This is a genomic window from Plantibacter sp. lyk4-40-MEA-4 (assembly GCF_030209415.1).
GTDB classification, from domain to species: Bacteria; Actinomycetota; Actinomycetes; order Actinomycetales; family Microbacteriaceae; genus Plantibacter; species Plantibacter flavus_A.
In genome coordinates this window covers 343,840-399,934 of sequence record NZ_JARVSA010000004.1, presented here as the reverse complement: position 1 = coordinate 399,934, position 56,095 = coordinate 343,840, and the positions used below count along the sequence as shown (strand labels likewise).

Genomic DNA, 56,095 nt, shown 5'->3' with positions numbered 1-56,095 from the left:
CACCACCTCCGCAGTTCGAGCTGGCGACGACTACGCCGCGCGGCTCGCGGAGTTCTCGGACCATTACGCGGACATCCAGCGGCGTCGCGCCAACCTGGACGCTGAAGAGGCCCGCCTCCTCGCCCGCTCAGCGGCCTACGCGGACGCCTACGCCGACTCGGTCGTTCCGGCCGTGTTCCCGCCGGCCGAGCGCCTGGCGCTCTCGCGCCGCTCCACGTGTGCAGCCCTCGCGATGGCGACGCGCACGCCCGAGCAGACCGTCCAGCGAGCGATCAATGACGCCGAGCGCCTGGTGAACGAAGCGCCGGCCGTGCTCGAATCCCTCGAAGCCGGTCGCATCTCGGCGCGGCACGCGCAGACGATCATCGACCAACTCTGTGACGTCCCGACCGCCGGGCGGGCGGTGTTCCTCGCAGAAGTCCTGCCAGTCGCGGAGGAGTCCACGAACGCGAACCTCCGCAGGCGCGCCCGAGTGCTCCGCGAGGGCCTCCACCCCGAGTCGATCACGGCTCGTGCAACCCGCTCAGAGTCCGACCGCCGCGTCGAGTTCGAGCCCGCGGCCGACGGTATGGCGTGGGTGCACTTGTTCACGACGGCGCCGATCGCGCAGGGCATCGCCGAACGGATCGAGGCCGCCGCGGCGGCGTCGCGCTCTGCGGGCGACACCCGCACCTGCGCACAACTGCAAGCGGACGCCCTCGCGGCGCTCGCCCTCACCGGTGTCACGCCGGAAGATGTCATGTCGAGCCCGGTGCTCCCGCACCCGATCGAAGTGCAGGAGCACATCACGCCCACGGTGCAGATCACGGTCCCGGCGCTCAGCATGGCCGGTGTCTCTGACGCCCCGGCAAGCCTGGACGGCTACGGGCCGATCGATCCCGAGACCGCCGCGCGCATCGCGGTGAACGCACCGAGCTTCACCCGGATCCTCGTCCAGCCTGAAACAGGTGCGGTCCTCTCCGTCGGCCGGAATCAGTACCGGGTTCCGGCCGATCTGCAGCGCGCGGTGCGTCTCCGGGACGGCACGTGTCGGGCACCTGGCTGCGGCAGACGCGCCAGAGCGTGTGACCTCGACCACTCGGTCGCCTGGGAAGACGGCGGCACCACGGATGTCGGAAACCTCTCCTGCCTGTGTCGACATCACCACCGGATGAAGCACCTCCCCGGATGGGACCTCGACCATGGTCCCGGCGGCGTCCTCGAGTGGACGACACCCGACGGGAAACACCACCGGACAGAACCCGATCCGGCACCGTTCTAACCCCGTCGACGAAGGCTCCTTCGTGGGCACTTCGACAAGCTCAGTGACCGGGAGAGGCGTACTCGGAACGATGAGGCATCCTCGTGGACACTTCGACAAGCTCAGTGACCGGAAGAGGCGTGCCCGAACCGGTTCGGTCCCTGAGCCTGTCGAAGGGCACTCAGGTCGTGCCACCTCGGTCTGCGGGGGAGGTGCGCCCGGAACGAGGAGGGTTCCTCGGGGGCACTTCGACAGGCTCAGTGACCGGCGGAGGTGTGCTCGGGAACGGTTCGGTCCCTGAGCTTGTCGAAGGGCACTCAGGTCGTGCCGCCATAGGGTGGTGGGGTGACCGGACACGAAGAACTCCTCCAGATCGCCACCGACATCGCCGCAGAGGCCGGCGAGCTGATCCTGCGCCGACGCCGGGAGGGCGTCGAGATCGCCGCGAGCAAGTCGTCGGTCGAGGACGTCGTGACCCGAGCCGACCGCGAGTCCGAGCAGTTCATCCGCGACCGCCTCCTCGCAGCACGACCGGACGACGGATTCCTCGGCGAGGAGACCGGCACGGAGGGCGGCGCGACGGGGACCTCCGGCCTAACCTGGGTCGTCGACCCCATCGACGGCACCGTCAACTACCTCTACGACATCCCTGCGTACGCCGTCAGCATCGGGGTCGTCGAGGGCGAACCGGACCCGGCCACCTGGACCGCCCTCGCCGGAGCCGTGGTGAACCCGGTCCTGGGTGAGCACTACACCGCCTCCCGCGGCGGTGGCGCACGACTGAACGGCCTCATCCTCGAGGTCAATCGAGGCGTGGCACCGAACGTGGCGCTGCTCGGCACCGGCTTCTCGTACACCGCCTCGCGGCGCATGGAGCAGGCGGCCGTGCTCGGCGCCCTCCTCGGGACCTTCCGCGACGTCCGTCGGATCGGCTCCGCCGCACTCGACCTCTGCAGCGTCGCGTCCGGCCGCCTCGACGCCTACTACGAGAGCGGCCTGAAGCCGTGGGACCAGGTCGCGGGCGCACTCATCGCTGCCGAGGCGGGCGCGACGGTCGCCGGCTTCGACGGTGCCCCGGCCACCACGCAGCTCATCATGGCAGCCGATGCGCCGCTGCTCGCGGTCCTCGAACGGCTCCTCGTCGAGCAGGGCTTCGCAACGCCGACCGGGTGAAACTCCATGCGCGCTGGCGCCGCTCGCGGTAACGCTCCGGTGGCGACTCGTTCATAAGAGAACTCTCATATGGCTCCTGATCAGGTATTTCCCGAGTAAAACCGAGCACTGCCATGGCTTTTTCAGCCTGCCGTTGTTAGCATTTATGCATTCGTTACCTTCGCGTTCCCCCGCGCGGATGGACGTCGAGACCTTCCTGCAAGCCCATTGAAAGGCCCCCGCCCCCTTGTCACGTCATGCCAGCCCTGAGGACACCCCTGTGCTTCCCGACCCTCAGGACCCGCAGAACACGTCTGTGGAGAACGACGCTGCACCCGTGCAGACGCCGCCGCTCAGCCGCCGTGAACTCCGCGAACGTGAGCGTCAGGCGGCGGCCGCCCTGGAACACCAGGAGTCCGTGCTGCAGGACCCGACGCACGAGGCCAGCGCCGACCAGGAGGAGACGGCCGCGGCCGTCGACCCGGTCGACCAGATGATCGCCGAGGCGATCGACGCCGTGCACACCACCGATGTCGCTGACATCGCTCCGGTCGAGGCTGAGCCGCTCATCACCGAACCGGCCGTGGCTTCCGACTCCACTCCGGCCACCGAGTCCATCACCGTGACGGTCGACGCGTCCACGGTCGACGCCCCCCGCGGGCGCCGCGCAGCTGCACCGAAGCCGGCCTCGAAGCCCCGCGCATCATCCCGCGCGGCCGCCGCACCGGCGTCGCCCCGCCCCACGAGCATCGCGCGCAAGCGTCGCATCACCACCAAGATCTTCGCGGGTGCCGCGATGGGCTTCGTCGCCCTCATGGCCGTGGCCACCTCCGTGCCCGCCAACGCGCTGCTCACCGCTGAAGACGTCGCGACCTCGGTGGCCGAGGCCTCGCAGGCAGAGCTCGGCGACGGCAACGGGCTGAGCAACCAGGCGTCGCAGTCGCTCGACAGTGAGGGTTCGGCCGAGCTGACGTTCACCCGCGACGACTACACCACGAGCACCGTCGAGGAAGCCGCCGCCGCGATGGGCATCCGCCCCGCGAACACCTTCACGAACAACCCGAACGGGACGATCCAGTGGCCGTTCGCGGTCGGCGTCACCATCGGTGACCGCTTCGGTGCCCGCGACTGCGCCGGGTGCTCCAGCGACCACCACGGACAGGACTTCAACCCCGGTAACGGCGCGCCCATCCAGGTCATCGCCGACGGCGTCGTCCGCCACGTCGAAGACGGTGAAGGCTCGCTCGGCGTCAACGTCATCGTCGACCACACCATCAACGGCCGCCTCGTCTCGAGCGTCTACGCGCACATGCAGCACGGCTCGGTCCGCGTGACCGAAGGTCAGGCGATCAAGGTCGGCACGATCCTCGGACTCACCGGTAGCACCGGTATGTCCACCGGTCCGCACCTCCACTTCGAGATCCGACTCGACGGCGTCACCTGGGTCGACCCGCTCGAATGGCTCTACGCGAACGTCAACTGACGCCGCGGAACCCGACACGTCGACTGCCTCGCCCGACTTCCGGGCGGGGCAGTCCTGTTTCGCCCCGGGGACTTCCTGCGGTCACTGAGCTTGTCGAAGTGCCATGGGGTGCGTCGCCCTTCGACAGGCTCAGGGACCGGTGGTGGGGCTGAGGGACCGGTGGTGGGGCTGAGGGACCGGTGGTGGGGCTTAGGGACCGGTGGTGGGCCTGAGGGACCGGTGTTGGGGCTCAGGGACCGGTGCTCGGTCTTCGGGACCGGGTCTTCACGTGCAGGGACCGGGCACGGAACGACGAAGGCCCGCCCGGCTGCTGCCGGACGGGCCTTCGTCATGCCACTGGAGGGTTTACTGACCCTGCTCCTGGTACTTCGCCTCGGTGGCGGCCTTCTGCGGCTTCCACCACGACTCGTTGTCGCGGTACCAGGCGATCGTGTCGGCGAGGCCGGCCTCGAAGTCGCTGAACGCCGGGGTCCAGCCGAGCTCCGTGCGCAGCTTCGACGAGTCGATCGCGTAACGGAGGTCGTGGCCGGGACGGTCGTTCACGTGGTCGTAGGCGTCCGCCGGCTGGCCGAGCTGGGTGAGGATGAGCTCGACGACGTCCTTGTTGTTCTTCTCGCCGTCGGCACCGATGAGGTACGTCTCGCCGATGACCCCCTTGTCGAGGATCGTGAGGACGGCGGACGAGTGGTCGTTCGCGTGGATCCAGTCGCGGACGTTCTCGCCCGTGCCGTACAGCTTCGGGCGCTCACCGCCGAGCACGTTCGTGATCTGGCGCGGGATGAACTTCTCGACGTGCTGGTACGGACCGTAGTTGTTGGAGCAGTTCGAGATGGTCGCCTTGACGCCGAAGGAACGCACCCACGCGCGGACGAGGAGGTCGCTGCCGGCCTTCGTCGAGGAGTACGGGCTCGACGGGTTGTACGGCGTCTGCTCGGTGAAGCGCTCCGGGTCGTCGAGTTCGAGGTCGCCGTAGACCTCATCGGTCGAGATGTGGTGGAACCGCGTGCCGTGCTTGCGAGCCGCCTCGAGCAGCGTGTACGTGCCGATGATGTTCGTGTCGAGGAACGGGCGCGGGTCGTGGAGGGAGTTGTCGTTGTGCGACTCCGCCGCGTAGTGCACGACGGCGTCGTGACGGGCGAAGAGCTCGTCGACGAGCGTCGCGTCCTGGATGTCGCCGACGACGAGCTCGAAACGATCGGCCGGGAGGCCGTCGAGTGAGGCGCGGTTGCCCGCATAGGTCATCTTGTCGAGGACGGTCACCGAGTGATCGGTGTTGTTCAGGACGTAGTGGACGAAGTTCGAGCCGATGAATCCGGCGCCGCCGGTAACGAGAAGTCTGGACACGGTAGACGAGTCTACCCGGCGGTCTCCGGATACCGCGGGGGAATCCGGCTGTCGCTCAGTGGCCGGGCAGGATGCGGCGCAGCAGGTTCGTGTTCGCGAGGTCGAGCAGTTCGTCGCCGCGGCCCGACATGACCGTCCGGAGGGCGTACAGGGTGAACCCCTTCATCTGCTCGGCGGTGATCGTCGGCGGGATCGACAGCTCCTGCCTGGCGGTCACGACGTCGACGAGCGCCGGACCGTCGTGGTCGAAGGCCCGACGGATGGCACCCTCCAGCTCGCTCGCCCGCTCGACGCGTTCGCCGTGGATACCCATGCCCTCGGCCACGCGGGCGAAGTCGGGGTTCTCGAGGTCGGTGCCGTAGTTGACGAACCCGGCCGCCTTCATCTCCAGCTCGACGAAGTTGAGCGAGGAGTTGTTGATCACGATGATCTTCACGGGCAGCTTGTTCTGGGTGAGTGAGATGAGCTCGCCGAGCAGCATGGTGAGTCCACCGTCGCCCGCGAGCGCGACGACTTGACGACCCGGGTGGGACGCCTGCGCCCCGAGCCCGTGCGAGACGGCGTTCGCCATGCTGCCGTGGCTGAACGATCCGATGAGTCGACGCCGCCCGTTCATGGTGAGGTAGCGCGAGGCCCAGACGACGGGGGAGCCGACGTCGGGGATGAACACGGCGTCGTCCGTCGCCAGCTCGTCGACGACCTTCGCGAGGTACTGCGGGTGGATCGCCTGACCGTCGTGGTCGGCCGTCGCCAGATCGTCGAGCCCCTTCCGCGAGCTGCGGTAGTGCTTGAGCGACTCCTCGAGGTGCTTGCGATGGGTCTTGCGCTCGAGCTTCGGCAGCAGCGCGTCGAGGGTGTCGCGGACGGTGCCGACGAGTGGGAGGTCCACCGGGTGTCGGCGGCCGATCTGCTCACCGCGGATGTCGACCTGGATGACGGTCGCGTCCTCGGGGAAGAACTGCGGGTAGGGGAAGTCGGTGCCGAGCATGAGGAGCACGTCGCACGACAGCATCGCGTGGTAGCCGCTCGCGAATCCGAGAAGGCCGGTCATGCCGACGTCGAAGGGGTTGTCGTATTCGACGTGCTCCTTGCCCCGGAGGGCGTGCACGATCGGTGCGGCGAGGGCGTCCGCCGTCTCGATGAGTTGCGCGTGAGCCCCTGCGACACCCGCACCGGCGAGGATCGTGACGCGCTTGCCGGCGTTGAGGATGCGTGCGGCCTCGTCGAGCTCGTGCTCCGACGGCAGGATCCGAGGCTGCGTGGCGCGGATGGCGGAGACGTGCTCGCTCACGGCCCGCTGGAGCATGACATCGCCCGGTACGACCACGACGGCCACGCCGCGGCGCTCCACGGCGGTGCGCATCGCGATCTCGAGCACCCGCGGCAGCTGCTCCGGGACGGACACGAGCTCGACGTAGACGCTGCACTCGCGGAACAGTTCCTGGGGGTGGGTCTCCTGGAAGTAGGTGCTGCCGATCTCCGAGCTCGGGATGTGCGCGGCGATCGCGAGCACCGGCACCCGCGAGCGGTTCGCGTCGAAGAGGCCGTTGATGAGGTGGAGGTTCCCGGGGCCGCAGCTCGCCGCGACGACCGCCAGCTCGCCGGTCAGCTCCGCCTCCGCAGCTGCGGCGAAGGCGGCGGCCTCCTCGTGGCGCACGTGCACCCAGTCGATGCCGCCCGAGGAGCGGAGGGCGTCCGTGAAGCCGTTCAGGGAGTCGCCCGGGAGGCCGTAGACGCGTTGCACACCGCTGGCCTGGAGGGTTGCGACGACGGTTTCAGCGACAGTGGACATGGGTGCTCCTCGCAGCAGACGACTCGGCCCGGGTTCCCCGGCCCCCTCCATGGTCCTCGTCGCGGTTCGGGGCCCGCAAGGGAGCATCGTGGTCTTGCAGACGCCTACCAGGTGCGCTAGCCGTTCTCAACACTCCGACAGGAATCCGGCTGAACGACGAACGCCTTGTAACGTGGTCGCTGGAACAGCCTGCCGAGAACGCGGTGGCGCGGCCAACATCGACTGCACCGTGAAGGGGGCGGCCGTGAGCGACTCCCTGCACCGACCGCCGGCACACGCCGGGTCGATCACCGATCCATCGGTGATGTTCACCGAGCACACCGAAACGGTCGTAACCGGTGTCAGCCTGTCGAACGGGCGGTACAGCATCGGCGAGCAGCTCGGCTCCGGCGGGTCCGCCAACGTCTACCGGGCTCGCGACGAACTGCTCTCCCGTCCCGTCGCCGTCAAACTCTTCCGCGACGAGGCCGCGACCGCGAACGACCGGCTGCGCCAGGAGCGGGAGATCCGCCTCCTCGGCGAACTCCGTCACCCGGGCCTCGTCGAGCTCTACGACTCCGGCTCCGTCGTCCACCGCGGGGTCGAGCACCGGTTCCTCGTCATGGAGTACATCCCGGGTGCCACGCTCACGGACAAGCTGCAGGCCGGTCCGATGCTCCCTCGTGACGTCGCCGCGCTCGGTGCGCAGGTCGCCGACGCGCTGTCCTTCATCCACAACCGGTCGATCGTGCACCGCGACATCAAGCCCGACAACATGCTCTTCAGTGACATCGCCGCCTTCGGGCACGCGAACCTCGTCAAGCTCTCCGACTTCGGCATCGCCCACTTCGTCGGCGGGTCCCGGCTGACGAACACCGAGGCCATCTCGGGTACCGCGTCCTACCTGTCGCCCGAGCAGGCGCTCGGCGAGACGGTCAGCACCGAGACGGACATCTACTCGCTCGGGCTCGTGCTCCTGGAAGCGATCACCGGCCGCCGGGAGTTCGACGGCGGGGTCGTGGAGGCCGCGGTCGCGCGTCTGCACCGCGACCCGGTGATCCCGCCCGAACTCCCCGCCGCCTGGCACCCCCTGCTCCGGTCGATGACCGCCCGGAAGCCCGAGGACCGGCCCGCCGCCCACGAGGTCGCGTCGAGCCTGCGAGAGATCTGGTCGGCGTCGCGCGTCCGGCGGGTCCGCCGCGTCCGGGCCAGACTCGGACTCGTCGTCGACCAGGGCGTCGACCCGCGGATCGCCATGCTCCTCGCCGCCGCCACGGCCGCCGCGGGCCTCGCGATCGGCGTGGCCGTCGGCATCTTCGCGTTCTGATCGGCCCATTACCACGTTTCGTCCGGATCCGGGGAAGTCACCCGGCCGGTGTACCGTCTCAACAACGATCGATCCCTTCGAGTGAAAGGGCGCCATGACGCTCTCGACCCCCTATCCGCTCGGCGTCACCCTTCGGGGCGATGGTGCGAACGTCGCCATCTACTCGGAGACCGCCGACGCCGTCACCGTCTGCATCTTCCCCGAGGGTGGGGAGGAGCAGCAGACGCGCCTCGAACAGCGAACCGGCCACGTGTTCCACGGACTGGTCGATGGCCTCGTCCCCGGGACCCGGTACGGCATCCGTGTCGACGGCCCATGGGACCCGGCGAACGGGCTCCGTCACAACCCGGCCAAGGTGCTCCTCGATCCGCATGCCACGGCGATCACCGGGCGCTACGACCTCGGCCAGGCGCAGTTCAGCCACCGGCTCGATGCACCGGAGACGATGGACGACAGCGACTCCGCCGGCCATGTCGCGCTCGGCGTGGTCACCGACCCGTCCTCGTTCGACTGGGACGCCGACGGCCAGGACGTCGCTCCGCGCATCCCGCTCGCCGAGACGATCGTGTACGAGGTCCACGTGAAGGGCTTCACCAAGCAGCTCGCCGAGGTGCCCGAGGAGATCCGCGGCACCTACGCCGGTCTCGCCCACCCGGCGGCCATCCGCTACCTCACCGACCTCGGTGTGACGGCGGTCGAACTCCTCCCCGTGCACCAGTTCGTGCAGGACAGCCACCTCGAGGAGAAGGGCCTCCGCAACTACTGGGGCTACAACTCCATCGGCTTCTTCGCTCCGCACGGCGAGTACGCGGCCTCGGGAGACGCCGGTGGGCAGGTCGACGAGTTCAAGGCCATGGTCAAGGCGATGCACGCGGCCGGCCTCGAGGTCATCCTCGACGTCGTCTACAACCACACGGCCGAGGGCAACCACATGGGCCCGACCCTGTCGTTCAAGGGCATCGACAACGCGTCCTACTACCGCCTCGTCGACGAGGACCGCGAGCACTACTTCGACACCACGGGCACCGGCAACAGCGTCAACGTCGGCCACCCCGCGGCTCTCGGGCTCATCATGGACTCCCTGCGCTACTGGGTGACCGAGATGCACGTCGACGGCTTCCGCTTCGACCTCGCGACGACGCTCACCCGCCAGGACGGTTCCGCCGAGATCCACAGCGCGTTCCTCTCGCTCATCGAGCAGGACCCGGTGCTCGCACCCATCAAGATGATCGCGGAGCCGTGGGACACCGCCGGCTACCAGGTCGGTGGCTTCCCCGCGAGCTGGTCGGAGTGGAACGGGAAGTTCCGCGACGACGTCCGCGACTTCTGGAACGGCGCCGACAGCGTGCTCGGCACCATGTCGCAGCGCGTCCTCGGCAGCCCGGACGTCTACGAGGCGTCCCGCCGCTCGCCGCTATCCAGCGTCAACTTCGTCACCGCGCACGACGGCTTCACGCTCGCCGACCTCACGGCGTACTCGAGGAAGCACAACGCCGCCAACGGCGAGGACAACAACGACGGCGAGAGCGACAACCGCTCCAGCAACAACGGCGCGGAGGGCCCGACGGACGACCCCGCCGTGAACGCGCGCCGCGACCGCCAGCGTCGCAACTTCCTCGCGACGGTCCTGCTGTCGGCCGGTGTCCCGATGATCCTCGGCGGCGACGAGATCGCCCGCACCCAGGGCGGCAACAACAACGCGTACTGCCAGGACAACGAGGTGTCGTGGTTCGACTGGGAGCACGCCGACCACGACCTCCTCGGCTTCACGAAGCGCCTGATCGCCCTGCGCCTCGCCGAGCCGGCCCTGCGACCCGACTGGTTCCGCCAAGGGCCGGGCTCCAAGGCCGACGACCGGGTCTTCATCACCCGGTCCGACGACGAGCCCTTCGCCGACGAGGACTGGGACAACCCCGACGCCCGCTCGATCACCTTCGTGTTCCGTCACGCCGGATCGGCCTCGTTCGCTCTCCTGCTCAACGCGGCCGAGAACGGCGTGGAGTTCAACCTGCCCAAGGCTCCCGGCCTGCCATGGACGCTCGTCGAGTCGAGTGACCCGGAGCAGATGCTCGCCGAGGGGTCGACGACGGTGATCGTGCAGGGTACCTCCTTCACCCTCCTGCGATCGGGGGTCGCATCATGACCGACGTGTCCGGCGACGGGCCACAGCGTTCAGCCGTGCCCGTATCGACCTACCGCCTCCAGCTGACCGCCGACTTCCGGCTGCAGGACGCCGCGGCGCTCGTCGACTACCTCCAGGCCCTCGGCGCCGACTGGGTCTACCTGTCGCCGATCCTCCGCGCGGAACCCGGATCCACCCACGGCTACGACGTCGTCGACCACACCGAAGTCGACCCGGAACGCGGGGGTGCCGACGGGCTCACGGCGCTCGCCGAAGCGGCCCATGCGGCGGGCCTCGGCGTCCTCATCGACACCGTCCCCAACCACATGGGCGTCGCGACGCCGGTGGAGAACGCCTGGTGGTGGGACCTGCTCCAGCACGGTCAGGAGGCAGAGCACGCGGCCGCGTTCGACGTCGACTGGGAGGCCGGCGACGGTCGCATCCGGGTCCCGATCCTCGGCGACGACGAGGACGGCCGCAGTGCGCTCGACGACCTCAGTGTCGAGGACGGCGAACTGCGCTACTTCGACCACCGACTGCCCATCGCCCCCGGGACGGCCGACGACGACGCGAGCCCGCGCGAGGTGCACGACCGGCAGCACTACGAACTGGTGAACTGGCGTCGGGCGGACAGCGAGCTGAACTACCGACGGTTCTTCGCCGTCAACACGCTCGCCGCCATCCGTGTCGAGGACCCGGCGGTCTTCGACGGCTCGCACGTCGAGATCGGCCGCTGGTTCGACGACGGCCTCGCCGACGGGATCCGCGTGGACCACCCGGACGGGCTCCTCGACCCCGGTGCCTACCTCGAGCGACTGTCCGAGCGCATCGGTGGGGCACCCATCTGGGTGGAGAAGATCCTCGAGGGTGAAGAGGATCTACCGGCCGAGTGGGCCACGCTCGGCACCACCGGCTACGACGCCCTGGGCGACGTCGATCGGGTGCTCGTCGACCCGACCGGTCTGCCGACGCTCGGTCAGCTCGCGGGGGTCGAGCTGACGCGCGACGCCTGGGACGACCTCGTGCACACCACCAAGCGGGGCATCGCCGACGGGATCCTCGGGTCCGAGGTCCGCCGCCTCGCGAGGCTCGTTCCCGAGGTACCGGACGCCGTCGACGCGCTCGCCGAGATCCTGACCGCGTTCCCCGTCTACCGTTCCTACCTGCCGCTCGGTGACGAGTACCTTGACGCCGCACTCGACGAGGCGGAGACCCGCCGCCCGGAGCTCGCCGACGCCTTCGCTGCGCTGGCGCCCCGCCTCCGCAGCGCGACCGATCCGCTCGCCGCGCGGTTCCAGCAGACCTCGGGCATGGTGATGGCGAAGGGCGTCGAGGACACCGCGTTCTACCGCTACACGGCGCTCACCTCGCTGACCGAGGTCGGCGGAGACCCAGCCGAGACCGACATCAGCGTCGCCGAGTTCCACCACCGACAGGCGCGGCGGCAGGCGGAGTGGCCGTCCTCGATGACGACACTCAGCACGCACGACACGAAGCGCAGCGAGGACGTCCGTGCCCGCATCGACGCGCTGAGTGAGGTCGCGGACCGGTGGGCGGAGCACGCCGTCGCCCTCCACACCTCGAACGGCTTCCCTGACCGGCAGCTCGAGCAGCTGGTCTGGCAGGCGGCCGTCGGCGCGTGGCCGATCGAGCGCGAGCGACTGCACGCCTACGTCGAGAAGGCCGCCCGTGAGGCCGGCGACTCGACCACCTGGACCGCACCGGACGAGACGTTCGAGGCCGCCCTGCATGCGGCGGTCGACGGACTGTACGACAGCCGTCGTGCGAACGCCGCGCTGCTCGACGCCGTCGCGGACGTCGAGGCGGCCGGATGGTCGAACAGTCTGGTCGCCAAGGCGATCCAGCTGACGATGCCGGGCGTGCCGGACGTGTACCAGGGCAGCGAGCTCTGGGATCGATCGCTCGTGGACCCCGACAACCGTCGCCCGGTCGACTACGCCGAGCGTCGCGCGGTGCTCGCCCGTCTCGACGACGGCTGGCTGCCGCCGGTCGACGCCGACGGAGCGGCGAAACTCCTCGTGACCAGTCGCCTGCTGCGCCTGCGACGGGAGCACCCGTCCCGGTTCGCCGAGTACACCCCCATCGGAGCTGACGGGCCGGCCGCCGACCACGTCGTCGCGTTCTCACGTGGTGGCGTGACCACGGTCGCGACCCGGCTCTCGCTCCGGCTCGCGGAGCACGGTGGCTGGAAGTCGACCACGGTCACGCTGCCGGAAGGCCGGCTCGTCGACGTGCTGACCGGCCGTGAGTTGCAGGGCGGCGAGGTCCGTCTCGCGGCGCTGCTGGAGCAGTATCCCGTCGCCGTCCTGACGCGGCCCGACGATGCAGCAGAGACAGGCGAGGAGTGAGTACGATGACGACCAGCACCACGAGTCCGGCTGACGGGTTCCGCGTCTGGGCACCTGCGGCCCAGCGCGTCGACCTCGTCCTGGACGGCGAGCAGCACCCGATGGACCGCGACGTCTCCGACGGGTGGTGGATCGCGCTCGACGGTGCCGAGCCACGTGCGGCGGTCGTCGACAGTGACTACCGTTACCTCGTCGACGGCGAGGGCCCGTTCGCCGACCCCCGCTCGCGTCGGCAGCCGGAGGGCGTCCACGGGCCGTCACGCGTCGTCGCGTCCGACCCCGTGCCGTGCGACGGGACCGGCTGGAGGGGTCGCTCGCTCATCGGTGCCGTGCTCTACGAGCTCCACATCGGCACCTTCACCGAGGCGGCCACCTTCGACGGGGCGATCGAACGCCTCGACGACCTGGTCGAGCTCGGCATCGACGCCGTCGAGGTCCTGCCGGTCAACGCGTTCAACGGCGTCTGGAACTGGGGCTACGACGGCGTCTTCTGGTCGGCGGTCCACGAGGCCTACGGCGGACCGGACGGCTACCGTCGCTTCGTCGCCGCGTGTCACGAGCGCGGGCTCGCCGTCATCCAGGACGTCGTGTACAACCACCTCGGCCCCTCCGGCAACGTCCTGCCGCGCTTCGGTCCGTACCTCGCGGACGGCGCCGGCAACACCTGGGGCGACAGCCTCAACCTCGACGGGCCGGACTCCGACGAGGTGCGTCGGTACATCATCGACAGCGCACTGCTGTGGTTCGAGCAGTATGGCGTCGACGGCCTGCGCCTCGATGCGGTTCACGCCCTGCACGACACCCGTGCGATCCACCTCCTCGAGGAAGTCGACGCCGCGGTCGATGCGCTCAGCGCCGACCTCGGCCGACCGTTCACGCTGATCGCCGAGTCGGATCTGAACGACCCGAAGCTCATCACGCCCCGGGGCCCCGGCGGTGCCGGCGGGTACGGTCTCGACGCGCAGTGGAGCGACGACTTCCACCACGCACTGCACGTGGCGCTCACCGGCGAGGTGTCCGGCTACTACGCCGACTTCGCGCCGCTCGGCGCGCTCGGCAAGGTCATGGAGGAGGGGTTCTTCCACAACGGCACCTGGTCGAGCTTCCGCAAGCGCCACCACGGCCGCCGCATCGACCTCGAACGGACGCCGAGTTGGCGGCTCGTCGTCTCCGACCAGAACCACGACCAGATCGGGAACCGGGCGACCGGTGACCGGCTGGCCGCGACCCTCGACGACGGCCAGCTCGCCATCGCCGCCGCCGTCACGCTGCTCGGACCGTTCACCCCGATGCTGTTCATGGGGGAGGAGTGGGCTGCCTCGACGCCCTGGCAGTTCTTCACCTCGCACCCGGAACCCGAGCTCGGTGAGGCGACCGCGAAGGGCCGGATCGCCGAGTTCGCGCGGATGGGGTGGAACGAGGACGACGTGCCGGATCCGCAGGATCCCGAGACCTACCGTCGGTCGGTGCTCGACTGGTCGGAGCGATCCGGTGGACGGCACGCGACGCTGCTGACCTGGTACCGACGGGTGATCGAGCTGCGACGGACGGTCCCGGCGTTCACCGATCCGGCCTTCGCCGACACGACGGCGATCGTCGACGAGGCGACCGGATCGTTCGTCCTGCGTCGAGGTTCGGCGACCCTGGCGGTCAACTTCGGGACGGAGCCGGTCGAGCTCGCACTGCGGGTCGGCGAACTCCTCGACAGCTTCGGTGAGGTCGTCACGACGGACGGGTCACTCCGGCTCGGTCCCCACGCGGTCGCGATCCTCCACCATTGACCTGCTGCCCTGCCCTTGGGCCAGCGCGGTGCGCTGACGCGAGCGCGGGTCTCAGGCGACGGGCAGGGTCGACGGCGTCGTGAACCAGACCGTGGTGTCGCCGTGGATGGTGCTGCCGTCGAAGGGTCCGCTCGCGACGAGCACGGCCGAGTCCGCGAGGGACGAGGGCACGGCGATGTCGTCGGCACCGGTGTTCGCGACGACCGTGACCGCGCCGTTGGTCAGCGCGAGGATGGTGTCGGGTGCCCCTTCGATCCAGGCGATCGAGCCGAGTCCCAGCGCATGCTCCCGGCGCAGGCGGAGCAGCGTACGGTACAGCTCCAGCGTCGAACCGGGGATGCCGGCCTGTGCGTCGCGCGAGTAGTCGTTCCAGTCGTCGGGCTGCGGCAGCCAGGATGCACCGGTGGTGTTGAAGCCGTATGCGGGGTGCCCGGCCTCCCACGGGATCGGCACGCGGCAACCGTCGCGGCCATACCGCTCGTGGTTCGTGCGGAACCACGTCGGGTCTTGTCGGGCGTCATCCGGCAGGTCGATGACCTCGGGGAGCCCGAGCTCCTCGCCCTGGTAGAGGTACGCTCCGCCGGGCAGGCTCAGCATGAGGGCGGTCGCCGCCCTGGCCCGCTGCAGCCCGAGTGCCCGATCCGGCTGGCCGGGGGTGTTCGGACCGACGCCGTAGCCCTGGGGGTTCTCCTCCGTGAGCGCGAGACGGGACGCGTGCCGGACGACGTCGTGGTTGGACAGCACCCACGTGCTCGGAGCGCCGACCTGCGCGAACGCCCGCAGCGACTCACCGATGACCGCCTTGAGGTCCGCGGCGTTCCACGGGGTCTCGAGGTACGGGAAGTTGAACGCCTGCTGCATCTCGTCGGGGCGCACCCAGAGGGCCATCTTGTCGAGCGGGTCGACCCAGGCCTCGGCGCAGAGCACGCGGTCGCCGTCGTACGTCGCGAGGAGCTCGTGCCAGTCGCGGTAGATCTCGTGCACGCCGTCCTGGCCCCAGTACGGCGCCGTCTCCGGCCACGAGGCGGGCCCCGTGCTGATGCCGGGTTCGAGTGCGACGCCCGCCGAGGCGCCACCCATGCTGCCGCCCTCGGCCGGTGGGGTGTAGTCGGGCAGTCCGTCGGCCTTGATCATGCCGTGCGCCACGTCCACACGGAACCCGTCGACGCCGCGGTCGAGCCAGAACCGGAGGATGTCGCGGAACTGCTCGCGGACCCACGGGTTCGTCCAGTCGAAGTCGGGCTGCGAGGAGTCGAAGATGTGCAGGTACCACTGGCCAGGCGTGCCGTCGGCCTCGGTGACGCGCGTCCAGGCCGGGCCGCCGAAGACGGACTCCCAGTTGTTGGGGGCGATCTCGCCGTGCTCGCCCTTGCCGTCGCGGAACATGTACCGGGCGCGCTCCGCCGAGCCCGGCCCGGCCGCAAGAGCCTCCTGGAACCAGCGGTGGGCGCTCGAGGAGTGGTTGGGGACGAGGTCGACGATGACGCGGATGCCGGCGGCGTGCGCAGCGGCGGTCATCGCGTCGAAGTCGGCGAGCGTCCCGAAGATGGGGTCGACGTCGCAGTAGTCGGCGACGTCGTAGCCGGCGTCCTTCTGCGGGCTCGTCATGAAGGGGGACAGCCAGATGGCATCGACGCCGAGCTCCTGCAGCGCGCCGAGGCGGGAGGTGATCCCGGGCAGGTCGCCGAGGCCGTCGCCGTTCGCGTCCGCGAAGGATCGCGGGTAGATCTGGTAGATGACGGCGGAGCGCCACCACTCCGAACCGAGGGTGGAGCCTCCTGCGGGGGAGGCATGCTGAGCTGCGGTCGCCGACGTGGTCGGGAGGGCGGAGTCCATGTCGCTACCCTAGGCCATTTCTGGAGCCTGTCGCCGCTCGTGGACTGGCCGACGCGCTGTCGCCAGGGCGGGCGCGCGGGTGTCGATTCGGACCGGATTCCCGGCCACCGACCCGCCCGCCCTGCTTAGAGTGGGGACATGACGACGGAATCGGACGGCTCGGCCCGCAGCACGGCGAAGCGCGTCGCCGCGCAGGCGGGAGGCATCGCCGGATCAGCGGCCCGGACGACGCGTGGCATCATCCGTCGGAATCCGACCGCGAACCGCGTGTATCGGGCAGGTGTCGGAGTCGTCGGCGGTGGCACCGTGGCCCTCGGCGTGGCCCTGATCCCGCTTCCCGGACCGGGCGCTCTCATCGCCGTCGGCGGGCTCGCCGTCCTCGCCTCGGAGTTCGAGGGAGCGAAGCAGGCCAGCACGAAGGCGAACGCCGCCGCCAAGAAGGGTGTCGCCGTCGCGAAGGACCTTCGGGCGAAGCGCCAGGCCAAGCAGGCTGCGAAGGTTGCCCGGGAGCACTGAACCTGCGGCGCACGGCGCCGACCGACGCGCGGGTACGGTGGACCGGTGGGAACATCGGCGAAGGGGAGTGGTGCCCGCCGGCCCGCACGACGGAAGACGGCCGTGCCAGGACGACGCACGGCCGGCGCAGTCCGCTCGAGCCGGAAGCCGCGCCCCCGACCGGCCGGCGCGCGCAACGGCTCCAGGCGACCGACCGCAGCCGCACGCCGGAACCGTCGGTCGAGCATCCGCGTCGGATGGCTCGCCGCCGGCGGTGCGGTCGCGATCGTCGGCCTCGCCGTCGTGATCGCCGCCGTCGTCTGGGGGCCGGAACTCGTCAATCGAGCTGAAGCGCGGGACTCGATCCTCGGAACCGCGCCCCACGCAGCCGTCGAGGGCCCCGGCATCCCGGCAGCGGGCTCGGCCGGAACAGCGCCGACGGCCGTCACCGACCGGGTGGACCGTGCTTGGTCGGCGGCCACGGCGCTCCGCCTCGGCATCCCCGAGCGGGCGATGGTCGCCTACGCCGGTGCGGCGCTCGCCGTCGCGGAGACGCAGCCGGGCTGCGGGATCGCCTGGAACACGCTGGCCGCGCTCGGCAGTGTCGAGTCCGGCCACGGCACGATCTTCGGCGGGGCGCTCGACGACGCCGGTCGGGCCGTTCCGCCCATCGTCGGCCCGGCGCTCACCGGCACCGAGTTCGATGCCGTGACCGACACGGACCGCGGTGCCTTCGACGGCGACGCCAGATGGGATCGCGCGGTGGGCCCGATGCAGTTCATCCCGTCCACCTGGCAGCGGTGGGGAGCGGACGGGAACGGCGACGGTGTCGCGGACCCGCAGCAGATCGACGACGCGGCGCTCGCCGCAGCGCACTACCTGTGTCACGGCGGCCGGGACCTCCGCATCGAGGCCGACTGGGTCGCGGCGATCGGCTCGTACAACGGGGCCGCGTCGTACCTGCAGAAGGTCGTCCACGCCGCGGACACCTTCGCCGCGAACTGATCCCGATCCGGTGTACGAAGCACCCCTCGCGGGATGCTAGTCTCTACTGGTGCCATTTCCGCGTGAGCGGTTTGGTTCGCGCTCCGATAGCTCAGTGGTAGAGCACTTCCTTGGTAAGGAAGAGGTCGCGGGTTCAAGTCCCGCTCGGGGCTCGTTCTCTCCGTCACTGCTCTCGCCGGCATACGGAGAGACGTGGCAGGGTAGCTCAGTTGGTGAGAGCGCACGACTCATAATCGTGAGGTCGAGAGTTCGAATCTCTCTCCTGCTACCACAGCAGCAGTTCACGAGAGAAGCACCGGAGATGTCTCCGGTGCTTTTCTGTTGGCCCGGGGCGTTCGCTGCATCCCGCACGACACTCCAGAAGGTCGGGGCCTCATCGTCGCCGGCGTCAGGCACTCAACCGCCCGAGGTTGCGAACGTCGTGATGGGCGAGCCGTTGGCCTCGCAGGCGTCTCGCATGTCGTTCTGGAGTCCTGTGAACTCATCGGTCGTCGAATCGAACGGTGCCCCAGACGGCAGCGCCTCACGAGCCGCCATGTCGTCAGTCAGCGCCCTGAGCTCGTCCTGAAAGCCCCAATCGCGGAACCTGCGTATGCCGTCGAGATCCGTCTTGGCCAGGTTGGTCATGGCAACCCACTCTGCCTCCGTGATGCGGCCCGCCCTGAAGTCCGAGTCTGCGCTCTGGAGGTTCGCGAAGATGACGGACACGGCGCCGCAGGTCGTAGCCGCCGCTATTGCCGAGCTGGATCCGCCTGCCGTGGCGGTCTGCTCAGGGGACGACGATGATGTACAGCCGACGATGCTGACGCCGAGGGCGACAACTGTGGACACGACGGCGAGGCGTCGGACGGACGGTGTGATCACGATTCCCCCTGCTGTGATGCGGCCTCGCCGTGCGGGCGGGGACGTGTGCAATCAGCCTGCCCGCCATGCGGCGATGATGCAATCGAGGCTACTGGTTCTCGGCGACACACCCACGGTTCTTCACATCGTTCGCGATGCCGGTCGAGTCACCCTCCAGCGCCGGAATCAGCGGCGATGGCTTGAACCACCTCGTCATCGGAGTTCATCGACCAAGCCGAGGTTCGCCCCGGGGCCGCAGATCGTCGGATGGAGAGAGCTGTCCATCGTCGCAGCGTCCGCGCCGACGCCATCCTCTGCCACACTCGAGGCATGGAAAGCGCACCGATCATGGCCTGGACCCTGCAGAACGAGATTCCGATCCCCGCGGATGTGACGCAGCTGCTCGTGCAGGGCGAGCAAGCCGTTGCAGCGTTCAAGACGTTTCGCGATTCCGCAGTCTTCACGACGAAGCGCCTCATCGTGCGCGATGCTCAGGGCATCTCCGGTAAGAAGGTCGAGATCTACTCCTTGCCGTACAGCTCGATCAACATGTGGTCATCGGAGAACGCCGGAACGCTCGACTGGAATTCCGAGATCGAGCTCTGGACCCGGGCCGGGCACATCAAGGTGAAGCTCGCGAAGGGCGTGGACGTCCGCCGTTTGGACAGCCTCATCGCTTGGGCGGTCCTGCAGGCCCACTAGCTGATCGCATCGGCGGAGGAGCGGGCTGTCTCATCGCTCCCAGACGCGGTGGTGGGCGGGTATGAAGGCGGTCGTCTCCCATCGCCGACCCTCTCGGTCGATCCATCGACCTCCGACGTGGTCATCGTGACCGCGATGGACCGCAGAGGTCGGAGCCGATCCGGGTTGCGTCAGGCGGCGTCCAGCTCGGCCGGGCGCGCCCCGCGCAGTGCTGGGCAGTGCTCCGGCGTCGGGTGGAGGGTGATGTCGATGACCGTTTCCAAACGGGCGCGCGCTGCTTCGAGGTCGGCCATCTGCGCGGTGATACGGTCGCGTTCGGTCCGGAGCAGCGCGAGCGACTCAGGCGTCGCGACGCCCGCATCGACGCAGGGGAGCAGCTGGACGATCGTGCGGCTCGGCAGCCCGGCGGCGAAGAGCTGCTGCACGAGCTCGACGCGTTCCACGGCCGCTCGTTCATAGGTCCGCTGCCCGCTCGTCGTTCGGGTGGCGGTGAGCAGCCCCTGCTCCTCGTAGTAGCGGAGCGAGCGGACGCTCACCCCGGTCCGAGCCGCGAGATCTCCGATGCGCATCGAGCTTCCGTTCCTGGCTTGCACCTGACATTGATGTGAGGTCTTAGCCTAACCAGGCTGCTGCGGGATCGCCCCGCACGCGGAAGGGAATCATGGACATCGCAGGATCCGTCGCACTCGTCACCGGCTCGAACCGGGGCATCGGACGCAGATTCGTCGTGCAGCTGCTCGAGCGCGGGGCCTCGAAGGTGTACGCCACCGCGCGGCGCCCGGAACTCGTCGACATCCCGGGCGTGGAAGTGCTGCAGCTCGACATCACCGATCAGGCGTCCGTCGCTGCGGCTGCCGAGATCGCGACCGACGTCACGTTGCTCGTCAACAACGCCGGGATCGCCACGCAGGGCTCGATGCTGACCGGCGACCTCGCGGACGCTCGGCGGGAGATGGACACGCACTACTGGGGCAACCTCGCCATGGTGCGTGCGTTCGCGCCGGTGATCGAGGCGAACGGTGGAGGGACGATCGTCAACGTGCTCTCCGCCCTGAGCTGGTTCGCCCACCCCGGCTCCGGCGGATACGCCGCGGCCAAGGCGGCGGAGTGGAACATGACGAACGCGGTCCGTCTGGAGCTCGCGCCGAAGGGTGTCACGGTACAGGGGCTCCACCTCGGGGCCGCCGACACCGACATCATGGCCGGCTATGACGGCCCGATGGTCGACCCGGCGGACGTCGCACGGGCCAGCCTCGACGGCGTCGCGTCCGGCGCTTCCGAGGTCGTCGTCGATGAGTGGAGTGCCATGGTCAAGGCCTCGCTCGCCCACGGCCCTGACGCGTTCTACGCGCAGTTCGCCTGAGCATCGATGCCGCACGCCGCACTCCGGGCGTGGTCGGTGCAGAATGGAGGAAGCCCCCGAACAGTTACGGTCTGCTCGGGGGCTTCCTCGTGCCGGCGTGGACTACCGCGCGGCGGCGACGAGGTCGGCGATGCGCTGGCCTCGGGCGTTCGCCTCGGCAACGAGGGTCTTCACCTGGTCTTCGGTCAGGCCGGTGACCTGGCCGTAGGCCTTCGTGTTGGCGGCGATGGAGAACCCCTGCGCGCCGCCGGGTGAGGTGTACATCGTTCCGAACGTCTCGGTGACGAGCGCGATGGTGCCGGCCGGCACGCTGATGATCTTGGGCATGTCTGACTCCTTGAGCGGGTGTCCCGGGTCGTCGCCGTCCAGGCGAGCGTTGATGAACGGATACGGATCCGTGGTGACGCCGAGGTCGGCGTTGTTCCACGTGCCGTCCGCGGTGAAGGTGATGGTGAGATGCAGATGGGCTCCGCGTGAAGCGGATCCGGTGTTCCCGACGACACCGACGGGTTCACCGCGGGCGATCGCCATGCCGACCTGATGAGGTGAGGTGCCCGCCAGGTGCGAGTAGCCCGAGTACATGCCGTCGGGGTGAGCGATGACGAGGACGTTGCCGAGGGCGTCGCTCCAGCGGTTCGCGGAGACGACGCCGGCTGCGACCGCCGGGATCGTGGCCCCGGCGCCGGGTTGGTAGTCCAGCCCGCGGTGCGGTTGGGTCCGCCCGCCGGCCATCGATCCCCAGCCGTCGGCCAGATCCATCTGCGGGAACGGGTGTTGATAGCGGAGGACCATGTGGCTCCTTTCGTGGCGCGGAGGGTGGGCCCCCGAGCAGTTACGGTCTGCTCGGAGGCCCTCCTCCGTTGCCGGTCAGTGGTGACTCGCGGTCACCGCTGCGCTACGCCTGGTTCGACGTGAGCTCCCGGATGGTGGTGTAGAACTGGTCGCCCGTGAGGTTCACGTACGGCCCGTAGGTCGGCACCAGCGCGTCGTAGACGACGGGTGCTGCGATGTAGCGGACGTAGCCGGGGCCGACGAGCGCGATGGCGCCGAAGGTCTGCTTGCCCTGCCAGACGTAGCCGGACTGTCCCTGACGGATGATCTTCACGAGTTGTTCTCCTGTGTTTGTGGATGGGTTCGCGGAGCCGAAGTAGCTCCACGGGTTCTGGCGGCTGCCAGAGGGGTCGAGCAGGTGACGGTGGAGGTGCTGAGGCACGCCTCCCGTGTTGCCCGAATAGGCGATGATGTCGCCCTGGTTGAAGTGCTGACCGTTGCTCCCGACGTATCGGTCGAGGTGCGAGAACACATCGGCCCATCCGGGGTTCTGGTCGTGGTTGAAGCGGCACGAGTTGCCCGCTGATCCGTCGTTCGGAACCCAGTTCATGGTTCCGGGCGTGGGTGCGAGCACCGGGGTGCGCACGTCGGCGACGAGGTCGACCCCACCGCGGCCGGTCCGGTCGAGGTGGTGCTGCCAGGACACGTAGGGATCGCGGTTGTCGTCCGCGATCACCGTGGACGGGCCGTTCAGCACGTAGTTGTTGAGCGCCACTCTGCCTCCAATCTGTTGTTTCGTGGAGGAAGTGTCCTCCGACATTCGAACGTGTGTTCGAGAGAGACTCTACGACCATCTCATCGTCTTGTCCAGTTCATTTTGCCTTTTCTTGCTGTAATTCTTTCTTCAGTGGCAGATTCTGCGTCGGAATCGAGTCGCGCATGGCGCGGTGTCGATCCCGCTCTCAGTCTCGTCAGGAAGCCGTTCACGCCGGGGATCGCCATGATCCGGGCCAGTGCTGCGGCGATCGCGGCCGTCGTGGCCACTGCTGCCGCCGCCCAGGCGTAGACGTCGTCCGGGAGGAGTTCCCGGATCGCCTCCAGGAGCTGTGGCGCGATGATGCTCGCGGTGGTGATACAGGCCACTGAACTCAGGATCACGGCCGCGGTCGTCTGGATCACCGTGCGGATGATCCGCTGTGCCGGAAACGGGACGGGTGGTGGAGTCGGTGATGTGGGTGGTTGGTCCGGAGTGGTCCGGCGTTCGGTCATGGTGCCTCCTCAGGCGTCGTGGGTGGTGATGGACAACCTGGATGGTTTCCAGAAGTTGTCTCATCTGGCATCATTCAGGTCGGAGGTGACACTATAGAGCGCATAGGACAGGTTTTCTGCCGCTCACGACAGGGTTTCTGGCTACGATCGAAGCGTGAACGCAGCAGAGGCGATGGTCAATCAGGCGTTGGCGGACGAACTCGTCGCCGCCTACAAGCGGCGACGCATGAATCAGCGCGCCCTGGCCGAGGCGACGGGGATGAGCCCGACGACGCTGCAACGTGTCCTCGCCGGTCGCAGCGAGATCAGCGGCCCGACCTTCGTCACGCTCTGCGCGGCGACCGGCGCCGATCCGGTGCGCCTCCTGGCCGACGCGCTGCAAGCGGTCGGGGGGATGAGTCGGATCGAGGCCGAACTGCAGGCGAGCGACGACGAGCGCGTGGCTCCGGTGTCGGACACCACTGCTACGAATGACGAGCTGGATCGCAGACGCCGGCAGCGGGAAGCTGCGTCGTGGACGACGGAGCAGTTGGAGGGGGAACGTGGGGCGGCAATCACCGATGGAGAACTGGAGCAACCCGAGCCGGAAGCCCCGTGAGCGTGGGCGCGCCTACGACCCGTATGCGCATGCGGAGGAGCTCGGTCTCGCCGTGATCTTCCGGCCGCTGCGGGTGTCCCACGAGCGCTGGCTGCCGTCCGCGCACACGATCGTCATCCAGGAGTCGCTCCGGTCCGTCCACCGGCGGAACGCGCTCGCCCACGGCATCGCGCACTGCGTGCTCGGCCACGAGGACGACCGACCGAAGCACGAGGTGCAGGCCGACCGCTTCGCCGCGTCGAACCTCATCGACCTCGACGAGTTCCGGGCCATCGCGCGTTGGGCTCCGGACCTCGAGCATCTCGTCGCGGAACTCGGCGTCACGAAGCGCTTGGCGCGGGCATTCGTCGCGCAGCACGCGGATCTGTCCCAGCACGCGGATCTCGCGTAGCGGCGCGCGCATACTGGGACCATGACCGACGAAGCCGCACCGGACCCGACGCCTGCGGCAGCCGTGGACGACGACGTCCTGGAGTCGACGATGCTCGACCTGCTGGGGAAGCGGGCCGCGACCTCGTCCATCTGTCCGTCCGACGTGGCCCGAGCCGTCGGTGGCGACGACTGGCGAGCGCTGATGGAGGACACCCGCCGGGTCGCCTGGCGCCTGGTCGACGAGGGCCGGGTGCTGATCACGCAGGGTGACGAGGCGGTCGACCGCGCGACGGTCCGCGGCCCCATCCGGATCCGATGGGTCAAGGACGCCGACGCCGAGTCGTGCGCTCCCCGTCGTCCTGAGACCGGAGGAGCTCGGTCCGACGCCGGTTAGGCTGGAGACATGACCATCGCCCTCATCCGTCACGGACAGACCGCCTGGAACTTCGAACGACGGCTGCAGGGCACGACGGACATCCCCCTGAACGACACCGGGCGGGAGCAGGCGGCCACGGTCGCCCCTCGGCTCACCGGCACCTGGGACGTCGTCGTCAGCTCCCCACTCGGGCGCGCACGCGAGACCGCGCAGATCATCGCTGATGCGCTGGGTCTCGAGCTCGGACCCACCTACCCGGACGTGGTCGAGCGCCACTACGGCGACGCCGAGGGCGCGACAGCCCAGATGGTCCTCGAGAACTGGCCCGACCACCAGTACCCGAACCTCGAGACCGAGGAGTCGGTCATCGAGCGCGGACTGCGTGGCATCGACGCCATCGCACGCGACTTCCCCGGGCAGAACGTCCTCGTCGTGAGCCACGGCACGCTCATCCGGCTCACCCTCAGCCACCTCTCCGGCACGACGGTCCCACCGCTGGAGAACTGCTCCGTGTCGGTCATCGAGGCGACGGACTCCGGTTGGTCACTCCTGGACGCCGGTACCGCTCGCACGACGCCCTCGCTCGAGACGGCGCTGTCCGGCTCCAGCGCGCAGTGAGCGGAAGCGACCCGACCGGCCGTCCGGTTCGCTCCCCGTCGGGCATCGCCTGGCTCATCGGCATCGGGTTGACCGCAGGATTCCTCTCCGGGCTGTTCGGGGTCGGCGGCGGCATCCTCATCGTCCCGGCCGTCGTCTTCCTCCTCGGCTTCGGCCAGCGGCTCGCCGCGGGGACGTCACTCGCGGCGATCGTCCCGACCTCGCTCGTCGGCGTCGTGTCGTACGCGGTGAACGGCACCGTCGACTGGGTGGCGGCGATCCTCCTGGCGATCGGCGCGATCGCCGGCGCACAACTCGGCAGCTACCTCCTCTCCAAGCTCCCCAAGAGGGCGCTCCAGTGGGGCTTCATCGGCTTCCTGCTCGTCGTGGTGGTCTCGCTGTTCCTGATCGTCCCGTCCCGCACGGCGGAGATCGATCTGCACGTCGGCTCGATCATCGGCCTCATCGTGCTCGGCTTCCTGACCGGCGTCCTGTCGGGGCTGCTCGGCATCGGCGGCGGGGTCGTCGTCGTGCCGATGCTCATCCTCCTGTTCGGCGCGAGCGACCTCATCGCCAAGGGCACCTCGCTGCTCATGATGGTGCCGACCGCGATCTCCGGCACCATCGGCAACGTCCGGCGAGGCAACGTCGACCTCACGGCCGCAGCCATCATCGGCATCGCCGCGTGCACGACCACCGCCCTCGGCGCCATCGTCGCGTCGGTCGTCCCGCCGTTCGTCGGCAACCTGCTCTTCGCGGCGTTCCTCGTGGTCATCGCCATCCGCATGGTGTTCCAGGCGCTCAAACGCTCCTGACCGACCGCTGCCGGTCCATCCGTGCCCGGCCTCCCGGCCGGGGCAGCGGGTAGGCTGGAGGGCGTGTCAGTGAACCCAGAGCTCGCCGGACGGGTCTTCCCGCCCGTCGCCCCGTACCTGGTCGGACGCGAGAAGATCCGCGAGTTCTCGCGGGCGGTCTTCGCGACGAACCCGATCAACCTCGACCCGGAGGCGGCCCGCGCCGCAGGATACGCCGACGTCGTGGCGCCGCCCACCTTCCCCGTCGTCGTCCAGGAGCACACGCTCCAGCAACTGCTCGCCGCACCCGACGCGGGTATCGACTTCAGCCGGGTGGTCCACGGCGACCAGCGCTTCGTGCACCACCGTCCGATCGTCGCCGGTGACGAGCTCACCGCGCAGCTGACCGTCACCGCGGTGAAGTCCCTGGGCGGCCACTCGATGGTGACGTGCGACTCGGTCATGACCGATGCCGCCGGCGAGCCGGTGGTCACCGCGACCTCGACGCTCGTGGTGCGAGGAGACGAAGGATGAGCGACGTGCAGCAGACCCCGACCATGCCGGCCGTCGGAGACGTCGTCGCGGAGCGGACCGTCCACCTGACGCGCGACGCCCTCGTGCGGTACGCCGGAGCCTCCGGAGACTTCAACCCCATCCACTACCGCGACGACGTCGCCGCGTCCGTCGGGCTGCCGGGCGTGCTCGCCCACGGCATGCTGACGATGGGGATCGCGGCCCAGCCGGTCGTCGACTGGGTCGGCGACCCCGGACGGGTGCTCGAATACCAGGTGCGGTTCACTCGACCGGTCGTCGTCGACCCCGAGACCGGCGCCGACCTCCAGATCCTCGGCAAGGTCGGCAAGGTCGACGAGGAAGCGCGTACCGCGCGCGTCGACCTCACCGTCACCTACGCCGAGCAGACGGTGCTCGGCAAGGCGCAGCTCGTCATCAGCTTCGCCTGACCCGGAGGACCATGAACGACGCCATCCGTCTGAGCGAGCTCACCACCCTCGGGGTCGGTGGGTCGGCCGCGGGCTTCGTGGAATGCGCGAGCGAGGCCGAGCTGATCGAGGCCGTGCTCGACGTCTGGAACACCGACCAGCCGTGGCTGTTGCTCGGCGGCGGATCGAATCTGCTGATCGGCGACGAGCCCCTCGACGCGACCGTCATCCGGGCGGCGAACCGCGGCATCGAACGCCTCGACGCTCCGTCCGGTCGGGTCCGCCTGCGGGTGCAGGCCGGTGAGGACTGGGACGCGCTCGTCGCCTTCACCGTGGAGCACGGCTGGGCGGGTATCGAGGCGCTCTCCGGCATCCCGGGATCCTGCGGGGCCGCGCCCGTGCAGAACATCGGCGCCTACGGGCAGGAGATCGTGTCGTCGCTCGTCGCCGTCGACCTGCTCGACGAGGAGTCGCAGACCGTCGAGCGAGTTCCGACCGCGGAGCTCGGGCTCGGCTACCGAACGTCGGTCTTGAAGCGTCACGGTGGCGGAGAGCCTGAGCGCTCCGGTGTGGTCGTGGCGATCATCATCGACCTCGACGACGTCGGCGCCGACGGGCTGGCCGCACCGATCGCCTACCAGCAGCTCGCCTTCGCGCTCGGCGTGGAGGTCGGCGAGCAGGTGCGCCTGGCCCAGGTGCGCACGACCGTGCTCGCGCTCCGGGCGTCGAAGGGCATGGTGCTCGATCCCGACGACCCCGACACCGCCAGCGCGGGGTCGTTCTTCACGAACCCGATCGTGTCCGAGCACGTCGCCCGGTCGCTGCCGGGCGACGCCCCGTGGTGGCCGGTGGACCCACCGGCCGACGACGACACCGAGTACGTCTTCCCGCTCGGGGACGTCGTCAATCCGCCGCGTCCGGCCCCCGTGGAACGCCTGGCGAAGCTCTCGGCCGCCTGGCTGATCGAGCGCGCGGGTGTCCGTCGCGGGTTCGCGCTCCCCGGATCGCACGCTGCGGTCTCCACGAAGCACACCCTCGCGCTCACGAACCGTGGGGGAGCGACCGCGACGGAGATCGCGGAACTCGCCCGCTTCGTGCAGGCACGCGTCCACGCCGAGTTCGGCGTCCTCCTGCAGCCCGAGCCCGTGGTGGTCGGCGTCACGATCTGACGTTGATGCGAGGCCCGCTCGCCCGGAGACGAGCGAGCGGACCTCGGGTCAGGACGCGAAGAGGCGCTGGAGACGCTGGACGCCCTCGAGGAGCTGGTCGTCGCCGAGCGCGTAGCTGAAGCGCAGGTAGCCGGACGGTCCGAACGCCTCGCCGGGCACGGCCGCGACCTCGGCTTGTTCGAGCATGAGGTCGGCCAACTCGAGCGAGGTCGTCGGGGTGACCCCGCCGAAGGTCCGCCCGAGCAACGCCGAGACGTCGGGGTACACGTAGAACGCACCCTGCGGGGTCGGCGTCTGGAAGCCGTCGATCTTGTTCAGCTCGCCGACGATGAGCTTGCGGCGGCGGTCGAAGGCCTCGCGCATCGTCTCGGCGGCGTCCTGCGGGCCGGTCAGTGCCGCGATCGCCGCACGCTGCGCGATGTTGTTCACGTTGCCGGAGAGGTGCGACTGGAGGTTGCCGAGCGCCTTGATCGCGTCCGACGGTCCGACGGTCCACCCGACGCGCCAGCCCGTCATCGCGTAGGTCTTGGCGACGCCGTTGACGAGGAGCGTCTGCTCGGCGAGCTCGGGGACCGCCTCGACGATGGAGATCGCCTTCACCGCCTCGCCGCTGTCGCCGGCCGAGTAGGTGAGGTTCTGGTAGATCTCGTCGGAGATCACCCAGATGCCGTGCTCGAGCGCCCACTCGCCGATCGCCTTCGTCTGCTCGGGGGAGTAGACGGAGCCGGTCGGGTTCGACGGCGAGACGAAGAGGAGGACTTTGGTGCGCGGGGTGCGAGCCGCCTCGAGCTGCTCGACCGTGACCTGGTAGTTCTGCGAGGCGTCGGCGAAGACCTCGACCGCGACACCGTCGGCGAGCGCGATGGCCTCGGGGTAGGTGGTCCAGAACGGCGTCGGCACGATGACCTCGTCGCCCGGGTTCAGCAGGACCTGGAACGCCTCGTACACCGACTGCTTGCCGCCGTTGGTGACGATGACCCGGCTCGGGTCGACCTCGAGACCGGAGTCGCGGAGCGTCTTCTCCGCGATGGCGGCGCGGAGGTCGGGCAAGCCGGCCGCCGGGGTGTACCGGTGCGCCTTCGGGTCGCGGGCGGCGACGAGCGCCGCCTCGACGATGTGCTCGGGTGTCGGGAAGTCCGGCTCGCCCGCCGCGTAGGAGATCACGGGCCGGCCTTGCGCCTGCAGCGCCTTCGCCTTGGCGTCCACCTTCAGCGTGGCGGACTCGGCGATCGCTGAGATCTTCGTGGACAGGCGGGGCGTGGGAGTCGATTCAGGCACGAGTCCGAGCGTACCGAACCCGGTGTCGAGAGGACAGTATGTGTCCGACCTCGCGTGCAGCGAGGTGAGGCACCTCGTCGCCCGGTCCATCGGGGAACGACGACGTGCCTCACCTCGGTCCTCATGCGGGGTCGACGAGGTACCGCGTGTACGCCGGGACGGTGAGGAAGGTCGGGAACTCGTCGCGCAGTGCCACCTCGCGGAACAGCTCGGCGGCGTCGTCGAAGCGGTCGTCCGCGGTGCGGGGGAGCGAGGCGAGCAGCTCGTCGAGGAGGCCTTCGACCCGCTCACGGGTGATCGGACGGCCGTCGTCGGTCGCGACGTCCTGGTGGATCCACTGCCAGACCTGCGATCGACTGATCTCCGCCGTCGCCGCGTCCTCCATCAGTCCGTCGATGGCCGCGGCGCCGAGCCCGCGGAGCCAGGAGTCGAGGTAGCGGACGGCGATCGACACGTTGTCGCGGAGACCGACGTCCGTGACCGCGCGACCGATGCGGACGTCGAGGAGCTGCGACGGTGTCACCGACACGTCCTCACGCAGACGGTCGAGCTGATTCGGACGATCACCGAGGACCGCGTCGAACTCGGCCCTGGCGGTCTCGATGAGATCCGGGTGCGCCACCCAGGTCCCGTCGAAGCCGTCGCCGGCCTCACGACGCTTGTCGGCCGAGACCTTCTCGATCGCGCGCGCCGTCGCCTCCGGATCGCGCCGGTTCGGGATGAACGCGGACATCCCGCCGATCGCGTGCGCACCGCGGCGGTGACACGTCTGCACGAGGAGTTCCGTGTAGGCCCGCATGAACGGCACCGTCATCGTCACCTCGCTGCGGTCGGGCAGGACGAACCGGGCACCGCGCCCCCGGTAGTTCTTGATGATCGAGAAGATGTAGTCCCACCGACCGGCGTTGAGACCGGCGCAGTGATCGCGGAGCGCGTACAGGATCTCGTCCATCTCGAACGCCGCCGGCAGCGTCTCGATGAGCACGGTGGCGCGGATCGTCCCATGGTCGAGACGCAGACGCTCCTCGGTGAACGTGAAGACGTCGTCCCAGAGCTGCGCCTCCTCGCTCGACTCCAACTTCGGGAGGTAGAAGTACGGCCCGCGGCCGGCGTCGATGAGCGCTCGGGCGTTGTGGAAGACGTAGAGGCCGTAGTCGACGAGGCTCCCGGAGGCCGCCATCGCCGCCCCGGAGCGGTCGATGAACCGCAGGTGCTTCTCCACGAGGTGCCAGCCGCGCGGGCGCATGACGATCGTCGGCGTCTCCGTCGCGGTGACGCGGTACACCTTCCCAGCCTCGTTCGTGAACGCCAGCTCGCCGCGGACGGCGTCACGCAGCGAGAGCTGACCGCCGATGACGTTGGCCCACGTCGGGCTCGTCGCGTCCTCCTGGTCGGCAAGCCAGACGTTCGCGCCGGAGTTGAGGGCGTTGATCGTCATCTTCGGATCGGTGGGGCCGGTGATCTCGACCCGGCGGTCCTCGAGACCGGGCCCGGCGCCGGCGACGCGCCAGGAGCGGTCCTCCCGGATCGCCGCGGTGTCATCGCGGAACCGCGGGTCGCGGCCGTTCCCGATCTCGAAGCGTCGGCGCATGCGCTCGGCGAGGCGGTCGTGCCGCGCACCCGCGAACCGCTGGTGCAGGTCCGCGAGGAAGACGAGGGCGTCGGGGGTGAGGATCTCCTTGTACCGGTCACCGAGACGACCGACGACCTCGATGGCGGGGCCCGTGCGCTGCGGGGGCACCGGCGCGGTGGTGGGTGTGGACGGGGAAGCGAGCATGGTGTTCATGGGGTGACTCCGTTTCGGATGGTCGTGCGTCGGATGGGCCCGTCGAGCGGTCCCTGAGCTTGTCGAAGGGCGGGGCTTATATGGATCAGTGGAACTGCTGTTCCTCGGTCGAGCCGGCGAGGGCGAGGGTGGCGCTGTCGGGGTTCAGGGCGGTCGCGACCAGGTCGAAGTAGCCGGTACCGACTTCCCGCTGGTGCCTGGTGGCGGTGTAGCCGCTGGACTCTGCGGCGAACTCGGCCTCCTGGAGGTCGACGTACGCGCTCATCGCCCGCTCCCGGTAGTCGCTCGCCAGGGTGAACATCGAGTGGTTCAACGCGTGGAAGCCGGCGAGGGTGATGAACTGGAACGCGTACCCCATGGCGGCGAGCTCACGCTGGAAGGACGCGATCTGCGCATCGTCGAGGTGCGACTTCCAGTTGAACGACGGTGAACAGTTGTAGGCGAGCAGCTTGCCCGGGAACCGCTCGTGGACGGCCTCGGCGAACCGTCGGGCGAGGTCGAGGTCGGGTTCCGCCGACTCGACCCAGAGCAGGTCGGCGTACTCCGCGTAGGCGAGTCCTCGCGCGAGCACCGGACCGATGCCGTTCTCCACCTCGTAGAAGCCCTCCGGGGTCCGGTTCCCGTTCAGGAACGGGAGGTCGCGCTCGTCGATGTCGCTCGTGATGAGCGTGGCGGCCAGTGCATCGGTGCGGGCGATAACGATGGTCGTGACACCGGCGACGTCCGCCGCCAGCCGGGCCGCATTGAGCGTCCGGATGTGCTGGCCCGTCGGCACCAGTACCTTGCCGCCCATGTGGCCGCACTTCTTCTCACTGGCGAGCTGGTCCTCCCAGTGGACGCCTGCGGCGCCCGCCTGGATCATGCCGGCCATGAGTTCGTAGGCGTTGAGCGGTCCACCGAAGCCGGCCTCGGCGTCGGCGACGATCGGCGCGAGCCAGTCGATCGCCTCGCGTCCCGGGTCCTCCCCGACGGCCCGCTCGGCGAAGTCGATCTGCTCGGCCCGGAGCAGCGCGTTGTTGATCCGCCGGACGACCGCCGGAACCGAGTTCGCCGGGTAGAGGCTCTGATCGGGATAGGTCTGCCCGGAGAGGTTCGCATCGGCGGCGACCTGCCAGCCGGAGAGGTAGATCGCCTGCAGGCCGGCCCGGACCTGCTGCACGGCCTGGTTGCCGGTCAGCGCGCCGAGGGCGGGCACCCACTCTTCGGTGTGGAGGAGGTTCCACAGTCGCTCCGCTCCTCGGCGGGCGAGTGTCGGTTCCTCCCGGACACCGCCGCGCAGGCGGACGACGTCCTCGGCGGTGTAGTCGCGGCGGACCCCGTCCCAGCGCGGGTCGGTGTCCCACTCGCGCTGCAGTTCCTCGGCCGTCTGCGTCTGGTCGCCGGCGCGGAGGGGCGTGCGGTGGTCGGTCGGTCGGGTGGCTTCGTTGCTCACGATGACTCCTGTGGTGTCGAGGTCGGTGGGGCGGGTCGTGCTCTGGGAACGATCCTGCGCTCGCCGCAACCCCGACGGACGTCATCCGTGGACAGAAGAACGGCCGACCTTCTGTTTGCCGGAACAACCGGCGCGTGTGAGCATGATCACCATGACCAGCACCGCCGCTGCTCCACCCGCCTCAGCCACCCCTAGTGATGGACCTGCTCCGCACGCGGACGCCCTCGTCCTCGGTCGCCGGATCCGCGATGCCCGGTCTCGCGCAGGCCTCACGCTCGACGAGCTCGCGCAGGCGATCGACCGAGCACCGTCCCAGGCGTCGGCGATCGAGAACGGGCATCGGGAGCCGAGCCTGTCGATGCTCCGCGTCATCGCCGCCGCCCTCGGCACCACCGTCGACGACCTGCTCCGTGACGAACCGCCGAGTGACCGGGCCGCGCTCGAGATCGCCGTCGAGCGTGCTCAGCGGGGCCCCGTCTTCTCCGCCCTCGGGATCGCGCCCATCCGGGTCTCGAAAGGCACCGCGGACGAGACGCTGCGCACCGTGCTGGCGCTGCACGATGAGGTCGCCCGCCTGCATCGGGAGCGCGCGGCGACGCCCGAAGAGGCACGCCGGGCCAACGCGGTCCTCCGGGCGGACATGCGGGCGGCCGACAACCATTTCCCCGAGCTCGAGGCCGTCGCGAAAGGGCTGCTCGACGCCGTCGGCTACACCGGAGGGCCGGTCTCGCAGCAGACGGTCGCGGAGATGGCGCAGCACCTCGGGTTCTCGCTCCACTACGTCGGCGACCTGCCGCACTCGACGCGCTCGGTCACCGACCGGCGCAACGGTCGGATCTACCTGCCGACCGAACCCTCGATGTCCCGTGATTCGCGATCACCCATCCTCCAGGCGTTCGCCAGTCACCTGTGCGGACACGAGGAGCCGGGAAACTACGCGGACTTTCTGCGGCAGCGCGTCGAGACCAACTACCTGACGGCGGCCATACTCCTGCCCGAGCGCGACGCCGTGCGCGTCCTCGGTGAGGCGAAACAGCTCCGGCGCATCTCGATGGAGGACCTGCGCGACGCGTTCGCGGTGTCGTACGAGACCGCCGCGCACCGCTTCACAAACCTCGCGACGAGGCACCTCGGACTCCCGGTGCACTTCATGAAGGTGCACGAGTCGGGGACGATCATCAAGGCGTACGAGAACGACGGGGTCACGTTCCCGTCCGACGTCCTCGGAGCGGTAGAGGGCTCGCTCGTCTGCCGCAACTGGACGGCCAGGACCGTCTTCGACGTCGAGGACCGTTTCAGTCCCTGGTATCAGTACACGGACATGGACACGGGCACCTTCTGGTGCACCTCGCGTATCGAGAAGGCCAAGGAGGGCGAGTACTCGGTCAGCGTCGGCGTCCCGTTCGCGCACGTGAAGTGGTTCCGCGGACGCGAGACGCCGCACCGGTCCACCTCGAGCTGCCCCGACGAGCGATGCTGTCGTCGGGCGTCACCGGAGCTCGCCGAACGATGGGAGGGGAAAGCCTGGCCGGCGGCGCGGACGCCGACGAGTCTGCTGGCGGCGCTGCCGACCGGATCCTTCCCGGGGGTCGACTCCGTCGAGGTCTACGAGTTCCTCGAGTCGCACGCGCCACGGGCGGACTGAGGTGAGGCACCTCGTCGGCCGACGTGGTGTCGAGCCACGAGGTGCCTCACCTGAGCGTGATCAGCTCGCGAGGCGCGGGTAGTCGGTGTAGCCCTCGGCGCCCGGGCCGTAGAAGGTGGCCGGGTTCGGCGTGTTCTCCTCGTGCTCGCCCGCCCAGCGCTCGACGAGGTCGGGGTTCGCGATGGCGAGACGCCCGACGGCGACGGCGTCGGCGTGCGCGTGCTCGACGAGGGCGATCGCCTCGTCGCGCGTCGTGACGGTGCCGAAGCCGCTGTTGACGACGAGCTTGCCGCCGAAGTGACCGCGCAGGTCCTGGACGAGCGCACCGGCCGGGTCCTCGTGGAGGATGCTGAGGTAGGCGAGGCCGAGCGGTGCCAGGGCGTCGAGCAGGGCCTCGTAGGTCGCGCGGACGTCGGCCTCGTCGGTCTCCGCCGTGTCACCGGCACCGTTCATCGGGGAGATGCGGATGCCGACGCGCGCTGCACCGACCGCCTCCGCGACCGCGCTGACGACCTCGGCGACGTACGACGCGCGGGCCTCCGGGCTGCCTCCGGCGCGGTCGTCGCGCACGTTGGAGACGGGGGAGAGGAACTGGTGCAGCAGGTAGCCGTTCGCGGCGTGGAGCTCCACGCCGTCGAGCCCTGCCTCGATCGCGTTGCGAGCCGCCTGGACGAACTCCTCGCGGACCGTGTCGAGCTCCTCGGTGGTCAGCGCGTGCGGGACGGGGTACGGCTGGGCGCCCGCGGGCGTCCGGACCTCGCCGGCGATGGCGATCGCGCTCGGCGCGACGATGCGGTCGGTGCCCGTGATGTCGGTGTGCGAGACGCGGCCACCGTTCATGAGCTGCATGACGATGAGCCCGCCTGCGCCGTGCACGGCCTCCGCGACGCCCCGCCAGCCCTCGATCTGCTCGGGGGTGACGATGCCGGGCTGGCCCGGGTAGGAGCGCGACTCGGCGCTTGGGTAGGTGCCCTCCGTGATGATGAGCCCGAGTCCTGCGCGCTGGCTGTAGTGCTCGGCGACGAGGTCGCCGGGGACGCCGTCGGCGCCGGACCGCATGCGCGTGAGCGGGGCCATGACGACGCGGTTGGCGAGTTCGAGGTCGCCGAGTCGGACGGGGGCGAAGAGATCCATACGGGTGATGCCTTTCGTGGGGGTGCGGCACGCGGACGACGCGGCCTCCGGACGCAACCCACCGGTGACCGTCGATATTCCGATGATGCTTCTAGACCTTGTGCATCTGGAATACTTCTTGCTAGGCTCACCGTGTGGTCGTCGGGCTCTGTCCCCGCAGCTCGCGACGAGCACGACCCGGTGTCGACGAATCCGAGGGGGAGGCGTCGGCACCGGGATCCCTGCCAGGATACGAAGATGTCCGCCCCCAGATTCGGCCTCGTCTCCGATCTCCGTCGCCCGGAGTCCGGCGAACGCGCCGAGCGCGTCACCTTCGTCGAGTTGTTCTTCGACCTCGTCTTCGTCTTCGCGCTCACCCAGCTGAGCAAGCTCATCGCCGACGACCAGACCGTCACCGCCGCGCTCGAGTCGATCGTCCTCATCCTGGCGCTCTGGTGGTCGTGGGTGTCCACGAGCTGGGTGACGAACTGGCTCGACCCGGAACGGCTCGCGGTGCGACTCGCGCTCATCGGCTTCGGTCTGTTGGCGTTCGTCGCGGCGGTGTCGGTGTCGGCGTCGTTCACCGATCGCGCGCTGGCGTTCGCCGTCGCCTACGTCGTGCTCCAGCTCGTCCGGACGCTGTTCATGGTCGTGGCGACCTGGCGGCACGACCGCGACGTGGCCCTGAGTTTCGCTCGCGTCCTCGTCTGGACCGCGTTCGCCGCCGTCTTCTGGATCGCCGGCGCGCTGGTGCCGGCCGACTGGCAGCTGGCGTTCTGGATCTGCGCCGTCGCCGTCGAGTACGGCGGCGGGGCCCTCGGATTCCGACTGCCGGGGGTGCGGCGCTCGGAGGTCGAGAGCTGGGAGCTCTCGGGTGCGCACCTCTCCGAGCGGGCGTCGCTCTTCATCATCATCGCGATCGGTGAGTCGCTGCTCGTCACCGGGTTCGCGTTCGTCGAGCTCGAGACGTCGGTCGACGCCGTCGTCGGGATGCTGAGTGCCTTCGTCTCCGCGGTCGCGCTGTGGTGGTTGTACTTCCACCGTACGGAGGCGGCGGGACGCCGAGCGGTCGAGGCCGCCGAGGAGGAGGCCGACCGCGCCGACGGTGACGAGGGTCGTCCCGGACGACGCGGGCCGGGACGCCTCGGACGCATCGCGCGCGACGGGTACAGCTACGCCCACGTCGTGATCGTCGCCGGGATCGTGCTCGTCTCGGTGGGGGACAAGGAGATCCTCGACCGACCCGCCGACGCCGTCGAACTCGCCGGGGGCGTCGTCATCCTCGGCGGCCCGGTCCTCTACCTGCTCGGGCTGTCGCTGTTCCGGTTCGTCGTCGACCGCGCCGTACCCCTCGCGCCGGTCATCGGCCTCGCGATGCTCGCGGGCTGCGCGGTCGCCGCGTTCCTCCTGCCGCAGCTCGGGGAACTCGTCCTCGGGTGTCTCTGCACCGGCGTGCTCGTCCTCGCCGCGATCGCCGACACGGTCCTCCCGGACCGGCGGGTCACTGCGGAGCGTCGCCAGGCTTGATCTCCACGCCCTCGCGGTTCGGCCCCGTGTCGTAGCGGGCACCGCCCCGGTCACTCGGCTGCGCCGCGAGCCAGACGAAGAAGAACCACCCGAAGATCGGGAGCAGGTTGATGAGCTGCCACCAGCCGCTGTGGTCCGTGTCGTGCATGCGACGGGCGTTCAGCGACAGCCCCGGGATGATCGTCGCGAGACCCCAGGTCCCCGACAGGATGCTCTGGACGCCCCAGGCGGGGCCTTCGGTGATCTGACCCTCCCAGAAACCGGCCGTCACCCCGGTCGCGACGTCGACGCCGCGTCCGATCACCAGGAGTGCGGTGACGATGACGGCGTGGACGACCACCCACCACCAGAACTCGCTCCGGCTGGCCCGCCCGGTGAAGATCGGATACCGCTTCCAGAAGCGGAGGAACGCCTGGATCGGGCCGGCTCCCGGGAGCGGGCTGTCATCCGCGAAGCGGGACGGGATCCGGCGATCGTCCTCGCGGTTCGTCGCCGCCGCACTCGCGGTCACTGCGTGTTCGTCTGCGCTGCTCATCGGTCCCCCAGGGTCGAGTCGTCGTGCATGCGTGCGTCCACCCTACCGACATCGCCAGCACATGTTGTATTTCAGATCAACATATGGAATATTAGTTGGACAACACGTGCCGATTTCGGCCCCGACCCTGGAGAACCACCATGACCACCGCCCTGTCCCCTCGATCCCGCCGCCTCGTCCGCTGGGCCGCACTGCCCGTCGCCGTCCTGGCGAGCGGCGTCATCGTCTCGACCGCCTCCTACGCCGCCTTCACCTCGTCGACCGACAACTCCGGCAACGCCTGGAGTGCCGGAGCGATCGCGCTGAGCGATGACGACTCGGGCGCCGCGATGTTCGCCGCGGACGACCTGCAGCCCGGCTCGGCCGGCGAGAACTGCATCGCCGTCACCTCGGACGGTTCGCTGGCGTCCGACATCCGTCTGTACGCGGACAACGCGACACAGACGCAGGACCTCGACCAGTACCTCCAGCTCGAGATCGTCCAGGGCGCCGGCGGCGGCTACGGGTCCTGCGATGACTTCGTCCCCGCGACCACGGGCGCGTCCGTCTACAGCGGCACGCTCGCCGGCCTCGCGACCACTGCGGTCGACCACGCGTCCGGACTCGGCTCGTGGGCGTCTGTCGGCGGTGGCGAGGAGCGGGTCTTCAAGGTCTCGTACACGCTCTCCGCGGAGGCCCCGAACACCGTCCAGGGCGGCACCGCAGGTCTCGACCTCGTGTGGGAGGGCCGCACCTCGTAGTCGATGCCGGTGCTCCCGTCCCGCTGACGGGAGCACCGTGACCCGCACGTCCCCGTCCGCCTCGTCCCTCCGGGAGCTCTCATGGAACCGTCATCCGCACGCCGGCGCATCGTGTCGTCCAGCATCGTGGTCGTCGCCCTCGGTGCGCGCGTCCTCGCGTTGCTCGCACTGTGTCTCCTCGCTTGGGCGGCCGTGCCGAAGCTCGTGGGGTGGATCCCGACAACCGTCGCCTCAGGGTCGATGGAGCCACGCATCCTGACCGGCGACGTCGTCGTCTCGGCACCGCTCGACGGCGCCGACGCGGCGGCCGGCCAGGTGGTGCTCGTCGATGATCCTGCGAAGGACGACACCTACCTCCTGCATCGCGTCGTCGAGCGGACGTCCGCCGGGCTCCGTCTGCAGGGCGACGCGAACCGTCAACCGGATCGGCAGCTCGTGGACGACCAGAATGTCCATGGTCTCGGCATCCTCCGCGTCCCGTTCATCGGACTCCCGATCGTGTGGGCGCACGAGGGTCGCTGGGCGGAGCTGGCGGTCGTCGCCGCCGCCGCCGCGGCGACCGGCTGCGCCATCCTCTGGACGCGCCGTTTCCTCGTCGACGAGCGCGGTCGAGAGTCCTCGCCCGGGCGGTTGCGGGCCATGGCGCCCGCGGGCGGTGTCGCTCTGGCCGGCGTCCTCGCGATCGCGGCGGTGATGCCCACGGCCGGCGCGTCCTGGACGAGCACTGCGGTCTCGTCGGGCAACCGCCTCGGTACCGGTGTCTTCGCCTGCCTCGGTCAGTCGCTCGGCTCGCCGCTCATCCGGCTCGACTTCAGCGAGGCCGGTGGGCCCGGGCTCGTCGACTCCGGTTCGGGCGGTGGCGCCGCCTCGCTCTCCGGAACGGCAGAGCGGATCGACGGCACGTGCGGTGACAGCCCCTACCTCCGGCTCGACGGCCTGGCCGGCCAGGTGGTCACGTCACCGCGGCTCCCGCAGCCCACGACCTTCAGTGTGGAGGCCTGGTTCCGCACGACCGCGCCGCAGGGCAAGCTCATCGGGTTCGGCAACGCGCAGTCGGGGGCGTCCAGTGCCCATGACCGGCACGTCTACGTCGGCTCCGACGGTCGACTCGTGTTCGGCACCTGGGACGGCTCCGGGCCGCAGACCATCACGACGTCGAGGGCCGTCACCGACGGAGCCTGGCACCACGTCGTCGCGACGATGTCCGCGACCGACGGTATGGCGCTCTACCTCGACGGCGAGCTCGTCGGCACCCACCCCAACACGACGCTGCAGAACTACTCCGGCTACTGGCGCGTCGGGTACGACACCATCTCCGGGCTCTGGCCGTCCTCGCCGTCCTCACCATGGTTCGCCGGCGACCTCGACGGTGTCGGTGTCTACGATCGGGCACTCTCGGCGTTTGAAGCGGCCGAGCACGCGTCGTCGCCGCGCTGACCCGCGACGGTCACCTGGCCGGAGCGGGCCTGGGTTTTACAGCCGGGCGACCGTGCCGTACACTGGATGGAGGTAGTTGAAATCTGCCATGATTTTCTGCGCCTGTTTTCACCCGTGTGGTGGGGCAACGCTCAGGAGGTCAGGGTAGCTTCGACCCCTCCGGTGCGTCAGCACTGAAGGGCGGTGGCTCAATTGGTAGAGCAGCGGTCTCCAAAACCGCAGGTTGCAGGTTCAAGTCCTGTCCGCCCTGCGAGTCGGTGCGTATGCACCGGCACACGAAAGGTGTAACGAGTGGCCCCGAAGAGTACCGACACGCCCGGCGAGGACGTCGTCGTCAAGGCGAAGGCGGACCGTGCCGAACGGCGCGGCTTCTTCTCGGGCATCGTCCTGTTCCTGAAGCAGGTCTTCGCGGAACTCAAGAAGGTCGTCACGCCGACGCGGAAGGAACTCCTCAGCTACACGGCTGTGGTGCTCATCTTCGTCTGCATCATGATGGCGCTCGTCTACGGCATCGACTTCGTCTTCGCCTGGGTCGTCACGCTGGTGTTCGGTACCGCGAGCTAGTTCCGCTCAGGTTCCGGTGCTCCGGCCCGGTACCCGGGTTCCACAATCACAGACGGCGACGCAGTCGTCACGCGCCAGGATCCGGCGCCGCGGTCGGGGATCACCCACGATCCGCACAACAGAAACGGAATGGAAATCAGTGTCTGAGCGAAACTCGAACGACGTCGACTGGGCAACCGCTGCCGAGCAGTCCTCGGAGGACGACGAGGCCCAGGAGGGCAACGTGCTCTCGGCCGACGAGCACTCCGTCGACCCCGCTGAGCACAACGCCGTCCACGTCGAGGAGACCGGCGACACCGAGGTCGACCTCGACGCCGTGCTCGACGCGATGGCCGAGGCCGTCGACCCCGAGGCCGACGCCGTCGTCGACGACGCCCTCGAGCTCGATGAGGCCGCCGAGGTCGAAGCCGCAGCAGAGGCCATCGCCGAAGAAGAGGCCGACCCCACCGACGCCGACGCCGAGCCCGCCGAGGAGTCCGAGGAGGACCCCTACGACGCGTTCCGCAAGGAACTCCGCTTCCTGCCGGGCAAGTGGTACGTCATCCACTCCTACGCCGGTTTCGAGCGCAAGGTGAAGGCCAACATCGAGCAGCGCAAGTCGACGCTCGAGGTCGCGGACTACATCTACCAGGTCGAGGTCCCCATGGAAGACGTGGTCGAGATCAAGAACGGCCAGCGCAAGATGGTCACCCGCGTCCGCATCCCCGGCTACGTGCTCGTCCGCATGGACCTCAACGAGGACAGCTGGTCGGTCGTCCGCCACACGCCTGGCGTGACCGGCTTCGTCGGCAATGCGCACAACCCCACGCCGCTCCGCTTCGAGGAGTCCTTCAACATGTTGAAGTCGCTCGTCGAGGTCAAGGAGACCGCACCCGTCAAGGGTTCCGGCACCAAGGGCAGCGCCACGCAGCAGCGTGTCATCCCCGCCGAGGTTGACTTCGAGATCGGCGAGACCATCACGATCAAGGAAGGCTCGTTCGCGGGTCTCCCCGGCTCCATCAGCGAGATCAAGCCCGAGAGCGGCAAGCTCACGGTGCTCGTCTCCCTCTTCGAGCGCGAGACGCCGGTCGAGCTCAGCTTCGACCAGGTCACCAAGCTCTAAGCCACACGGCTCCACAGTCCACCGCCGCCCGACGGGCGCGCGGGAGAGCGCACATCATCCGATGGCGCTCGAACCCCAGAAGAAGGAAGAAACATGGCACCGAAGAAGAAGGTCACGGGTCTCATCAAGCTGCAGATCCAGGCCGGCGCCGCAAACCCTGCTCCCCCCATCGGCCCCGCCCTTGGTCAGCACGGCGTCAACATCATGGAGTTCTGCAAGGCGTACAACGCGGCCACCGAGTCGCAGCGCGGCAACGTCATCCCCGTCGAGATCACCGTCTACGAGGACCGTTCGTTCACCTTCATCCTGAAGACCCCGCCCGCAGCGGAGCTCATCAAGAAGGCCGCCGGCGTCGCCAAGGGCTCCGGTACCCCGCACACCGTCAAGGTCGCGAAGCTCACCAAGGAGCAGGTCCGTCAGATCGCCGAGCAGAAGGCTCCCGACCTGAACTCGAACGACATCGACGCAGCCGCGAAGATCATCGCCGGCACCGCCCGCTCCATGGGCATCACGGTCGAGGGCTAACCCTCTCGACCCGCTTCGGGGACGCCACCAGGCGGAACCGCGCACGTCTCACTTTTTCACTCGTGGCAGCGCCGGCCAGGCGCAGATGACCACATTTCTCATAGGAGAACGCACATGGCACAGAAGTCGAAGGCCTACCGGGCCGCAGCCGAGAAGATCGAGGCTGACAAGTACTACACCCCGAACGAGGCCGTCGCCCTCGCCAAGGAGACCGGTTCCGCCAAGTTCAACAGCACCGTCGAGGTCGCCCTCAAGCTCGGTGTCGACCCGCGCAAGGCTGACCAGATGGTCCGCGGCACGGTCATCCTCCCGCACGGCACGGGCAAGACCGCCCGCGTCATCGTCTTCGCGACGGGCCCGGCAGCAGAAGCCGCGATCGCGGCCGGTGCTGACGAGGTCGGCGGCGACGAGCTCATCGCGAAGGTCGCCGAGGGCTACACCTCGTTCGACTCCGCGGTCTCCACGCCGGAGCTCATGGGTAAGGTCGGTCGTCTCGGTAAGGTCCTCGGTCCCCGTGGCCTCATGCCGAACCCCAAGACCGGCACCGTGACGCCGGACGTGGCCAAGGCCGTGTCCGACATCAAGGGCGGCAAGATCGAGTTCCGTGTCGACAAGCACTCCAACGTGCACTTCGTCGTCGGCAAGGCTTCGTTCGACGCTTCGCAGCTCGAGGAGAACATCAACGCCGCGCTCGAGGAGATCCTCCGCCTCAAGCCGTCCTCCTCGAAGGGCCGTTACATCCAGAAGGGCGCCGTGTCGACCACGTTCGGCCCCGGCATCCCGCTGGACGTCAACTCCATCTAGTCTCACCAGCACGAAGGCCCGGTCGTATTACGCGACCGGGCCTTCGTCGTCCGACGGGGCGTCGTACGATGCAGGGATGGTCTCCACCCGCACCGCCACGGCCGATGACGCCGCCACCCTCGCCACGCTGGCTGCAGCGACCTTCGCCCTCGCCTGCCCGCCCGGCACCGCGCAGGAGCACATCGACGCATTCATCGCCGAGCACTTCACCTTCGACCGGTTCACCGGCTACCTGGCCGATCCCGGACGCGCGCTCCGGCTCCTCGTCGACGACGATGACGGCACGGCCATCGGCTACACGATGCTCGTCTTCGGCGATCCGGTGGACGCCGACGTGCTCGCTGCGGTCACGCACCGCCCGACGGCGGAACTCAGCAAGCTGTACGTGCTCCCCGCGAGCCACGGTGCCGGCGGAGCGCGCACGCTCATGGAGGCGACACTCGACGACGCCCGGTCCCGAGGGGTGACGTCGGTGTGGCTCGGGGTGAACCAGCAGAACGCCAGGGCGATCCGGTTCTACGGCAAGAGCGGGTTCGCGGTCGTGGGGACGAAGACGTTCCTCGTCGGACCCGAACGACACGACGACTTCGTCATGGAGCAGGTCTTCGGGGGCGCACTTCGACAGGCTCAGTGACCGGGGTGGGGCTCAGTGACCGGGGTGGGGCTCAGTGACCGGGGTGGGGCGGGGTCCCGTGGCCGCTCCCCGCGCGCCCCCCAACCGCTCCCTGAGCGCACCCAACCGGTCCCTGAGCTGGTCGAAGGGCGGCAGCCTAGCCGTCGGCGACCTTGAGGACGATCTTGCCGCGTGAGTGCCCGCCCTCGAGGAGCACGTGGGCCTGCCGGACGGCGTCGAGGTCGAACACCTGGTCGACGAACACCCGGACGTCCCCGGACTCCAGCAGCCGACTGATGGTGTCGAGCGTGGCACCGTCGGGTGCCACGGTGAACCGCGTCGCGCGGACGCCCGCGGCCCGGGCCTCCTCCTCGAGTGTCGGCCAGGAACCGGTCGGCGCATTGATGATGAGCCCGCCCGGGCGGAGGACCCGCAGGGAACGCGACCCCGTGTCCTCCACGGTGTTGCCCACGAGGTCGATCACGACGTCGACCTGGTCGACGACGTCCTCGAACCGGTGCAACTCGTGGTCGACCGCCTGATGGGCGCCGAGTTCGCGCAGCCAACCGACGTTCCGACCGGAGCCGGTGGCGATCACCCGTGCGCCGAAGTAGGTGGCGAACTGCACGGCGAAGTGCCCGACACCGCCGCTCCCGGCGTGGATGAGGATGCGCTGCCCCTCGTGCGCCTTCGCGACGTCGACGACCATGCCCCACGCGGTCAGTGCGGCGAGGGGGACCCCGGCTGCCTCGACGTGCGACAGGGTCGTCGGCTTCCGCGTCAGGCTCAGGGAGGACACCGTGACGTACTCGGCATAGCTGCCGCCCGTCCGCGGGAAACTCGTCATGCCGTAGACCTCGTCGCCGGGCAGCAGGCCGGCCGCAGCGAAGGGCGACTCGACCACGATGCCGCTGAAGTCGTACCCGAGGACGGCCGGCATCGTCGTGATGGCTGAGGAGACGCCCCGGCCCGCGCGGGTCTTGGCGTCGACCGGGTTCACGCCGGCCGCGACGACCTTCACGAGGAACTCCGCCATGACCGGACGCGGTGTCGGTACGGTCTCCATCCGGAGGACCTCAGGGCTGCCGACGGCGTCGATCACCGCGGCTCGCATGGTCTCCGGTGCCGGCTTCACCGCGTCCGCGGTTGTCGCCAGAGACCAGGAGTGTCCGACTCCTTGACGCATCGAGTACTCCTTCGTCGTTCATCCCCCGAAAGCTCCACCCGGCGGAGGTCGGCTCGGCGACGAGTCTCGCTCCGGTGCGTGGTCCGGCTCTGTTCTCATCAAAGCCGTCGAATGAGTCGGCGCTGTTACGGGGGTGTCAATTGGCTGGAAACGATTCCCTCTCTTCGGGGGACACGGCTGCCCGGCTGTCGCCCGATCGTCGGGAGCGTGCTTCCGATACAGTGGCGCAATGCGCGCACTGTTCGGAGTCATCAGGATCATCGCGGGTGGGGTGATCATCGCCGCCATCGTCGGCCAGTTCGTCTACACCCTGTCCTTCGGTGATGCGCCCGACGACTTCTTCGTCAACTTCTTCAGCTACTTCACGATCCTGTCGAACGCGCTGAGTGCGATCGTCCTGTTGGTCGGCGCCGGGTACTGCTTCCGGCTGCGACGCGATCCGGCCTGGTACAACCTCGTCCTCGGCTGCGTCGTGACCTACATGGCGACCACCGGCGTCGTCTACAATCTGCTGCTCCGCGGCATCGCCCTCGACCAGGGGCACACCCTCGGCTGGTCGAACGAGGTGCTGCACCTCATCGCACCGATCTACCTGGTGCTCGTCTGGATCGTGACGCCCGGCAAGTCCCGCCTGGAATGGCGTCAGGTGTGGGCGATCATCGCGTTCCCGCTCGTCTGGACCGTCTACACGATGATCCGCGGATCGATCGTCGGCTGGTACCCGTACCCGTTCCTCAACCCGGCTCAGCCCGGCGGCTGGGGCGCCGTCGTCGTCTACATGATCGCCATCGCCGGGTTCATCGGCCTGATGGGCTGCGCCGTCATCGCGTTGAGCCGGACCAGGCTCATCCGCGGATGACGGGAGCCACATCGGACCAGCGGGTCCCTCGCTCCTCGGCGGTCCGCCGTCGCCGGTCCGTCGCCCTCGCGTTCGCGATCATCGGTGGCGTGCTCGTCGTGGTCGCCACGGTCATGATCTGGGCCGCGCGTCTCAGTCTCGGTAAGAACAGCTACGTGAGCGGCCTCGGCGCCACCGGCGAGGTGACGGCTCCGGTCTTCAACGCGGCGCTGCTCATGGTCGCGATCGGTGGTCTCAGCATCGCCGGAGCGCTGCAGCGAGTCCTGCCGTCCCGCGAGCCCGGTCAGCGCCGCACGAGGGTCGGACTGCTGCTCGTCCCCTGGCTGCTCGTCGGACTGTCGAGCCTGTGCTTCCTCGTGGCGTCCCGGGTGACCTGTACCTACGAGTGCCCGATCCCGTCGAACCCGCTGTTCACGCTCCAGGACGCGGTGCACATCTCCTTCGCGGTGCTGGGCTTCGCGCTCGCCTGCCTGGCGATGATCGGGTCGGCCCTCGGATCGCGGTTGCGCGCCGTCCGGCGGCTGTCCTGGTTCGCGGGGTCAGCCGTCGCGGTGATCGCGGGGCTCGGCGGCCTCCTCTCGCTCGCCGAGGTCGGGCAGCAGGTCGGGAGCTGGTTGGAGTTCGCGGCGATGACGATCGCCCTGTTCTGGCTCGTCGGATACGGCCTGGCGGAGGTGCTCGCCGTCGGGAAGGCGGACGACGACGGACGCCCTGGTTCCACAGTGGAGGACGCGCGTCAGGTCGATGCGGCGTCGAGCGCCCGAGGCTGAGTCATCGCGTCGATCGCGGGTGCGGACAGGGCGTCGCGCAGCACCATGATCGCCGCTCCCAAGACCCCGGCCTCCTCGCCGGCCGTCGAGGTGACGATGCCGAGGTGCCCGGTGGCGAGCGGCATCGATCGACGGTAGACCACTTCGCGGACGCCGGTGAGGAGATGTTCGCCGGCACGCGTCATCGTCCCACCGAGCACGATCACCGAGGGGTTCAGGAGGTTCACCACGACACTGAGCACCTCACCGATCTCCCGGCCGGCCTGCCGGGTGGTCTCGATGGCCGTCCGGTCGCCCGCGCGGATGAGCGCTGCGACGTCGCGACTGCTCATGGCGTCGATCCCGTGGGCGCGGAGCTCGGTGGCGATCGCCGGCCCGCTCGCGATGGCCTCGAGGTCGCGGTCGTCGTCGGCTGCGCGCGGGGAGTCCCGTCCGACGGGGACCTGCACATGCCCGATGTCGCCGGCCGCACCGAGTGCCCCGCGCTGCAGTTCGCCACCCGCGATGATGCCGGCACCGATCCCCGTGGACACCTTCACGTAGACGAGGTCGTCGGTGTCCGGCCAGGAGATCGCGTGCTCCCCGAGGGCGAGGACGTTGACGTCGTTGTCGACGAGGACCGGGACGTCGATGGTCCGTCGGATGTAGGCGGGGACGTCGAAGCGGTCCCAGCCCGGCATGATCGGCGGGTTGGTCGGCCGTCCGGTGGAGTGCTCGACCGGTCCCGGCAGGCCGATCCCGATCCCGATGACCGGGGGAGCGACCGGCTGGGGTGTGGCCCACGTCTGCGGAGCGGCCAGCAGGGCCGACGCCGCTTCGACCACCCAGTCGAGGACGGGCTCGGGTCCTGCGGCGATCTGCAGCTCCGCGCGGCTCGTCGCGAGGATCGCTCCGGCCAGGTCGGTGACGGCCACCGTCCCGTGCGTCGCCCCCAGGTCGACGGCGACGACGACGCGCGCGAGCGGGTTGAACGCGATCCGTGCGGGCGGGCGACCACCCGAGGAGGCTGCCTCTCCAGCGGGACGGAGTAGGTCCGCTGCAACGAGGGCGTCGATGCGGAGGGAGACGGTGGAGCGGGCCAGACCGGTCAGGGCGCACAACTCGGACTTCGTGCGCGCCTCACCGCCGCGGAAGAGTTGGAAGAGGTCGCCGGCGCCCGGTGCTCCGGGGGAGGGGCGCAGCGGCTCGGTCATGGCCACAGTCAACCACCTCGGTCGACTTCTGTCGACTTGTCGTCAGAAGTCGAGGCTCACCAGGGGTTCCCGGAGCGGCCGAGCGACGGGCGCGGGCTCCGGGAGGACCGGGCGCCGGGCGGCTGGATTGGTGCGGTGGTACAGCTCGTCGATGAGCGCGTTCGCGAGGCCGACCAGCTTCGCGATCTCGGCGTCGTCGCGCTCGACCCACCGACAGAGCGGTTCGTCGTCGACGGGGACGAAGTCCTTGTGCTCCTCCCAGACCACGAGCGTCCGCTCCGCGCCGATCACGTACTGCTGCCACCACACCTGACGCAGGTAGTTGCGGGGGATCGAGCGCCAGGACTTCGTCGTGGTCTTGATCTCCGCGAGCACGACGGCCCCGCGCTCGGTCACGGCGATGCCGTCGGGGGTGGCGAGGTGGCGGTGTTCGACCTCGGCCCGGAACAGCGCCGACGAGGGGTTGATCCCGTGCGTCGCGGCGACCCACCGGGCGATCTCGGGCTCGCGGGCGCGCCCGTGGTCGGTGAAGGCGTTGCCGGAGAAGCCCGTCCCGCCGAGCTTCGCGTCGGCCGCCCGCTGGATCGAGGCCGGGGTCGAGAGGGTGGCGACGTCGGTCGCGGTGATCCCGCGCGAACGAGCCCGCAGCCACGAGATGCGGTCGCTGGAATCAGCGACGATCCGGGAGAGCAGAGCTGAGTTCACCTCTCCATTGTCCCCCACGTTTCCGACTCCTGCGGTATTCGTCGCCGGGGGAGTGGCGACCGGCGGGAGACTTTTGTTTGACCACCGACAGAAGTGTGGTTAGCCTGGATCTCGCAGCAGCGGCTGCCTGACACCATCATCATTGAGGAGCATCGTGTCGACTTCCCAACTCTCTGTCCAGCTCTACTCGGTACGGGAGCCGCTCACCGCGGATCGTGCCGCAGCGCTGCAGCGCCTGACCGAGATCGGCTTCCGTCAGGCCGAGCCGTTCGGCTTCGGTCCCGGCGTCAGCCTGCAGGACATCCACGATGCCGGCCTCGCCACCCCGAGCGCGCACGGCAAGGTCATCGCCGAGGGCATCGACCTGTCGGCGGCCTTCGGCGCCGCTGCTGAGCAGGGCGTACAGGTCCTCATCGACCCCGCCATCGCCGAAGAGCGCTTCGCCACGGCAGAGACGGTCGCGTCGATCGCCGACGAGCTGAACGCCGCGGCGGCTGTCGCCGCCGGTCACGGGGTCCAGGTGGGATACCACAACCACTGGTGGGAGCTCGAGGGCGACGTCGCGGGCACCAGCCCGCTCGAGCACCTCGCCGCACTCACCGACCCGGCCGTCGTGTTCGAGGTCGACACCTACTGGGTCGAGGTCGGCGGACGCCGCGCGGTCGACGTCCTCGGCGCGATCGGTGATCGCGTGCGCTTCATCCACGTCAAGGACGGTGACGCCTCCCGCGACACGCTGAAGCAGCTGCCCGCGGGTGCCGGGGTCGTCCCGGTTCTCGACATCCTCGCCGCGGCACCGCAGGCCCTGCGCGTCGTCGAGTTCGACGCGTTCGACGGCGACATCTTCCAGGGGCTCGAGCAGAGCTTCACCTACCTCACCACGAACGGAGTCCAGGCATGAGCAACAGCACCGGAACGGTCGGTGTCGGCCTCATCGGCGCCGGCGTCATCAGTGACCAGTACCTCGGCAACCTGGTCACCTTCCCCGACCTCGACGTCCGGTTCGTCGCGGACCTCGACCTCGAGCGGGCGAAGACGCAGGCCGAAAAGTACGGTGTGCCCGGCCACGGCTCGGTCGCCGAACTCCTGGCCGACCCCGAGATCGAGATCGTCGTCAACCTGACCATCCCGAAGGTCCACGTCGAGGTCGCCATGCAGATCCTCGACGCCGGCAAGCACGTGTGGAGCGAGAAGCCCTTCGCGCTCGACCGTGAGAGCGGGCAGGCCCTGCTGGCCGCCGCGAAGGAGAAGGGGCTCCGCGTCGCCACGGCTCCGGACACCTTCCTCGGCGCCGGCATCCAGTCCGCCCGCCGACTCGTCGAGGCCGGTGGCATCGGTCAGCCCCTCACCGCGCTGACCCTCATGCAGAGCCCCGGCCCGGAGTCGTGGCACCCGAACCCCGACTTCCTGTTCCAGGACGGCGCCGGTCCGCTCTTCGACATCGGCCCGTACTACATCACGGCGCTCGTGCAGCTGTTCGGGCCGATCGCCCGCGTCACCGCGCTCGCCTCACAGGCCTTCCCGCAGCGGACGATCGGATCCGGCCCGCGCGCGGGTGAGTCGTTCGATGTGACGGTGCCGACGCACGTGAGCGCCCTCTTCGAGTTCGAGAGCGGCCAGCTCGCGCAGAGCGTCTTCAGCTTCGACTCCAAGCTCGGTCGCACGCAGTTCGAGGTCGCCGGCTCGACCGGCACGCTCGTCGTCCCCGACCCGAACACCTTCGAGGGCGACCTGCTCGTCTACGGCGGTGGCGAGGAGCCCGAGGCGATCCCGTCGACCGGTCCGACGCAGGGCCGCGGAACCGGTGTGGTCGAGCTCGCGCAGGCGATCCGCGCCGGTCGTCCCGAGCGTGCCTCCGGTGAGCTCGCCTACCACGTGCTCGACGTCATGGTCTCGACGGCCGAGTCGGGCCTGAGCCGCACCTCGGTCGACGTCGTCAGTACCGTGGAGCTCGCTCCTGCGCTCCCCGAGTCGTGGACGCCGGCGGACGGCACCTTCGGAGCATGACCGTGGCCGGTCCCGGTATCGCGGTGGTGGGCGGTGGCTTCATGGCCACCGTCCACAGCCGGGCGGCCCGCGCGGCGGGTGCCCGGCTGGTCGGTGTCGTCGCCTCGACGCCCGAGCGCTCGCGGGAGGTCGCCGCGAGCCTCGGGTTCGAGCGCGGGTACGGCTCGCTCGACGAGCTGCTGGCCGACCCCTCGGTCGACGTGGTGCACGTGTGCACGCCGAACGCGCTCCACGCCGAGCAGGCACTCGCGGCCATCGCGGCCGGCAAGCACGTCGTCTGTGAGAAACCCCTCGCGACCGACGCCGCGACCGCCGAGCGTCTCGTCACCGCCGCAGCCGAGGCCGGTGTCGTCGGCACGGTGCCGTTCGTCTACCGCTTCCACCCGCTCGTCCGGGAGGCCCGCGCGCGTGTCGCCGCGGGCGACCTCGGGACCCTGCTCACGATCAGCGGGTCGTACCTCCAGGACTGGCTGCTCGCGCAGGCCGACGACAACTGGCGGGTCGACGCGGCGGCCGGGGGTCGTTCGCGCGCCTTCGCCGACATCGGTTCCCACCTCGTCGACCTTCTGGAATTCATCACCGGCGCGCACATCACCGAGCTGAGTTCGACGGTCCGCACCTTCTTCGCCGAACGCGCGAACACCCCGGAGGTCACGACCGAGGACGCGGCCGCGGTCGTCATCCGGCTCGAGGGCGGCGCCATCGGCACGCTGCTCGTCTCGCAGGTCGCGCCCGGTCGGAAGAACCGACTGCATCTCGAGGTCGCCGGTACCGAGCTCAGCATCGGTTTCGACCAGGAAGCGCCGGAGACGCTCTGGCTCGGCCGTCGGTCGGGGACGCAGGTGCTGCCTCGCGACGCCGACCAGTTGCACCCGGACGCCGCACGCCTGTCCATCGTCCCCTCGGGGCACCCGATGGGCTACCAGGACGCGTTCAACGCCTTCGTGGCCGACAGCTACGCGGCGATGGCCGGACAGTCGCCGGACGGTCTGCCCGTCTTCGCGGACGGACTCCGAACCGCGCGCATCACCGAGGCCGTCCTGGACGCGGCCGACACCGGTCGCTGGGAAGCGATCGCCACCTCCACCGACGACGAGCAGAGGATCACCGCATGACCGACACCACCGACAAGCAGTACGCGAGCCGCCTCCCGGTGACCCTGTTCACCGGACAGTGGGCGGATCTCCCCTTCGAGGAGGTCGCCCGCCTCGCCGCCTCCTGGGGCTATGACGGCCTCGAGATCGCGGCCTCGGGCGACCACCTCGACCTCAAGCGCGCGGATGAGGACGACGCCTACCTGCAGTCCCGCCTCGACATCCTCGACCGGCACGGTCTCGAGGTCTTCGCGATCTCGAACCACCTCACCGGCCAGGCCGTGTGCGACGACCCGATCGACTTCCGCCACCAGGCGATCGTCCGCGACTACACCTGGGGCGACGGCGACGCGGAGGGGGTACGTCAGCGCGCGGCCGAGGACATGAAGCGCTCCGCGCGGGTCGCCCGCAAGCTGGGCGTCGACACGGTCGTCGGCTTCACCGGGTCGAAGATCTGGCAGTACTCCGCGATGTTCCCGCCGGTACCGGCCTCCGTCATCGACGCCGGGTACGAGGACTTCGCCACCCGCTGGAACCCGATCCTCGACGTCTTCGACGCCGAAGGGGTCCGCTTCGCCCACGAGGTGCACCCGTCCGAGATCGCGTACGACTACTGGACGAGTGTCCGCACCCTCGAGGCGATCGACCACCGCCCGGCGTTCGGTTTCAACTGGGACCCGTCGCACATGATGTGGCAGGGCGTCGACCCGGTGGGGTTCATCGTCGAGTTCGCGAACCGGATCTACCACGTCGACTGCAAGGACACCCGGATCCGGCCGGCTACCGGTCACGCCGGCATCGTCGGCTCGCACCTGCCCTGGGGCGACCCGCGACGCGGCTGGGACTTCGTGTCGACCGGTCACGGCGACGTGCCGTGGGAGGACGCCTTCCGTGCCCTCTCGAGCATCGGCTACGCCGGGCCGATCTCCATCGAGTGGGAGGACGCCGGCATGGACCGCCTGCACGGAGCCGAGGAGGCCGTCGGGTACATCCGGAACCTGCTCTGGAAGTTGCCCGAGCAGTCCTTCGACGCGGCGTTCAGCACCCAGTAGCCCCGGTCCCTGAACCGCTTCCCCGGTCCCTGAGCCTGTCGAAGGGCGGTTCCTGAGTCGCTTCCCCGGTCTCTGAGTCGCTTCTCCGGTCCCTGAGCCTGTCGAAGGGCTACAACGCCTTCGCCGCCGCCACGAGCACCTGGTTGAGCGTGGGTGCCCCGGTCGCGCGGAACACCTCGGTGCCGTCGTCGGCCGTGATGATGACCGTCGGGGTGGAACGGATGCCGTCGGCCTCCGCCTCCGCCGAACGGAAGGCGACGTCGCGCTCCTCGACGACGGCTCCTGCCACGAGTGCCGGGACCTCGGCCAGGACGGCGCGAGCCTGCATGCAGGGGGCGCAGAACGCGGAGGTGTACAGGGTGAGCTTCACATCTCCTCCAACGCGACCCGGCGGTCCGCCATTCCGCCGCGACCGCCGGTTCCTGGGTGAGTTGTCAATCGCCCACCCATTCCTCGTCGGATGGACCAGGATGGCGTCATGAGAATCGCAGTGACGGGAGGCTCGGGCAAGCTCGGGCGAACAGTGGTCGGCCATCTTCGGGAACACGGTCACCTGGTGATCAACCTCGACCAGGCAGGAGAGCGCGGTGACGGCTTCGTCCGCATCGACCTGCGTGACGCGGGGCAGGTGTTCGACGCCCTCACCGGTGTCGACGAGCAGGCGCCGGACGGGTTCGACGCGGTCGTCCACCTGAGCGCCATCCCTGCGCCGGGGCTCTCGACGAACACCGCGACCTTCCAGAACAACATCCTCAGCACCTACAACGTGTTCAACGCCGCCATCAAGGCCGGCATCACGAACATCGTCACGGCGTCGAGCGAGACCGTGCTCGGGCTGCCGTTCGACACCCCGCCCCCCTACATCCCCGTCGATGAGGCCTACGCCGCCCGACCCGAGTCGACCTACTCGCTGTCGAAGCACCTCGAGGAGCAGCTGGCGATCGAGCTCACGCGGTGGCACCCCGAGCTCAAGATCATCGCCCTCCGGTTCTCCAACGTGATGGACGAGGCCGACTACGCGGCGTTCCCTTCGTTCGATGCCGACGCCACCCTCCGCAAGTGGAACCTCTGGGGCTACATCGACGGCCGCGACGGCGCCCAGGCCGTGCGACTCGCGCTCGAGCACCAGGCCACGGGGTTCGACCGGTTCATCATCGCGGCGGCCGACACGGTCATGTCGCGCGACAACGTCGAGCTCGTCGCAGAGGTCTTCCCGGACGTCCCCGTCACCGGCGACATCGCCGGCAACGGCACCCTGCTCTCGATCGACCACGCCCGCGAGGTCCTCGGGTACGACCCGAAGCACAGCTGGCGCTGACCCGTTCTCAGGAGTTCCTCGGCGCGTCGCCCGCTCGCGAGCCAGGCGCTCCGGCGGACTCCTGAGAAAGGGACTTCAGAGGGCGCCGTTGAGCTTCGCGAGGAGTTCGGCGAGCCGCCGCACCTCGGCCTCGTCCCAGGACGACAGCTGCTGGTAGAGCATCGCCTGGTCGTTGGCCCGTGTCGACTCCATCCGGCGCTCGCCCTCGGCGGTCGCGACGACGAGGCTCGCACGGCCGTCCTCGGGGTCCGGCGTCCTCGTGACGAGGCCGAGCGTCTCCAATTGGTGGATGAGGCGGCTCACCGCGCTCTTGTCCGTCGCGAGCATCTCGGCCAGGGCGCCGGCGCGGATCGCTCCGGAGCGCGAGACCATGCTGAGCAACTTGTAGCCGGCCGGCTGGAGTCCGGGGGAGATCCGCTCGGCGCGGTCGCGGATACCGTTGCGGATGCGGTTGACGAGGAGCGCGAACTGCTCCTCCACGGCACCGATCGCGAGGTCGTGCGCGGTGCCGGCCGCTGCGTCGTCGGCAGCGGCCGGCCCGGCCTGGGCGTCGTGATCGATGGACATCGTTCGCATTGTACGGACTAGCGGCCGTGGCGGGGGCTGTGTGCCTCGGTCTCCGTGCCGCCGTCGGTGTCGGCGGTCTCGTCCCGTCCTCGCTCGAGTCGGCTGTCCGCCTCGCCACCGATCATGGCCTCGGCCACGTCGAGCGCACCGGTCGCGAACGACTGGGTCGACGTGGACGCGGTGGCCGTCGTGACGGACCCGGTGGCCGCGCCGACGAGGGCGGGCTCCCCGGAACGCTGCTCGGCCATGCGCTGCACGGCGTTCTTCGACCCGAGCTTCTTGTTCGGGAGGAAGATCACGGCGATGATCGTCAGGATCGCGAGTGGTGCGGCGACGAGGAAGATGTCGGCCACCGCGTCACCGTAGACGGATTCGATGATGGTCCGCACCGACTCGGGCAGCGTGCTCACCTTCGGGATCGTGCCGCTCGAGAGCGTCTCGGCGATCTTGGCGCCGGGTGCCCCGAGGGCGACGATGGCCGCCTGCAGGTCGGCCTGGCGGTCGGCCAGCATGTCGGTGACCTTCGTCGCGAGCACGGAGCCCATGACCGAGACGCCGATCGTGCCACCGAGGCTGCGGAAGAACGCGACACCCGCGCTCGCCGTACCCAGCTGCTGCGGCAGGACGTCGTTCTGGACCACGAGCACGAGGTTCTGCATCACCATGCCGACGCCGGCGCCGAGGATGAACATGTACACGGAGACGAGCACGTAGTTCGTGTCGTAGTGGATCGTGCTCATGAGGAACAGGCCGACGGTGAGGAGGATCGAGCCGACGATGAGGTACGGCTTCCAGTGGCCGAAGCGCGAGATGAACTGCCCGACCACGATGGAGGCGATCAGGAGGCCGCCGATCATCGGGAGCGTCAGCAGGCCCGACTCCGTCGGGGTCGCTCCACGCGCCAGCTGCATGTACTGGCTGAGGAACACCGAGGTGCCGAACATCGCCACACCCACCGAGATGCTCGCGACGACCGCGAGGGTGAAGGTGCGGTTCTTGAACAGCGACATCGGGATGATCGGCTCGTCGACCTTGATCTCGACGATGACCGCCGCGGCGAGCAGGAGGACGGAGATGCCCACCATGACGAGCGTCGTGAAGCTCGCCCACTCGAACTGCGTCCCGGCCAGGGTGACCCAGATGAGCAGCAGCGAGACGCCGCCGGCGATGAGGGCGGCGCCCAGGTAGTCGATCTTGACCTTGCCGACGTTCCGCTTCGGGAGGTGGAGCGTGCGCTGCAGGAGGAAGATCGCGGCGATCGCGAAGGGGACGCCGACGAAGAAGTTCCAGCGCCAGCCGAGCGAGTCGGTGAGGAGGCCGCCGAAGAGCGGGCCGCCGACCGTGCCGACCGCCATGACCGCACCGAAGAGGCCCATGTACCGGCCACGCTCACGCGGGCTGATGATGTCGGCCATGATGATCTGGCTGAGCGCCGTGAGACCACCGGCGCCGAGGCCCTGCAGGACGCGGAAGCCGATGAGCGTGCCGGTGTCCTGCGAGAAGCCCGCGAGCGCCGAGCCGAGGACGAAGATCCCGAGCGCCAGCTGGATGAGCAGCTTGCGGTTGAAAAGGTCGGCGAACTTGCCCCAGATGGGCGTCGAGACGGTGGTGGCGAGGAGGGTGGCCGTGACGACCCAGGTGAAGGCCGTCTGGTCGCCGTTCAGGTCGGCGATGATCCGGGGGAGGGAGGCCGAGACGACGGTGCCGGCGAGGATCGACACGAACATGCCGAGGAGGAGGCCGGAGAGGGCCTCGAGCACCTGGCGATGCGTCATGCCGTTGTCCGCGCGAGCGGGCGTGGCGGGTGTTGAGGTGGTGTGTGACATGGGCTCCGCGATCGTGATGACGTCAGCTAGTTGATATGCGGCAACTATATGAGAAGTAGTTGATCAGTGTCAACCAATCACGGTGACGGCGTATTCCCGTGGCCCTTCGACAGGCTCAGGGACCGGGGCGGGGCGGCTCAGGGACCGGGGCGGGGCGGCTCGGGGACCGGGGCGGGGTGGCTCGGGGCCGGGGCGGGGCGGCTCGGGGAGCGGGTGGAGGCCGCTCCCCGAGCCTGCCGAGGCGCCGGTCAGCGCCGAGTCGTGACGTCCTTGAGCTTCCCGTTCGCGATGTGCAGACGACGCTCGGCGCGCTTGGCGACCGCGGTGTCGTGCGTCACCACCACGACCGTGAGCCCGCGGTCCCGCCACAGGCCCTCGAGGAGGTCCATGATCTCGTCGCGGGTCTCCTCGTCGAGGTTGCCGGTCGGTTCGTCGGCGAGCAGCACCTCGGGCTCCTTGACGAGCGCACGGGCGATCGCGACCCGCTGCTGCTGCCCGCCGGACAGCTCGGCGGGGAGGTGTGAACCCCGCTCGGCGAGTCCGACGGACGCGAGCGCCGCGCGAGCCCTGGTCTCGCGTTCGGCCCGTGGGGTGCCGATCGGGACCAGGGCCATCTCGACGTTCTCCTGTGCCGTGAGCGTCGGGATGAGGTTGAACCCCTGGAACACGAAGCCGATCTCCGTGGCGCGGATCCTGC

The 56,095-nt window shown here is 69.4% G+C and carries 55 protein-coding genes and 3 tRNA genes (2 of these 58 running past the window's edge); 38 read left to right on the top strand and 20 right to left on the bottom strand.

The features are described from left to right. From QRN44_RS09950 to QRN44_RS09940, 3 genes are all read left to right on the top strand, one after another. On the top strand, nucleotides 1-1,261 hold the 3' portion of the coding sequence (locus tag QRN44_RS09950; RefSeq protein WP_285039037.1) for an HNH endonuclease signature motif containing protein. It extends 11 nt beyond the left edge of the window; only the last 1,261 of its 1,272 coding nucleotides appear in the window; its start codon lies off the left edge, out of view; its stop codon occupies nucleotides 1,259-1,261. Nucleotides 1,262-1,585: 324 nt separating this feature from the next. After that, the gene (locus tag QRN44_RS09945; RefSeq protein WP_285039036.1) at nucleotides 1,586-2,413 is read left to right on the top strand and encodes an inositol monophosphatase family protein; all 828 of its coding nucleotides are present in this window, start codon (nucleotides 1,586-1,588) and stop codon (nucleotides 2,411-2,413) included. A gap of 316 nt (nucleotides 2,414-2,729) precedes the next feature. Further along, on the top strand, nucleotides 2,730-3,875 hold the full coding sequence (locus QRN44_RS09940) for a M23 family metallopeptidase (RefSeq protein WP_285039035.1): 1,146 nt from the start codon (nucleotides 2,730-2,732) through the stop codon (nucleotides 3,873-3,875). Nucleotides 3,876-4,220: 345 nt separating this feature from the next. Here QRN44_RS09940 and rfbB read toward each other — a convergent pair whose 3' ends face one another. After that, a complete protein-coding gene (gene rfbB / locus QRN44_RS09935) occupies nucleotides 4,221-5,219 on the bottom strand; it encodes a dTDP-glucose 4,6-dehydratase (protein WP_071258697.1) in 999 nt (332 codons plus the stop codon). A 55-nt stretch (nucleotides 5,220-5,274) separates the two neighbouring features. Then, nucleotides 5,275-7,011 (bottom strand): ubiquinone-dependent pyruvate dehydrogenase, encoded by a 1,737-nt coding sequence (gene poxB / locus QRN44_RS09930; RefSeq protein WP_285039034.1) that lies wholly within the window; start codon nucleotides 7,009-7,011, stop codon nucleotides 5,275-5,277. Between the two features lie 244 nt (nucleotides 7,012-7,255). Here poxB and QRN44_RS09925 point away from each other — a divergent pair, with 244 nt between their 5' ends. The 4 genes from QRN44_RS09925 to treZ all read left to right on the top strand — a co-directional run bounded on the left by QRN44_RS09925 (nucleotide 7,256) and on the right by treZ (nucleotide 14,589). Next, nucleotides 7,256-8,317, top strand: coding sequence for a serine/threonine-protein kinase (locus tag QRN44_RS09925; RefSeq protein WP_175117308.1), 1,062 nt, complete (start codon nucleotides 7,256-7,258; stop codon nucleotides 8,315-8,317). A gap of 94 nt (nucleotides 8,318-8,411) precedes the next feature. Further along, a complete protein-coding gene (gene glgX, locus QRN44_RS09920; protein WP_175117310.1) occupies nucleotides 8,412-10,460 on the top strand; it encodes a glycogen debranching protein GlgX in 2,049 nt (682 codons plus the stop codon). After that, nucleotides 10,457-12,808: a malto-oligosyltrehalose synthase gene (treY, locus tag QRN44_RS09915; RefSeq protein ID WP_285039033.1), complete on the top strand. Its 2,352-nt coding sequence runs from the start codon at nucleotides 10,457-10,459 to the stop codon at nucleotides 12,806-12,808. Before glgX ends, treY begins: the two co-directional genes overlap by 4 nt. 5 nt (nucleotides 12,809-12,813) lie before the next feature. Further along, complete coding sequence (gene treZ, locus QRN44_RS09910; protein ID WP_285039032.1) at nucleotides 12,814-14,589, top strand: malto-oligosyltrehalose trehalohydrolase; 1,776 nt, start codon at nucleotides 12,814-12,816, stop codon at nucleotides 14,587-14,589. Between the two features lie 51 nt (nucleotides 14,590-14,640). On the opposite strand, the gene QRN44_RS09905 is transcribed toward treZ, so the two are convergent. Next, nucleotides 14,641-16,425: a glycoside hydrolase family 13 protein gene (locus QRN44_RS09905; protein WP_285039031.1), complete on the bottom strand. Its 1,785-nt coding sequence runs from the start codon at nucleotides 16,423-16,425 to the stop codon at nucleotides 14,641-14,643. Between the two features lie 138 nt (nucleotides 16,426-16,563). Here QRN44_RS09905 and QRN44_RS09900 point away from each other — a divergent pair, with 138 nt between their 5' ends. From QRN44_RS09900 to QRN44_RS09885, 4 genes are all read left to right on the top strand, one after another. Continuing rightward, the gene (locus QRN44_RS09900) at nucleotides 16,564-16,941 is read left to right on the top strand and encodes a PGPGW domain-containing protein (RefSeq protein WP_285039030.1); all 378 of its coding nucleotides are present in this window, start codon (nucleotides 16,564-16,566) and stop codon (nucleotides 16,939-16,941) included. A gap of 102 nt (nucleotides 16,942-17,043) precedes the next feature. Further along, complete coding sequence (locus QRN44_RS09895; RefSeq protein WP_285039029.1) at nucleotides 17,044-17,925, top strand: lytic transglycosylase domain-containing protein; 882 nt, start codon at nucleotides 17,044-17,046, stop codon at nucleotides 17,923-17,925. Nucleotides 17,926-18,005: 80 nt separating this feature from the next. After that, nucleotides 18,006-18,077 (top strand) — tRNA-Thr (locus QRN44_RS09890). 42 nt (nucleotides 18,078-18,119) lie between these two features. After that, a tRNA-Met gene (locus QRN44_RS09885) sits at nucleotides 18,120-18,196 on the top strand. A 125-nt stretch (nucleotides 18,197-18,321) separates the two neighbouring features. Here QRN44_RS09885 and QRN44_RS09880 read toward each other — a convergent pair. Further along, on the bottom strand, nucleotides 18,322-18,789 hold the full coding sequence (locus QRN44_RS09880) for a hypothetical protein (protein WP_147427063.1): 468 nt from the start codon (nucleotides 18,787-18,789) through the stop codon (nucleotides 18,322-18,324). Between the two features lie 309 nt (nucleotides 18,790-19,098). On the opposite strand from QRN44_RS09880, the gene QRN44_RS09875 reads away from it, so the two are divergent. Further along, entirely contained in the window at nucleotides 19,099-19,470 is a 372-nt protein-coding gene (locus QRN44_RS09875; RefSeq protein ID WP_056014031.1) for a PH domain-containing protein, read from the top strand. A gap of 170 nt (nucleotides 19,471-19,640) precedes the next feature. On the opposite strand, the gene QRN44_RS09870 is transcribed toward QRN44_RS09875, so the two are convergent. Further along, entirely contained in the window at nucleotides 19,641-20,039 is a 399-nt protein-coding gene (locus tag QRN44_RS09870; protein ID WP_285039028.1) for a MerR family transcriptional regulator, read from the bottom strand. Between the two features lie 92 nt (nucleotides 20,040-20,131). Here QRN44_RS09870 and QRN44_RS09865 point away from each other — a divergent pair, with 92 nt between their 5' ends. Continuing rightward, a complete protein-coding gene (locus QRN44_RS09865) occupies nucleotides 20,132-20,833 on the top strand; it encodes an SDR family oxidoreductase (protein ID WP_285039027.1) in 702 nt (233 codons plus the stop codon). A gap of 102 nt (nucleotides 20,834-20,935) precedes the next feature. Here the strand turns inward: QRN44_RS09865 and QRN44_RS09860 are convergent, their stop codons facing one another. The 3 genes from QRN44_RS09860 to QRN44_RS09850 all read right to left on the bottom strand — a co-directional run bounded on the left by QRN44_RS09860 (nucleotide 20,936) and on the right by QRN44_RS09850 (nucleotide 22,783). Then, nucleotides 20,936-21,625, bottom strand: coding sequence for a M23 family metallopeptidase (locus QRN44_RS09860; protein ID WP_121289037.1), 690 nt, complete (start codon nucleotides 21,623-21,625; stop codon nucleotides 20,936-20,938). Between the two features lie 103 nt (nucleotides 21,626-21,728). Beyond that, nucleotides 21,729-22,379 carry a M23 family metallopeptidase gene (locus QRN44_RS09855; RefSeq protein ID WP_158596506.1) on the bottom strand — a complete coding sequence of 217 codons (651 nt, stop codon included), beginning with the start codon at nucleotides 22,377-22,379 and terminating at the stop codon, nucleotides 21,729-21,731. Between the two features lie 80 nt (nucleotides 22,380-22,459). Further along, complete coding sequence (locus tag QRN44_RS09850) at nucleotides 22,460-22,783, bottom strand: hypothetical protein (RefSeq protein ID WP_285039026.1); 324 nt, start codon at nucleotides 22,781-22,783, stop codon at nucleotides 22,460-22,462. Between the two features lie 244 nt (nucleotides 22,784-23,027). Between QRN44_RS09850 and QRN44_RS09845 the strand changes: the two genes are divergently transcribed. From QRN44_RS09845 to QRN44_RS09810, 8 genes are all read left to right on the top strand, one after another. Continuing rightward, nucleotides 23,028-23,471 (top strand): helix-turn-helix domain-containing protein, encoded by a 444-nt coding sequence (locus QRN44_RS09845; protein WP_085512825.1) that lies wholly within the window; start codon nucleotides 23,028-23,030, stop codon nucleotides 23,469-23,471. Next, a complete protein-coding gene (locus QRN44_RS09840; RefSeq protein ID WP_167374555.1) occupies nucleotides 23,416-23,862 on the top strand; it encodes an ImmA/IrrE family metallo-endopeptidase in 447 nt (148 codons plus the stop codon). Before QRN44_RS09845 ends, QRN44_RS09840 begins: the two co-directional genes overlap by 56 nt. Nucleotides 23,863-23,883: 21 nt before the next feature. Further along, nucleotides 23,884-24,237 carry a DUF3253 domain-containing protein gene (locus QRN44_RS09835; RefSeq protein ID WP_285039025.1) on the top strand — a complete coding sequence of 118 codons (354 nt, stop codon included), beginning with the start codon at nucleotides 23,884-23,886 and terminating at the stop codon, nucleotides 24,235-24,237. A 9-nt stretch (nucleotides 24,238-24,246) separates the two neighbouring features. Then, entirely contained in the window at nucleotides 24,247-24,837 is a 591-nt protein-coding gene (locus tag QRN44_RS09830) for a histidine phosphatase family protein (protein WP_079003262.1), read from the top strand. Next, nucleotides 24,834-25,631 carry a sulfite exporter TauE/SafE family protein gene (locus QRN44_RS09825; RefSeq protein WP_285039024.1) on the top strand — a complete coding sequence of 266 codons (798 nt, stop codon included), beginning with the start codon at nucleotides 24,834-24,836 and terminating at the stop codon, nucleotides 25,629-25,631. Before QRN44_RS09830 ends, QRN44_RS09825 begins: the two co-directional genes overlap by 4 nt. Before the next feature lie 63 nt (nucleotides 25,632-25,694). Further along, on the top strand, nucleotides 25,695-26,144 hold the full coding sequence (locus QRN44_RS09820; protein ID WP_083397112.1) for a MaoC family dehydratase N-terminal domain-containing protein: 450 nt from the start codon (nucleotides 25,695-25,697) through the stop codon (nucleotides 26,142-26,144). Continuing rightward, complete coding sequence (locus QRN44_RS09815) at nucleotides 26,141-26,572, top strand: MaoC family dehydratase (RefSeq protein WP_285039023.1); 432 nt, start codon at nucleotides 26,141-26,143, stop codon at nucleotides 26,570-26,572. Before QRN44_RS09820 ends, QRN44_RS09815 begins: the two co-directional genes overlap by 4 nt. Before the next feature lie 11 nt (nucleotides 26,573-26,583). Beyond that, a complete protein-coding gene (locus tag QRN44_RS09810) occupies nucleotides 26,584-27,720 on the top strand; it encodes a UDP-N-acetylmuramate dehydrogenase (RefSeq protein WP_285039022.1) in 1,137 nt (378 codons plus the stop codon). Nucleotides 27,721-27,768: 48 nt separating this feature from the next. Here the strand turns inward: QRN44_RS09810 and QRN44_RS09805 are convergent, their stop codons facing one another. The 3 genes from QRN44_RS09805 to aceA form a co-directional block, all read right to left on the bottom strand. Beyond that, nucleotides 27,769-28,998 (bottom strand): pyridoxal phosphate-dependent aminotransferase, encoded by a 1,230-nt coding sequence (locus QRN44_RS09805; RefSeq protein ID WP_285039021.1) that lies wholly within the window; start codon nucleotides 28,996-28,998, stop codon nucleotides 27,769-27,771. Between the two features lie 121 nt (nucleotides 28,999-29,119). Next, the gene (aceB, locus tag QRN44_RS09800) at nucleotides 29,120-30,775 is read right to left on the bottom strand and encodes a malate synthase A (RefSeq protein WP_285039048.1); all 1,656 of its coding nucleotides are present in this window, start codon (nucleotides 30,773-30,775) and stop codon (nucleotides 29,120-29,122) included. A gap of 94 nt (nucleotides 30,776-30,869) precedes the next feature. Beyond that, nucleotides 30,870-32,216: an isocitrate lyase gene (gene aceA, locus QRN44_RS09795; RefSeq protein ID WP_285039020.1), complete on the bottom strand. Its 1,347-nt coding sequence runs from the start codon at nucleotides 32,214-32,216 to the stop codon at nucleotides 30,870-30,872. A 151-nt stretch (nucleotides 32,217-32,367) separates the two neighbouring features. Here aceA and QRN44_RS09790 point away from each other — a divergent pair, with 151 nt between their 5' ends. Beyond that, a complete protein-coding gene (locus tag QRN44_RS09790; RefSeq protein ID WP_285039019.1) occupies nucleotides 32,368-33,861 on the top strand; it encodes a helix-turn-helix transcriptional regulator in 1,494 nt (497 codons plus the stop codon). A gap of 60 nt (nucleotides 33,862-33,921) precedes the next feature. Here QRN44_RS09790 and QRN44_RS09785 read toward each other — a convergent pair whose 3' ends face one another. After that, complete coding sequence (locus QRN44_RS09785) at nucleotides 33,922-34,995, bottom strand: alkene reductase (RefSeq protein WP_285039018.1); 1,074 nt, start codon at nucleotides 34,993-34,995, stop codon at nucleotides 33,922-33,924. Between the two features lie 237 nt (nucleotides 34,996-35,232). On the opposite strand from QRN44_RS09785, the gene QRN44_RS09780 reads away from it, so the two are divergent. After that, nucleotides 35,233-36,501: a low temperature requirement protein A gene (locus tag QRN44_RS09780; protein ID WP_285039017.1), complete on the top strand. Its 1,269-nt coding sequence runs from the start codon at nucleotides 35,233-35,235 to the stop codon at nucleotides 36,499-36,501. On the opposite strand, the gene QRN44_RS09775 is transcribed toward QRN44_RS09780, so the two are convergent. Continuing rightward, on the bottom strand, nucleotides 36,476-37,036 hold the full coding sequence (locus QRN44_RS09775) for a DUF805 domain-containing protein (RefSeq protein ID WP_285039016.1): 561 nt from the start codon (nucleotides 37,034-37,036) through the stop codon (nucleotides 36,476-36,478). The two genes, QRN44_RS09780 and QRN44_RS09775, sit on opposite strands and share 26 nt — an antisense overlap. Nucleotides 37,037-37,176: 140 nt before the next feature. Here QRN44_RS09775 and QRN44_RS09770 point away from each other — a divergent pair, with 140 nt between their 5' ends. From QRN44_RS09770 to QRN44_RS09735, 8 genes are all read left to right on the top strand, one after another. Further along, nucleotides 37,177-37,776: a hypothetical protein gene (locus QRN44_RS09770; RefSeq protein WP_285039015.1), complete on the top strand. Its 600-nt coding sequence runs from the start codon at nucleotides 37,177-37,179 to the stop codon at nucleotides 37,774-37,776. 81 nt (nucleotides 37,777-37,857) lie between these two features. After that, complete coding sequence (locus QRN44_RS09765; RefSeq protein ID WP_285039014.1) at nucleotides 37,858-39,213, top strand: signal peptidase I; 1,356 nt, start codon at nucleotides 37,858-37,860, stop codon at nucleotides 39,211-39,213. Nucleotides 39,214-39,390: 177 nt separating this feature from the next. Continuing rightward, nucleotides 39,391-39,463, top strand: a tRNA-Trp gene (locus QRN44_RS09760). Nucleotides 39,464-39,504: 41 nt separating this feature from the next. After that, complete coding sequence (secE, locus tag QRN44_RS09755; RefSeq protein WP_056014068.1) at nucleotides 39,505-39,777, top strand: preprotein translocase subunit SecE; 273 nt, start codon at nucleotides 39,505-39,507, stop codon at nucleotides 39,775-39,777. Nucleotides 39,778-39,916: 139 nt separating this feature from the next. Then, the gene (nusG, locus tag QRN44_RS09750; protein WP_079706703.1) at nucleotides 39,917-40,879 is read left to right on the top strand and encodes a transcription termination/antitermination protein NusG; all 963 of its coding nucleotides are present in this window, start codon (nucleotides 39,917-39,919) and stop codon (nucleotides 40,877-40,879) included. Nucleotides 40,880-40,972: 93 nt separating this feature from the next. Next, nucleotides 40,973-41,404: a 50S ribosomal protein L11 gene (gene rplK / locus QRN44_RS09745; RefSeq protein WP_056014074.1), complete on the top strand. Its 432-nt coding sequence runs from the start codon at nucleotides 40,973-40,975 to the stop codon at nucleotides 41,402-41,404. A gap of 114 nt (nucleotides 41,405-41,518) precedes the next feature. Next, entirely contained in the window at nucleotides 41,519-42,208 is a 690-nt protein-coding gene (gene rplA, locus QRN44_RS09740; protein ID WP_064294552.1) for a 50S ribosomal protein L1, read from the top strand. 76 nt (nucleotides 42,209-42,284) lie between these two features. Further along, nucleotides 42,285-42,842, top strand: a complete 558-nt coding sequence (locus QRN44_RS09735; protein ID WP_285039013.1) for a GNAT family N-acetyltransferase — start codon at nucleotides 42,285-42,287, stop codon at nucleotides 42,840-42,842. A gap of 136 nt (nucleotides 42,843-42,978) precedes the next feature. Here the strand turns inward: QRN44_RS09735 and QRN44_RS09730 are convergent, their stop codons facing one another. Beyond that, nucleotides 42,979-43,935, bottom strand: a complete 957-nt coding sequence (locus QRN44_RS09730; RefSeq protein ID WP_121289064.1) for an NADP-dependent oxidoreductase — start codon at nucleotides 43,933-43,935, stop codon at nucleotides 42,979-42,981. A gap of 301 nt (nucleotides 43,936-44,236) precedes the next feature. On the opposite strand from QRN44_RS09730, the gene QRN44_RS09725 reads away from it, so the two are divergent. Further along, on the top strand, nucleotides 44,237-44,866 hold the full coding sequence (locus QRN44_RS09725; protein WP_064294549.1) for a Pr6Pr family membrane protein: 630 nt from the start codon (nucleotides 44,237-44,239) through the stop codon (nucleotides 44,864-44,866). Next, complete coding sequence (locus QRN44_RS09720) at nucleotides 44,863-45,636, top strand: DUF998 domain-containing protein (protein WP_167620518.1); 774 nt, start codon at nucleotides 44,863-44,865, stop codon at nucleotides 45,634-45,636. Before QRN44_RS09725 ends, QRN44_RS09720 begins: the two co-directional genes overlap by 4 nt. Here the strand turns inward: QRN44_RS09720 and QRN44_RS09715 are convergent. Then, nucleotides 45,603-46,829 (bottom strand): ROK family transcriptional regulator, encoded by a 1,227-nt coding sequence (locus QRN44_RS09715; RefSeq protein WP_285039012.1) that lies wholly within the window; start codon nucleotides 46,827-46,829, stop codon nucleotides 45,603-45,605. The two genes, QRN44_RS09720 and QRN44_RS09715, sit on opposite strands and share 34 nt — an antisense overlap. 42 nt (nucleotides 46,830-46,871) lie before the next feature. Then, on the bottom strand, nucleotides 46,872-47,534 hold the full coding sequence (locus tag QRN44_RS09710; RefSeq protein WP_079003253.1) for a YqaJ viral recombinase family protein: 663 nt from the start codon (nucleotides 47,532-47,534) through the stop codon (nucleotides 46,872-46,874). Between the two features lie 154 nt (nucleotides 47,535-47,688). On the opposite strand from QRN44_RS09710, the gene QRN44_RS09705 reads away from it, so the two are divergent. The 4 genes from QRN44_RS09705 to QRN44_RS09690 are packed head-to-tail and all read left to right on the top strand — an operon-like array spanning nucleotide 47,689 to nucleotide 51,687. Continuing rightward, nucleotides 47,689-48,435: a sugar phosphate isomerase/epimerase family protein gene (locus QRN44_RS09705; RefSeq protein WP_064294545.1), complete on the top strand. Its 747-nt coding sequence runs from the start codon at nucleotides 47,689-47,691 to the stop codon at nucleotides 48,433-48,435. Further along, nucleotides 48,432-49,541, top strand: a complete 1,110-nt coding sequence (locus tag QRN44_RS09700; RefSeq protein WP_121289070.1) for a Gfo/Idh/MocA family protein — start codon at nucleotides 48,432-48,434, stop codon at nucleotides 49,539-49,541. The genes QRN44_RS09705 and QRN44_RS09700 overlap by 4 nt, the downstream gene beginning before the upstream one ends. Continuing rightward, the gene (locus tag QRN44_RS09695; protein WP_285039011.1) at nucleotides 49,538-50,656 is read left to right on the top strand and encodes a Gfo/Idh/MocA family protein; all 1,119 of its coding nucleotides are present in this window, start codon (nucleotides 49,538-49,540) and stop codon (nucleotides 50,654-50,656) included. The genes QRN44_RS09700 and QRN44_RS09695 overlap by 4 nt, the downstream gene beginning before the upstream one ends. Next, nucleotides 50,653-51,687, top strand: a complete 1,035-nt coding sequence (locus tag QRN44_RS09690; RefSeq protein WP_064294543.1) for a sugar phosphate isomerase/epimerase family protein — start codon at nucleotides 50,653-50,655, stop codon at nucleotides 51,685-51,687. The genes QRN44_RS09695 and QRN44_RS09690 overlap by 4 nt, the downstream gene beginning before the upstream one ends. Before the next feature lie 109 nt (nucleotides 51,688-51,796). On the opposite strand, the gene QRN44_RS09685 is transcribed toward QRN44_RS09690, so the two are convergent. Next, nucleotides 51,797-52,057, bottom strand: coding sequence for a thioredoxin domain-containing protein (locus QRN44_RS09685; protein ID WP_064294542.1), 261 nt, complete (start codon nucleotides 52,055-52,057; stop codon nucleotides 51,797-51,799). A gap of 108 nt (nucleotides 52,058-52,165) precedes the next feature. Here QRN44_RS09685 and QRN44_RS09680 point away from each other — a divergent pair, with 108 nt between their 5' ends. After that, nucleotides 52,166-53,005, top strand: a complete 840-nt coding sequence (locus QRN44_RS09680; RefSeq protein WP_121289074.1) for an NAD-dependent epimerase/dehydratase family protein — start codon at nucleotides 52,166-52,168, stop codon at nucleotides 53,003-53,005. Between the two features lie 75 nt (nucleotides 53,006-53,080). Here the strand turns inward: QRN44_RS09680 and QRN44_RS09675 are convergent, their stop codons facing one another. The 3 genes from QRN44_RS09675 to QRN44_RS09665 form a co-directional block, all read right to left on the bottom strand. Further along, nucleotides 53,081-53,572: a MarR family winged helix-turn-helix transcriptional regulator gene (locus tag QRN44_RS09675; protein WP_158596512.1), complete on the bottom strand. Its 492-nt coding sequence runs from the start codon at nucleotides 53,570-53,572 to the stop codon at nucleotides 53,081-53,083. A gap of 17 nt (nucleotides 53,573-53,589) precedes the next feature. Next, entirely contained in the window at nucleotides 53,590-55,398 is a 1,809-nt protein-coding gene (locus tag QRN44_RS09670) for an MDR family MFS transporter (protein WP_502928636.1), read from the bottom strand. 248 nt (nucleotides 55,399-55,646) lie between these two features. Further along, nucleotides 55,647-56,095, bottom strand: partial view of an ABC transporter ATP-binding protein gene (locus tag QRN44_RS09665; protein ID WP_064294539.1) — the 3' portion only. Its footprint extends 232 nt past the window's final position; 449 of the gene's 681 nt are visible here — the last part of the coding sequence; its start codon lies off the right edge, out of view; its stop codon occupies nucleotides 55,647-55,649.

Coding starts and splice junctions, on each gene's coding strand:
- QRN44_RS09790 (WP_285039019.1), top strand. CDS start 32,368: ATGACCAGCACCGCCGCTGCTCCACCCGCCTCAGCCACCCCTAGTGAT.
- QRN44_RS09865 (WP_285039027.1), top strand. CDS start 20,132: ATGGACATCGCAGGATCCGTCGCACTCGTCACCGGCTCGAACCGGGGC.
- QRN44_RS09730 (WP_121289064.1), bottom strand. CDS start 43,935: ATGCGAGCCGCGGTGATCGACGCCGTCGGCAGCCCTGAGGTCCTCCGG.
- QRN44_RS09785 (WP_285039018.1), bottom strand. CDS start 34,995: ATGGATCTCTTCGCCCCCGTCCGACTCGGCGACCTCGAACTCGCCAAC.
- treZ (WP_285039032.1), top strand. CDS start 12,814: ATGACGACCAGCACCACGAGTCCGGCTGACGGGTTCCGCGTCTGGGCA.
- QRN44_RS09680 (WP_121289074.1), top strand. CDS start 52,166: ATGAGAATCGCAGTGACGGGAGGCTCGGGCAAGCTCGGGCGAACAGTG.
- rplA (WP_064294552.1), top strand. CDS start 41,519: ATGGCACAGAAGTCGAAGGCCTACCGGGCCGCAGCCGAGAAGATCGAG.
- QRN44_RS09860 (WP_121289037.1), bottom strand. CDS start 21,625: ATGGTCCTCCGCTATCAACACCCGTTCCCGCAGATGGATCTGGCCGAC.
- QRN44_RS09715 (WP_285039012.1), bottom strand. CDS start 46,829: ATGACCGAGCCGCTGCGCCCCTCCCCCGGAGCACCGGGCGCCGGCGAC.
- QRN44_RS09810 (WP_285039022.1), top strand. CDS start 26,584: ATGAACGACGCCATCCGTCTGAGCGAGCTCACCACCCTCGGGGTCGGT.
- QRN44_RS09725 (WP_064294549.1), top strand. CDS start 44,237: ATGCGCGCACTGTTCGGAGTCATCAGGATCATCGCGGGTGGGGTGATC.
- QRN44_RS09900 (WP_285039030.1), top strand. CDS start 16,564: ATGACGACGGAATCGGACGGCTCGGCCCGCAGCACGGCGAAGCGCGTC.
- QRN44_RS09780 (WP_285039017.1), top strand. CDS start 35,233: ATGTCCGCCCCCAGATTCGGCCTCGTCTCCGATCTCCGTCGCCCGGAG.
- QRN44_RS09695 (WP_285039011.1), top strand. CDS start 49,538: ATGACCGTGGCCGGTCCCGGTATCGCGGTGGTGGGCGGTGGCTTCATG.
- QRN44_RS09870 (WP_285039028.1), bottom strand. CDS start 20,039: ATGCGCATCGGAGATCTCGCGGCTCGGACCGGGGTGAGCGTCCGCTCG.
- QRN44_RS09690 (WP_064294543.1), top strand. CDS start 50,653: ATGACCGACACCACCGACAAGCAGTACGCGAGCCGCCTCCCGGTGACC.
- QRN44_RS09770 (WP_285039015.1), top strand. CDS start 37,177: ATGACCACCGCCCTGTCCCCTCGATCCCGCCGCCTCGTCCGCTGGGCC.
- QRN44_RS09675 (WP_158596512.1), bottom strand. CDS start 53,572: ATGTCCATCGATCACGACGCCCAGGCCGGGCCGGCCGCTGCCGACGAC.
- rplK (WP_056014074.1), top strand. CDS start 40,973: ATGGCACCGAAGAAGAAGGTCACGGGTCTCATCAAGCTGCAGATCCAG.
- QRN44_RS09735 (WP_285039013.1), top strand. CDS start 42,285: ATGGTCTCCACCCGCACCGCCACGGCCGATGACGCCGCCACCCTCGCC.
- QRN44_RS09670 (WP_502928636.1), bottom strand. CDS start 55,398: ATGTCACACACCACCTCAACACCCGCCACGCCCGCTCGCGCGGACAAC.
- QRN44_RS09720 (WP_167620518.1), top strand. CDS start 44,863: ATGACGGGAGCCACATCGGACCAGCGGGTCCCTCGCTCCTCGGCGGTC.
- QRN44_RS09775 (WP_285039016.1), bottom strand. CDS start 37,036: ATGAGCAGCGCAGACGAACACGCAGTGACCGCGAGTGCGGCGGCGACG.
- QRN44_RS09815 (WP_285039023.1), top strand. CDS start 26,141: ATGAGCGACGTGCAGCAGACCCCGACCATGCCGGCCGTCGGAGACGTC.
- QRN44_RS09835 (WP_285039025.1), top strand. CDS start 23,884: ATGACCGACGAAGCCGCACCGGACCCGACGCCTGCGGCAGCCGTGGAC.
- QRN44_RS09875 (WP_056014031.1), top strand. CDS start 19,099: ATGGAAAGCGCACCGATCATGGCCTGGACCCTGCAGAACGAGATTCCG.
- aceB (WP_285039048.1), bottom strand. CDS start 30,775: ATGCTCGCTTCCCCGTCCACACCCACCACCGCGCCGGTGCCCCCGCAG.
- QRN44_RS09765 (WP_285039014.1), top strand. CDS start 37,858: ATGGAACCGTCATCCGCACGCCGGCGCATCGTGTCGTCCAGCATCGTG.
- QRN44_RS09905 (WP_285039031.1), bottom strand. CDS start 16,425: ATGGACTCCGCCCTCCCGACCACGTCGGCGACCGCAGCTCAGCATGCC.
- treY (WP_285039033.1), top strand. CDS start 10,457: ATGACCGACGTGTCCGGCGACGGGCCACAGCGTTCAGCCGTGCCCGTA.
- QRN44_RS09830 (WP_079003262.1), top strand. CDS start 24,247: ATGACCATCGCCCTCATCCGTCACGGACAGACCGCCTGGAACTTCGAA.
- QRN44_RS09700 (WP_121289070.1), top strand. CDS start 48,432: ATGAGCAACAGCACCGGAACGGTCGGTGTCGGCCTCATCGGCGCCGGC.
- glgX (WP_175117310.1), top strand. CDS start 8,412: ATGACGCTCTCGACCCCCTATCCGCTCGGCGTCACCCTTCGGGGCGAT.
- poxB (WP_285039034.1), bottom strand. CDS start 7,011: ATGTCCACTGTCGCTGAAACCGTCGTCGCAACCCTCCAGGCCAGCGGT.